The sequence below is a fragment of the Gordonia sp. Z-3 genome, from assembly GCF_036233855.1.
GTDB classification, from domain to species: domain Bacteria; phylum Actinomycetota; class Actinomycetes; order Mycobacteriales; family Mycobacteriaceae; genus Gordonia; species Gordonia tangerina.
This window is the reverse complement of the sequence record NZ_JAZARS010000008.1, coordinates 173,015-230,685: the sequence shown is the minus strand read 5'-3', so window position 1 is coordinate 230,685 and position 57,671 is coordinate 173,015. Positions and strand designations below refer to the sequence as shown.

Annotated in this window: 48 protein-coding genes and 1 tRNA gene (2 of these 49 running past the window's edge); 16 read left to right on the top strand and 33 right to left on the bottom strand. The window is 64.1% G+C overall.

The window, feature by feature from the left end; translation table 11 throughout:
• Both VX037_RS11800 and VX037_RS11795 read right to left on the bottom strand, forming a co-directional pair.
• Nucleotides 1-665, bottom strand: the 5' portion of a protein-coding gene (locus VX037_RS11800; RefSeq protein WP_235723083.1) for a CaiB/BaiF CoA transferase family protein. It extends 535 nt beyond the left edge of the window; only the first 665 of its 1,200 coding nucleotides appear in the window; its start codon is at nt 663-665; its stop codon lies off the left edge, out of view.
• 1 nt (nt 666) lies between these two features.
• Complete coding sequence (locus VX037_RS11795; RefSeq protein WP_235723084.1) at nt 667-1,359, bottom strand: GntR family transcriptional regulator; 693 nt, start codon at nt 1,357-1,359, stop codon at nt 667-669.
• 129 nt (nt 1,360-1,488) lie between these two features.
• Between VX037_RS11795 and VX037_RS11790 the strand changes: the two genes are divergently transcribed.
• Complete coding sequence (locus tag VX037_RS11790) at nt 1,489-2,388, top strand: hydroxymethylglutaryl-CoA lyase (protein ID WP_328714363.1); 900 nt, start codon at nt 1,489-1,491, stop codon at nt 2,386-2,388.
• Between the two features lie 56 nt (nt 2,389-2,444).
• Here VX037_RS11790 and VX037_RS11785 read toward each other — a convergent pair whose 3' ends face one another.
• On the bottom strand, nt 2,445-2,888 hold the full coding sequence (locus VX037_RS11785; protein ID WP_235723086.1) for a universal stress protein: 444 nt from the start codon (nt 2,886-2,888) through the stop codon (nt 2,445-2,447).
• A gap of 129 nt (nt 2,889-3,017) precedes the next feature.
• Entirely contained in the window at nt 3,018-5,174 is a 2,157-nt protein-coding gene (uvrB, locus tag VX037_RS11780; RefSeq protein WP_266061103.1) for an excinuclease ABC subunit UvrB, read from the bottom strand.
• 69 nt (nt 5,175-5,243) lie between these two features.
• Here uvrB and VX037_RS11775 point away from each other — a divergent pair, with 69 nt between their 5' ends.
• Nucleotides 5,244-5,789 (top strand): DUF402 domain-containing protein, encoded by a 546-nt coding sequence (locus tag VX037_RS11775; RefSeq protein WP_328714362.1) that lies wholly within the window; start codon nt 5,244-5,246, stop codon nt 5,787-5,789.
• Nucleotides 5,790-5,793: 4 nt separating this feature from the next.
• Here VX037_RS11775 and VX037_RS11770 read toward each other — a convergent pair whose 3' ends face one another.
• The 6 genes from VX037_RS11770 to aztD form a co-directional block, all read right to left on the bottom strand.
• Nucleotides 5,794-6,267, bottom strand: coding sequence for a hypothetical protein (locus VX037_RS11770; protein ID WP_266061099.1), 474 nt, complete (start codon nt 6,265-6,267; stop codon nt 5,794-5,796).
• A 203-nt stretch (nt 6,268-6,470) separates the two neighbouring features.
• Complete coding sequence (locus VX037_RS11765) at nt 6,471-6,950, bottom strand: hypothetical protein (RefSeq protein WP_328714361.1); 480 nt, start codon at nt 6,948-6,950, stop codon at nt 6,471-6,473.
• A 176-nt stretch (nt 6,951-7,126) separates the two neighbouring features.
• Nucleotides 7,127-7,606 (bottom strand): hypothetical protein, encoded by a 480-nt coding sequence (locus tag VX037_RS11760; protein WP_328714359.1) that lies wholly within the window; start codon nt 7,604-7,606, stop codon nt 7,127-7,129.
• A gap of 151 nt (nt 7,607-7,757) precedes the next feature.
• A complete protein-coding gene (locus tag VX037_RS11755; RefSeq protein ID WP_328714358.1) occupies nt 7,758-8,171 on the bottom strand; it encodes a hypothetical protein in 414 nt (137 codons plus the stop codon).
• 264 nt (nt 8,172-8,435) lie between these two features.
• Complete coding sequence (gene coaE / locus VX037_RS11750) at nt 8,436-9,623, bottom strand: dephospho-CoA kinase (RefSeq protein ID WP_328714357.1); 1,188 nt, start codon at nt 9,621-9,623, stop codon at nt 8,436-8,438.
• Nucleotides 9,624-9,739: 116 nt separating this feature from the next.
• Entirely contained in the window at nt 9,740-10,981 is a 1,242-nt protein-coding gene (gene aztD, locus VX037_RS11745) for a zinc metallochaperone AztD (protein WP_442903659.1), read from the bottom strand.
• A gap of 135 nt (nt 10,982-11,116) precedes the next feature.
• On the opposite strand from aztD, the gene VX037_RS11740 reads away from it, so the two are divergent.
• Nucleotides 11,117-11,557 (top strand): hypothetical protein, encoded by a 441-nt coding sequence (locus VX037_RS11740; protein ID WP_235723092.1) that lies wholly within the window; start codon nt 11,117-11,119, stop codon nt 11,555-11,557.
• Between the two features lie 140 nt (nt 11,558-11,697).
• Here the strand turns inward: VX037_RS11740 and rpsA are convergent, their stop codons facing one another.
• Nucleotides 11,698-13,161, bottom strand: coding sequence for a 30S ribosomal protein S1 (gene rpsA, locus VX037_RS11735; protein WP_235723093.1), 1,464 nt, complete (start codon nt 13,159-13,161; stop codon nt 11,698-11,700).
• 384 nt (nt 13,162-13,545) lie between these two features.
• Here rpsA and VX037_RS11730 point away from each other — a divergent pair, with 384 nt between their 5' ends.
• Together VX037_RS11730 and VX037_RS11725 are read left to right on the top strand one after the other, a co-directional pair.
• Nucleotides 13,546-14,103: a 2'-5' RNA ligase family protein gene (locus VX037_RS11730; protein ID WP_328714356.1), complete on the top strand. Its 558-nt coding sequence runs from the start codon at nt 13,546-13,548 to the stop codon at nt 14,101-14,103.
• 57 nt (nt 14,104-14,160) lie between these two features.
• A complete protein-coding gene (locus VX037_RS11725) occupies nt 14,161-15,315 on the top strand; it encodes a class I SAM-dependent methyltransferase (RefSeq protein ID WP_266061088.1) in 1,155 nt (384 codons plus the stop codon).
• Here VX037_RS11725 and VX037_RS11720 read toward each other — a convergent pair.
• The gene (locus VX037_RS11720) at nt 15,302-18,256 is read right to left on the bottom strand and encodes an ATP-binding protein (protein WP_328714355.1); all 2,955 of its coding nucleotides are present in this window, start codon (nt 18,254-18,256) and stop codon (nt 15,302-15,304) included. The genes VX037_RS11725 and VX037_RS11720 overlap by 14 nt on opposite strands.
• A gap of 71 nt (nt 18,257-18,327) precedes the next feature.
• On the opposite strand from VX037_RS11720, the gene VX037_RS11715 reads away from it, so the two are divergent.
• The gene (locus VX037_RS11715) at nt 18,328-19,170 is read left to right on the top strand and encodes a class I SAM-dependent methyltransferase (protein WP_328714352.1); all 843 of its coding nucleotides are present in this window, start codon (nt 18,328-18,330) and stop codon (nt 19,168-19,170) included.
• An 89-nt stretch (nt 19,171-19,259) separates the two neighbouring features.
• Here VX037_RS11715 and VX037_RS11710 read toward each other — a convergent pair whose 3' ends face one another.
• The 12 genes from VX037_RS11710 to VX037_RS11655 form a co-directional block, all read right to left on the bottom strand.
• On the bottom strand, nt 19,260-20,033 hold the full coding sequence (locus tag VX037_RS11710; protein ID WP_328714350.1) for an amino acid ABC transporter ATP-binding protein: 774 nt from the start codon (nt 20,031-20,033) through the stop codon (nt 19,260-19,262).
• Nucleotides 20,020-20,982 (bottom strand): amino acid ABC transporter permease, encoded by a 963-nt coding sequence (locus tag VX037_RS11705; protein WP_235723098.1) that lies wholly within the window; start codon nt 20,980-20,982, stop codon nt 20,020-20,022. Before VX037_RS11705 ends, VX037_RS11710 begins: the two co-directional genes overlap by 14 nt.
• A gap of 3 nt (nt 20,983-20,985) precedes the next feature.
• Nucleotides 20,986-21,900 (bottom strand): ABC transporter substrate-binding protein, encoded by a 915-nt coding sequence (locus tag VX037_RS11700; protein ID WP_235723258.1) that lies wholly within the window; start codon nt 21,898-21,900, stop codon nt 20,986-20,988.
• Between the two features lie 164 nt (nt 21,901-22,064).
• Nucleotides 22,065-24,812, bottom strand: coding sequence for a DNA polymerase I (polA, locus tag VX037_RS11695; protein WP_328714348.1), 2,748 nt, complete (start codon nt 24,810-24,812; stop codon nt 22,065-22,067).
• Between the two features lie 80 nt (nt 24,813-24,892).
• A complete protein-coding gene (locus VX037_RS11690; protein WP_328714346.1) occupies nt 24,893-25,462 on the bottom strand; it encodes a GNAT family N-acetyltransferase in 570 nt (189 codons plus the stop codon).
• 25 nt (nt 25,463-25,487) lie between these two features.
• The gene (locus VX037_RS11685; protein ID WP_328714345.1) at nt 25,488-26,378 is read right to left on the bottom strand and encodes a DUF5995 family protein; all 891 of its coding nucleotides are present in this window, start codon (nt 26,376-26,378) and stop codon (nt 25,488-25,490) included.
• The gene (locus VX037_RS11680) at nt 26,378-27,127 is read right to left on the bottom strand and encodes an ABC transporter ATP-binding protein (RefSeq protein ID WP_235723102.1); all 750 of its coding nucleotides are present in this window, start codon (nt 27,125-27,127) and stop codon (nt 26,378-26,380) included. The genes VX037_RS11685 and VX037_RS11680 overlap by 1 nt, the downstream gene beginning before the upstream one ends.
• Nucleotides 27,111-28,106 (bottom strand): ABC transporter ATP-binding protein, encoded by a 996-nt coding sequence (locus VX037_RS11675; RefSeq protein WP_266061081.1) that lies wholly within the window; start codon nt 28,104-28,106, stop codon nt 27,111-27,113. The genes VX037_RS11680 and VX037_RS11675 overlap by 17 nt, the downstream gene beginning before the upstream one ends.
• Complete coding sequence (locus VX037_RS11670) at nt 28,103-29,326, bottom strand: branched-chain amino acid ABC transporter permease (protein ID WP_328714343.1); 1,224 nt, start codon at nt 29,324-29,326, stop codon at nt 28,103-28,105. The genes VX037_RS11675 and VX037_RS11670 overlap by 4 nt, the downstream gene beginning before the upstream one ends.
• Nucleotides 29,323-30,363, bottom strand: a complete 1,041-nt coding sequence (locus VX037_RS11665; protein WP_328714341.1) for a branched-chain amino acid ABC transporter permease — start codon at nt 30,361-30,363, stop codon at nt 29,323-29,325. Before VX037_RS11665 ends, VX037_RS11670 begins: the two co-directional genes overlap by 4 nt.
• 86 nt (nt 30,364-30,449) lie before the next feature.
• Nucleotides 30,450-31,679, bottom strand: a complete 1,230-nt coding sequence (locus VX037_RS11660; RefSeq protein WP_328714339.1) for a branched-chain amino acid ABC transporter substrate-binding protein — start codon at nt 31,677-31,679, stop codon at nt 30,450-30,452.
• Nucleotides 31,680-31,863: 184 nt separating this feature from the next.
• A complete protein-coding gene (locus VX037_RS11655; protein ID WP_235723107.1) occupies nt 31,864-32,484 on the bottom strand; it encodes an ANTAR domain-containing response regulator in 621 nt (206 codons plus the stop codon).
• Nucleotides 32,485-32,622: 138 nt separating this feature from the next.
• Here VX037_RS11655 and VX037_RS11650 point away from each other — a divergent pair.
• Nucleotides 32,623-32,699 (top strand) — tRNA-Leu (locus VX037_RS11650).
• 22 nt (nt 32,700-32,721) lie between these two features.
• Here VX037_RS11650 and VX037_RS11645 read toward each other — a convergent pair.
• Together VX037_RS11645 and VX037_RS11640 are read right to left on the bottom strand one after the other, a co-directional pair.
• Nucleotides 32,722-33,954, bottom strand: coding sequence for a tyrosine-type recombinase/integrase (locus VX037_RS11645; RefSeq protein ID WP_328714337.1), 1,233 nt, complete (start codon nt 33,952-33,954; stop codon nt 32,722-32,724).
• Nucleotides 33,951-34,613 (bottom strand): hypothetical protein, encoded by a 663-nt coding sequence (locus tag VX037_RS11640; RefSeq protein ID WP_328714335.1) that lies wholly within the window; start codon nt 34,611-34,613, stop codon nt 33,951-33,953. The genes VX037_RS11645 and VX037_RS11640 overlap by 4 nt, the downstream gene beginning before the upstream one ends.
• A gap of 116 nt (nt 34,614-34,729) precedes the next feature.
• Between VX037_RS11640 and VX037_RS11635 the strand changes: the two genes are divergently transcribed.
• Together VX037_RS11635 and VX037_RS11630 are read left to right on the top strand one after the other, a co-directional pair.
• Nucleotides 34,730-34,945: a helix-turn-helix domain-containing protein gene (locus VX037_RS11635; protein ID WP_328714333.1), complete on the top strand. Its 216-nt coding sequence runs from the start codon at nt 34,730-34,732 to the stop codon at nt 34,943-34,945.
• A 426-nt stretch (nt 34,946-35,371) separates the two neighbouring features.
• Nucleotides 35,372-36,670: an AAA family ATPase gene (locus VX037_RS11630; RefSeq protein ID WP_328714331.1), complete on the top strand. Its 1,299-nt coding sequence runs from the start codon at nt 35,372-35,374 to the stop codon at nt 36,668-36,670.
• A 54-nt stretch (nt 36,671-36,724) separates the two neighbouring features.
• Here VX037_RS11630 and VX037_RS11625 read toward each other — a convergent pair whose 3' ends face one another.
• On the bottom strand, nt 36,725-37,045 hold the full coding sequence (locus VX037_RS11625) for a hypothetical protein (RefSeq protein ID WP_328714330.1): 321 nt from the start codon (nt 37,043-37,045) through the stop codon (nt 36,725-36,727).
• Nucleotides 37,046-37,511: 466 nt separating this feature from the next.
• Here VX037_RS11625 and VX037_RS11620 point away from each other — a divergent pair, with 466 nt between their 5' ends.
• From VX037_RS11620 to VX037_RS11590, 7 genes are all read left to right on the top strand, one after another.
• Complete coding sequence (locus VX037_RS11620) at nt 37,512-40,922, top strand: helicase-related protein (protein WP_328714393.1); 3,411 nt, start codon at nt 37,512-37,514, stop codon at nt 40,920-40,922.
• Nucleotides 40,923-41,043: 121 nt separating this feature from the next.
• The gene (locus VX037_RS11615) at nt 41,044-43,818 is read left to right on the top strand and encodes a DUF1156 domain-containing protein (protein WP_328714328.1); all 2,775 of its coding nucleotides are present in this window, start codon (nt 41,044-41,046) and stop codon (nt 43,816-43,818) included.
• A 1-nt stretch (nt 43,819) separates the two neighbouring features.
• Complete coding sequence (locus VX037_RS11610) at nt 43,820-47,182, top strand: Swt1 family HEPN domain-containing protein (RefSeq protein ID WP_328714326.1); 3,363 nt, start codon at nt 43,820-43,822, stop codon at nt 47,180-47,182.
• Between the two features lie 153 nt (nt 47,183-47,335).
• Nucleotides 47,336-47,614, top strand: a complete 279-nt coding sequence (locus tag VX037_RS11605; protein WP_328714325.1) for a hypothetical protein — start codon at nt 47,336-47,338, stop codon at nt 47,612-47,614.
• A gap of 207 nt (nt 47,615-47,821) precedes the next feature.
• Complete coding sequence (locus tag VX037_RS11600) at nt 47,822-49,222, top strand: 3'-5' exonuclease (protein WP_328714324.1); 1,401 nt, start codon at nt 47,822-47,824, stop codon at nt 49,220-49,222.
• The gene (locus VX037_RS11595) at nt 49,219-49,992 is read left to right on the top strand and encodes a DarT ssDNA thymidine ADP-ribosyltransferase family protein (RefSeq protein WP_328714322.1); all 774 of its coding nucleotides are present in this window, start codon (nt 49,219-49,221) and stop codon (nt 49,990-49,992) included. The genes VX037_RS11600 and VX037_RS11595 overlap by 4 nt, the downstream gene beginning before the upstream one ends.
• Complete coding sequence (locus VX037_RS11590) at nt 49,989-51,773, top strand: ADP-ribosylglycohydrolase family protein (RefSeq protein WP_328714320.1); 1,785 nt, start codon at nt 49,989-49,991, stop codon at nt 51,771-51,773. The genes VX037_RS11595 and VX037_RS11590 overlap by 4 nt, the downstream gene beginning before the upstream one ends.
• Nucleotides 51,774-52,066: 293 nt before the next feature.
• Here VX037_RS11590 and VX037_RS11585 read toward each other — a convergent pair whose 3' ends face one another.
• The 6 genes from VX037_RS11585 to VX037_RS11560 all read right to left on the bottom strand — a co-directional run.
• Nucleotides 52,067-52,285 carry a hypothetical protein gene (locus VX037_RS11585; protein ID WP_235723108.1) on the bottom strand — a complete coding sequence of 73 codons (219 nt, stop codon included), beginning with the start codon at nt 52,283-52,285 and terminating at the stop codon, nt 52,067-52,069.
• A complete protein-coding gene (locus VX037_RS11580; RefSeq protein ID WP_235723109.1) occupies nt 52,286-53,656 on the bottom strand; it encodes an ammonium transporter in 1,371 nt (456 codons plus the stop codon).
• A 249-nt stretch (nt 53,657-53,905) separates the two neighbouring features.
• A complete protein-coding gene (locus tag VX037_RS11575) occupies nt 53,906-54,655 on the bottom strand; it encodes a succinate dehydrogenase/fumarate reductase iron-sulfur subunit (RefSeq protein ID WP_235723110.1) in 750 nt (249 codons plus the stop codon).
• A gap of 20 nt (nt 54,656-54,675) precedes the next feature.
• On the bottom strand, nt 54,676-56,604 hold the full coding sequence (locus VX037_RS11570; protein ID WP_235723111.1) for a fumarate reductase/succinate dehydrogenase flavoprotein subunit: 1,929 nt from the start codon (nt 56,602-56,604) through the stop codon (nt 54,676-54,678).
• A 58-nt stretch (nt 56,605-56,662) separates the two neighbouring features.
• A complete protein-coding gene (locus VX037_RS11565; protein ID WP_328714318.1) occupies nt 56,663-57,487 on the bottom strand; it encodes a hypothetical protein in 825 nt (274 codons plus the stop codon).
• Nucleotides 57,484-57,671: the 3' portion of a hypothetical protein gene (locus tag VX037_RS11560; protein ID WP_372474986.1), read on the bottom strand. 88 nt of this gene lie beyond the right edge of the window; only the last 188 of its 276 coding nucleotides appear in the window; the start codon falls outside the window, past its right edge — the gene reads right to left on this strand; it ends in the stop codon at nt 57,484-57,486. Before VX037_RS11560 ends, VX037_RS11565 begins: the two co-directional genes overlap by 4 nt.

Below are 57,671 nucleotides of genomic sequence, written 5' to 3'. Positions count from 1 at the left end.
TATCCGCCGACCTCCCATTCCGGCAGCAGAGATTCCATCATCGCCAGAACGGCCTCGTAGATCGCGGAGTCCACGAGTTGACCGCGTCCGGTGGTGGTGCGGTTGTGCACCGCGACCAGGATTCCGATCGTCGCGAACACCGCAGCGAGCGAGTCACCGAGGGATATCCCCGCACGCGAGGGGGTGCTGTCGGCATCGCCTGTCACGTAGCGAATCCCGCCCATCGCCTCGCCGATGGAGCCGAAGCCGGCCCGCGACGCATACGGCCCGGTTTGTCCGTAACCGCTGACCCGCGCCATGATGAGTCGCGGATTGAGCTCGCGGAGTTCGGCGAAGCCCAGCCCCCACCGCTCGAGGGTGCCGGGCCGGAAGTTCTCGATCACGATGTCGGATTGTGCGATCAGCGACCGCGCGAGCTCCTGCCCCTCGGTGCTGCGCAGATTGCAGGTGACCGATTTCTTGTTGCGGGCGACGACCGGCCACCACAGTGACTTTCCGTGGGCCTTCTCCCTCCCCCACTGGCGCATCGGATCCCCATTGCCGGGCGGCTCCAGCTTGATCACCTCGGCACCGAAGTCGGCGAGCAGCTGCCCGCAGAACGGCCCGGCCAGCAGCTGGCCCATCTCCACCACCCGCAGGTCGGCCAACGGCCCGGTTGTCGTCATGTCATCTGCCTCTCTCGTCGTCGTCGACGTGATCCGCGGCCGCTGGCCCGGGTCCATCCGGAAGCGACTGCAGGAGAACATGCTTGGCCGCACGCACGTGGGACCGCATCACCGAGTCGGCCCACACCGCGTCACCGGCCCGCAGCGCGGCGATCAGATCACGATGGTGTGCGCCGCTGCGTTCGAGGTCCGCTGGCGAATATCGATGAAATGTGCGCAGCACCAACGGGAGCTGGATCACCGCGCCCAGCATCGTGGTGAGCCGGCTGCTGGCCGCCGCCGCACGAACGATCGCGTGGAACTCGTCGTTGAGTTGCGCCACCAGATCGAGCTGCGGCCGGGGACCCGACGCGGCGTCCTCCATCAGGCCGGAGAGCTCCTCGAGTCGATCGATGTCCTTGCCGGCGATCCGTGATGCGGCTCGTTCGGCGGCCATCGCCTCGAGCGTCATCCGCAGGTCGTAGATCTCCTCCAGATCCTCCGCGGTCCACGCGCAGACCCGCGCGCCGCGATGGGGCAACACCTCGACGAGACCTTCCATCTCGAGTTGTCGCAGCGCCTCGCGGACCGGTGTCCGGCTGGCCTCGGTGAGGTCGGCGATCTCGACCTCCCCCAGCCGAGTTCCGGGACCGTAGGTGCCATCGATGATGCCGTCCCGGATGTGGGCGTAGACGCGATCCACGGCGCGGGCCATGTAGTACCTCCGCTCATCGAATTGTTCACAATGTAAACGCTGCACACCTCTGGCGCTGGGCCTTTTCGTAAACAATGTGTTTCGATGGCCTCTATTGCATACAACTGGCGCCTACCGCAAGATGGAGCGATGAGTGAGTTCACTGTGGTCGAGGTGGGTCCGCGCGACGGACTGCAGAACGAGAAGACACCGCTGTCGGTCGACGACAAGGTCTCACTGATCACCCGGCTCGTCACCGCGGGGGCGCGGCGCGTCGAGGCCGTCAGCTTTGTCAATCCGAAACGTGTTCCGCAGATGGCCGGCGCCGAGGAGGTGATGGAACAGCTCCCGCGGGATGCGGGGGCCTCCTACATCGGCCTGGTCCTCAACCGACGTGGACTCGATCGGGCGTTGGCCGCCGGCGTCGACGAAGTCAACGTGGTGGTGGTGTCGACCGACGAGTTCAGCACCCGCAATCAGGGTTGCACTGTCGCCGAAGGGATCTCCGCGGCCCTCGACATCGTGCAGGAGGCGCGTGCGGCAGGCGTGTTCAGCACGGTGACCATCGCCGCGTCGTTCGGTTGCCCGTTCTCCGGCGAGGTCGCTGCCGATCACGTGGTGGACATCGTGCGTCAGGTGGCCGCGGCCGGACCCGATGAGATCGCACTGGCCGACACGATCGGCGTCGGTGTCCCCGCGCAGGTGCGTGCGCTGGCCGCCGGTGCGGGCCGGGTGGCGTCGGAGATCCCGCTGCGGTGGCATTTCCATAACACCCGCAACACCGGGTATGCGAATGCTCTCACCGCGTTCGACATGGGCGCCGCTGCACTGGATTCGAGCGTCGGCGGTTACGGGGGTTGCCCGTTCGCACCCGCCGCGACCGGCAACATCGCGTCAGAGGATCTGGTGTACGCACTGGAACGGTCCGAAGTGTCCACCGGAATCCACCTCGCCGCGATGGTCGAGACGGCCGAATGGCTCGCCGGCAAGCTGGGTCAGGACGTCCCGGCCTTGCTGGGTCGGGCGGGACCGTTCCCGGGCACGGCCTGAGGCAAAGACGAACCGCTCACCGGTTGCCGGTGAGCGGTTCGCGAAAAGTTGCGTTACTAGGTCGTGTGCACGATCAGTACGTCGCACGCCGACTTGCGCGCCACGTCTGCGGGCACCGATCCGAGCAGTCGTCCAGCGATGGAGTTCAATCCTCGGTTGCCCACCACCAGCAGGTCCGCCTTGGCATCGGTCACGAGTTGCAGCAGCGCGTCGACCGGAGCGCCCTTCACCGAACGCGGGTCTATGTTGCCTGCGCCGGCCTTGGAAGCCCGCTCCTTGGCGGTGCGCAGGATCTCCTCAGTCGGCGAGGAACCCATCACCTGATAGGCCTCGTCCTTCAGCACGTCGGCTGCCCCGCCCGCACCACGATCGTTCGGGAAGTAGGCGCACGCGATGACCAACGTGGCCGACTCGCCGGCGATTGCCCCCGCACGGTCGACCGCCTTGAGCGATGACTCGGAGCCATCGGTGCCGACGACGATCGTCTGATATGCGCTCATCCATCCTCCACGTGTCAGTCCGCCTCGACCGGCGTCGAGGCAGGTGTCATCCCCACACTGTAGAACCCCTGATCCGGCAGATTAGTTTGCGGCGCCCGGTTTGTCCGCCGTTCGTGGGGATCGGCACAATTACTTGATGCCCGCGGCGTCCATGCCGCGCAGTTCTTTCTTCAGGTCGGCGATCTCGTCGCGGAGCCGTCCGGCCAACTCGAATTGCAGATCCCGGGCCGCAGACATCATCTGATCGGTCAGTTGCGACACCAGATCGGCCAGTTCGGCGCGCGGCATCGCCGATGTGTCACGCTTCTCGATGACGCCCGCGCTGCCCGCCTTGGACACCTCGCCTTGGGCCCGGCGACCGCGACTGGCGTTGCGGCCGGAACCGCCGACCGTGACCGCTTCATCCTCGGCTTCGCGGTACACCTGGTCGAGAATGTCAGCGATCTTCTTGCGCAACGGCTTCGGATCGATGCCCATCTCCTTGTTGTAGGCGATCTGCTTCTCGCGGCGACGTTCGGTCTCGTCGATCGCGTTACGCATCGAATCGGTGATCGTGTCGGCATACATGTGCACTTGTCCGGACACGTTGCGCGCGGCGCGGCCGATCGTCTGGATCAGCGAGGTGGTGGACCGCAGGAAGCCCTCCTTGTCGGCGTCGAGGATCGCCACCAGCGACACCTCCGGCAGGTCGAGGCCCTCACGCAGCAAGTTGATGCCGACGAGCACGTCGTACTCACCGGATCGCAGCTGCCGCAACAGTTCGACGCGACGGAGGGTGTCCACCTCGGAGTGCAGGTATCGCACGCGGATACCCAGTTCCAACAGGTAGTCGGTGAGGTCTTCGGCCATCTTCTTGGTGAGCGTGGTGACCAGCACACGCTCGTCGCGTTCGGTGCGTTCTCGGATCTCGTGCACGAGATCGTCGATCTGCCCCTTGGTGGGTTTCACGACGACCTCCGGGTCGACGAGACCGGTGGGCCGGATCACCTGCTCGACGAACTCGCCGTTGGCCTGGCCGAGCTCGTAGGGGCCCGGCGTTGCCGACAGGTACACCGTTTGTCCGATGCGATCGACGAACTCATCCCACGTCAGCGGCCGGTTGTCGATCGCCGACGGGAGCCGGAAACCGTAGTCGACGAGGTTGCGTTTACGCGACATGTCGCCCTCGTACATCCCGCCGATCTGCGGCACGGTCACGTGCGACTCGTCGATGACGAGCAGGAAATCCTCGGGAAAGTAGTCGATCAGGGTCGCCGGGGCACTACCCGGCCCACGTCCGTCGATGTGCCGCGAATAGTTCTCGATGCCCGAGCAGAAACCTACTTGCCGCATCATCTCCAGGTCGTAACTGGTGCGCATGCGTAGCCGCTGCGCTTCCAGAAGTTTGCCCTTGTTCTCGAGTTCGGCGAGACGCGCCTCGAGTTCCTCCTCGATGCTCTTCATCGCCCGCTCCATGCGCTCCGGGCCGGCCACGTAGTGGGTGGCCGGGAAGATGCGCAGGTTGTCCACCTCGCGCACCACGTCGCCGGTGAGCGGGTGCAGATAGTACAGCGACTCCACCTCGTCGCCGAAGAACTCGATGCGTACGGCGAGCTCCTCGTAGGACGGGATGATCTCCACGGTGTCGCCGCGTACGCGGAAGCTGCCGCGGGTGAATGCGGTGTCGTTGCGGGTGTATTGAACATCCACCAGGAGCCGCAGCAGGGCGTCGCGATCGATTTCGTCGCCCACACTGACCTCGACGGACCGGTCGAGATAGGACTGTGGGGTACCGAGACCGTAGATGCACGACACCGAGGCGACCACCACCACGTCGCGCCGGGAGAGCAGACTCGACGTGGCCGAATGCCGTAAGCGCTCGACGTCGTCGTTGATCGACGAGTCCTTCTCGATGTAGGTGTCGGTCTGCGCGATGTACGCCTCGGGTTGATAGTAGTCGTAGTACGACACGAAGTACTCGACGGCGTTGTTGGGCAGCATGTCCCGCAGTTCGTTTGCGAGCTGTGCGGCCAGGGTCTTGTTGGGCGCCATCACCAGCGTCGGGCGTTGCACGCGTTCGATGAGCCATGCGGTGGTCGCCGACTTGCCGGTACCGGTGGCGCCGAGCAGGACGATGTCCTTCTCCCCGCCGGTGATGCGCTTCTCGAGGTCGTTGATCGCCGTGGGCTGATCACCGGCGGGTTCGTACTCGCTGACCACCTCGAAGTGGCCACCGGTCCGTTCGATCTCCCCGACCGGCCGGAACTCGGAGTGCGCCACGACCGGGCGTTCTGCTGCAAAAGCCATAGTGCCAGGGTAAACGCGGGCTATGACAGTTGTGTTCCGTCGCCTGACCTGCGGGTTAAGGTGTTGGCCATGCCCAGCGGACCGCCTACCCCCAAGCGCCACCCACCCAAGCGCGAGGTGTTCGACGTCCCCGCGATGACCAACACCGATAACAAGGGCTTCGTGCGGCCGGTGGAGCGCTACGTGGTGGCCGACCACGGGCTCTACATGTCTCGGACCGCGGATCACCCACGGTTCAACCGTTTGGAGACCTGGCTGCTGCCCGCGCTCGGGCTGCGGGCGAACATCTTCCACTATCGGGGTGGCTACCGTGACGGTCAGCGCTTGTATCTGGACGTGGGACGGTTCTCCGGACCCGACGAGCACGGCCTTTGGCATGCCGAGGACTGGTACCTCGATCTCGTCGACGTACCGGGCCGGCCGTTGGAGTTGCTCGACGTGGACGAGTTGTTCGACGCTCGCGTCGCCGGCCTACTCGGGGCCGACGAGTGTGAGCAGGCGGTCATGATCGCGGCGCGAGCCCTGGTGGGGTCGGCCGAACACGGCCACGACGTGCAGGCCTGGCTGGACGCCGCGGCAGGCGGGCCGGTCTTCTTTCCAGACCGGCCCGCCTGAGCGCTCAGTAGATGGGCAAGACGAAGCAGGCGCCGGCCCGGATGAAGTCCGGGAACTGCACGCCCGGTCCGACGGTGACCGTTCGCTTCTTGGTGACGCCGTCCAAGGTGGCCGTCAGCACGTGCCGACCGGGCTCGGTCGGGCGCCAGACCGGATGCTCCATCACGCTGGTCGGCTTCTTGTTGTAGAACGTCACGGTCTTGCCGTTCACCGTCGACGTGAGCTTCAGGTTGCCCTTCGCCGAGCGTGGACCGGCCACCGGTACGTCGAGGCGATACGTGCACCCCGCGCCGTAGACGTTGTAGTTCAGCGAACCGGTCGCCGACGATCCGTAACCGGCGGGTGTGTCGACCGCGACGCCTTGCAGCGTTGCCGCACCGGCCGGCGCCCCAACGGCCACCCCGCCCATCGCCGCCGCACTGAAAGCGATTGCGCCCCCGACGATCCGCAAACGATTTCGACTTCCCCGACCAGTCATGCTCAACTCCACTTCACTGCGATTGCACTGTCAGATCACGCCTCCAGCGGGCGCGATGATGACGCTAGCAGGCACAAATATGAAATATGACACATTGGGTCACAATCGTAACCAGATGTCGCAATCAGTCCCAACGCCAAGGCGGGACGCCTCGGACCTGCGTGGTCCGAGACGCCCCGCACGGCGTCATGAGTGGTTCGGCGTCAGGAGGACGTGACGATGCACGATCCCGCGAGCGGCAGCTGGATGGTGATCTTCCCGAGTTCCGGAGCCGGAACCTCGAAGCCACTGCCGACCTGCAGTTCGCCGGTGGCCTTGCCCGTCTCGCCGGCCTGGGTCGCGGCGATCACGTAGCTGCCCGGCGCGCCGGGAGTCCAGGAGTAGGTCGCCTTACCGTCTTCGGCCTGCACGTCGTCGAGTTCGGTGGCGTCCTCGCCGTCCTTGGCGACCCAGAACGTCACCGGCACACCCTCGTCCTCTTCATCGACGGTGACCTCGATGTCGTAGGAACACTGATCGCCGTACACACCGGCGGTCGAGCCGTAGCCCGACGGGGTGGTCACCTCGATGCCGGTGATCGCTGCGTTGGCCGGCGCGGCCATCATCAGGGTGGCGGCTCCCGCACCGATGAGCGCTGCGGCGCCAGCGGCGATCCGGGTGAGGCGGGTCGAATTCACAGCCATGCGCTGTTCTCCTTTGACTAGGCATGCTGATCGCGTTGTTCTTGCACGATCAATTCAGGTATTCCACAGGATGAGACGTGCCACCAAATGCGGCACCAACCGGGTGTGGTGTCACCAATGGACACAGCAGGGGCGTTGCGGAGCATGTCCGCAACGCCCCTGTCGTGCTCAGAAGATCAGCTGTTGTCAGGCAGCGTAGGCGTCGAGAGCACGATGCAGCCGACGGGGAACGGCGAAATGATGTTCAGCGAACCCGTGTCCAGACCTGGATCAATGTTGATGCCGGGGGCGACGTTCAGGGTTGTGGATTGAGCGGGACCGCCTGCTTGCTCCGCCTTGATCACATAGGTTCCCGGCTCCTCTGGAGTGAAATCATAGGTCGCCGACAGGTTGCTGGGCGTTTCAGTCTTAACCGGCTCCGGGTCGTCGTTGATGTACCACGAAACCGGTGAAGCGTTAGTAGAGACCGTTGCCTCGATCTCGTACGTGCAGGAAGCACCATAAACGCCCGATGCGGAGCCATAGCCCGCGGGGGTGTTGACACCGATCTTCGTCACGGCGGCATTGGCCGGCGCGGCCATCATGAGGCCTGCGGCCCCGACGCCGGCGATTGCAGCGGCGGCGCTGAAGGCGCGACGGGTCTTGCTAACAGCCATGTGCTTCTCTCCCTTGGTAAATCCCGAATTTCACGATCGCATCCCGACGAGTGCGATCAGTTCAGGTATTCCACAGATATCACGATTCGGCAACTTTCAAGAGGCAGAATCGCCGTTTTGTTCCTGACTGTTCACGCAAGCTGCTACCGCATCAGTAGAGGATGATGCATGAACTGCCCGTGTAAACACCGACTCCGACGTTGAGTGGGCCGATCGACTCGCCCTCATCGCCCGTGCCCTGAGTCGCCTTGATCGTGTATTGCCCCGGAGCAAACGGGAACCATGGATACACCGCCTTGCCGCCGTCGGGCTTGATTGAACCGACCTGGTTGCCGTTAATGCTGAACACGACATTCTCAGTGCTGTTCTCGGGGACAGTGGCAATTACCCCGTATCCGCAGCTCGCTCCATACCGCTGGTCGAGCGACCCGAGTAGCGCAGAGTTGTCGATCTCGAGCTTGCTGACGTCCGCGCTCGCCGGCGCGGCCATCACCGCCCCTGCGGCCGCAACACTGGCAAACGCTACGGTCGCCGCGGCGGCGCGTCCCTTCGTGCGTGCACCCATGGCTGTTCTCCCTCGACTAGAGCAGTGATGTATGTCGCACCCGTGGGTGCGGCTTCACGCTAGCAAAGGTTCACGTCATGCACGATGGCGATATGGGTTTCTGCGCACACCCGTAGCCAGAGTTCATCCGATTGTGTGAATCGGTGCAGGTGCGAGCCCTTCGTGACGCTCGGCTGGCGCCTCGCTCCTCAGGGATCAGGAACAACGCACGGTGCGCCTCGCACCTCAGGGAACAGGAACAACGCACGATGGGCCCGCCGGGCGTCAAGACTTTGTGGCCTTCCAGGCGGCGACCCGCCGGTAGGCATCGTCGAACCACTGCTCTTTGGCCGCGACATAGCGACCGAGATCGCCCTCGGCCGCCTGCAGCGCCACCCGCTTGACCTCGGCGTACTCCGCTCGGGCCGCGGCGTCGTCACGGAGCCAATCGCGGAAATCCAGCGCAAACGCGCGGCCCGGCGAGTCCGCGGCACGCAGGTGTAGATTCACCGGTCGCCCCGGGTCGGCCGATCCGTGCAGCCGTCTTTCCCAATCCCCCTCGTCCACCGACCCGGTCGCCAGATCGGGTTTCGGATTGTCGCCGTCGATACCGGGCACTCGGGGAAATCCGCCGTCGGCGAGCACCTCGGCCAGTTGATCCGCGACACCAAGGTCGGCGACAGTGATCTGCAGATCGATCGTGGGCTTGGCAGCCAGACCCGGAATCGCGGTCGATCCGATGTGATCAATGGCCGACGCCTTGTCGCCGACCACCGCCCACAGTCGGTTCACCAGGCGGATACCCTCGGCGGCCCAGCCGGGATCGGGATCGGCCAACTCCAACGGACCTGCTACCGCCGTCCGCGACCGGACGTTCTGCTCGAAGGGAACCAGACGTTCCTCCCAGAGCGCTGCCGCCGCAGCGGCGAGATCCTCGGGACTACCGGAATTGTCGAGCCACACATCGGCCACCGCTCGGCGCTGCTCATCGCTGGCCTGAGCCGCAATTCGCGCACGCGCGTCATCTTCTGGCATACCGCGCGCCGTGGTCAGACGCTGCACACGTGTCTCGGCGTCGGCGTGCACGATCACCACGAGATGGAAGAACGGAGCCATGTTGCCCTCTACGAGCAACGGGATGTCCTGCACCACGATGGCGTCGTCCGGCGCGGCCTCGAGTAGCTCCTGGGTGCGCGCACCCACCAGCGGATGGGTTATCGAGTTCAGCTTCTGGCGCTGTTCGTCGTCCACGAAGGCCCTGGCGGCCAACGCGGGCCGATCCAGGCTGCCGTCATCGGCCAGGATCTCGTCGCCGAATGCCTCCACCAAGGCGGCCAGTCCCGGTGTCCCCGGTTCCACCACTTCACGCGCGATCTTGTCGGCGTCGATGTGATAGCCACCGCGGTGGATGAACGTCGTGGCCACGGTTGATTTGCCGGCCCCGATTCCGCCGGACAGCCCCAGTCTGATCACCCGACCAGTCTGACAAATCCTCCGCGAACCGATCACCGCTCCCTCGTTTCGTTCGCGCTGCATCGTTCCGAGCAGGTGGAACGAAAGGAGGGAGCGACGATCAGCGCTGCTCGAGCTCAGCCGGTGACACCGGTGAGTTCGATGGTCGGCTGCGGCAGTTCGGCCTGCGCCGTCTGCTCTCCGGTGGCCAGATCGACCGCGGTCACGGTCCTCGCATTCGGGTCGGTGACGTAGGCGACGCCCTCCTGCACATGAACGTTCGGCATCGGCGACTGCCATTCATCGGGCTCGGTCCACGCGTCGATGACGTCGATCTTGCGCACCTGATCCCCGGTCATCGGGTCATAGACGTACAGTGCACCATCGGTGCCGAGGATCACGGCTTCACCATCGGGTCCGCGTTCGATCGACCGGAAGCTGTAGCTGGCCGGGAAGTCGACGATGCGAAGATCGCCGGTCCGAGTGTCGGTGAGAGTGAACCGGTTCGGCCGCTCGAGTTCGGCGTCCTCGTCGGTCTTGTAGTCACCCAGGACGATCGGCGATGTTGCCGAGCCGGCCTGGTTGCCGATGCGTCCGTAGCCGTCGGGGCTGGCCACCTTCTCGATCTCGTTGCCGCGCACGACGAGAATGCCGTCCTGGCAGCCGAAGGTGAGGACACCGTCGGCGGCGGCGGCCTCACCGTGGACCCCGGGGCACTCGTCGGTGCTCGCGATCTCGTTGCGCTCCTTGTCGAGGATCGCGATGCCGCTGCGCTCATCCTCGTTTCCTCGTGTCACCACCAGGCTGCCGTCCGCGCGGAAGACCGCCACGCCATGATGAGGCTCAGGCACCGTGTACTCGGTCGATTTCGCATTGCCGCGCAGCAGCTCCGCCGGTTCGACGATGTCGACCTCCCCCGTGCCGTCGCTGAACAGCGTGATGCGGGAATCGTGCGGCACCACATGGCCCGGTTCCTCGCCACCGAAGGTCATGTCGGTCAGCTCGGGTTCTGATGTGTAGTAGTGCCCGTGGTCGCCGTGCTGGACGGTCCAGGTCCCCATGTCCAGAACGCGGAAACCGCCCGATTCCGAGACGAATACGTTGCGTCCGTTATCGGCGCTGTTGAGTCGGATGAACCCCTCGGTGGGGATGTCGGCCACCTGCTCCAGGTTTTCCGCGTCCAGCACCAGAATGCCGCCGTCGTAGCTGAGCGCCAGACGCGGTGTGGCGCTGTGCTGTTCAACTCGTTCACCAGAAGCGTCGGCAGTGCTGCTCGGCGCAGCATCGTCGGTGCTATCGGTGCCACACGCGACCAGCGCGAACGATGCGGCAGCACACAGCGCCGCCACCCTTGTCAGATTTGTCTTCTTCACATGCACGGGAGACAGTCAACGTGTTAATGAAAATTATTGTCAACTGCTAATGGTTCGATTCCGCTGACCCAGGTCGACCAGCATTGGCAGGCTGGTCGAGTGGGTAGCGATGCTCCGCTCCGGTCACTAACTCAGCGGTCCGTGATACCGGCACCGATCGACGCGGTGTGGGATCGCGTCAGCCGAATGGAGGGCATCAACGATGAGCTGATGCCCTACCTCAAGATGATGCTGCCGCGCCGGCATCGCGGGAAAACACTGGCCGACATCGAGGTCGGCACGAGCGTGGGCAAGGTGCGCTTGCTGTTCGGCGGTTTGTTGCCGCTCGACTACGACGAACTGACCATCGTCGAACTCACACCTGGGCGCGGATTTCGCGAAGAGTCCTCGATGGCCTCCATGCGGGTGTGGCATCACGCCAGAACACTGACACCGCTCACTCTCGAGCGCACCGAGGTTGTCGACACCGTCGCGTTACGCCCACGTCTGCTGCTGAGGCCGGCCGCACCCCTGCTCGCCCGGTTCGTCGAGCATCTGTTCCGGCACCGACACCGGCGGTTGGCCGCGCACTTTGGCGGTTGAGTGCGTCGGGTACAGACGCGACCACCATCAGGGTCATCTCCGCTGCTGCCGACGACACCTGGGCTCAGGACGATCAGCACGAAGAACAGAACTCCCCGACTCGTGATGAGCCGGGGAGTTCTGTGTCAGTGAGATTCGAATCAGGCGTTGCCCGACAGCTTCTCGCGCAGTGCGGCGAGCTGCTCGTCGCTGGCCAGCGAGCCACCCGACGATGCCGGAGCGCTGCTGCCGGTGCTGCGGCTCTCCGATGCCGACGAGTAATCCGACGGGGCGTTGGCGGCCTCGGCGGCGGCAGCGGCGAACTTCTCCATCTGAGCGGTGTGCATCTTGTGGCGACGCTCGGCCTCGGCGTACCGGGCCTCCCATGCCTCACGCTGCTGCTCGAAGCCCTCGAGCCACTCGTTGGTCTCCGCGTCGAAGCCCTCGGGGAAGATGTAGTTGCCCTGCTCGTCGTAGCTGTCGGCCATGCCGTACTTCGACGGGTCGAACTCCTCGGTGTAGTCCTCGTTGGCCTGCTTGAGGCTCAGCGAGATCCGGCGACGCTCCAGGTCGATGTCGATGACCTTGACCATCGCGTCGTCGCCGACGGAGACGACCTGATCGGGCACCTCGACGTGGCGCTCGGCCAGCTCGGAGATGTGGACCAGGCCCTCGATGCCCTCGTCGACGCGGACGAACGCACCGAACGGCACCAGCTTGGTGACCTTGCCCGGCACGATCTGACCGATCGCGTGGGTGCGGGCGAACTGACGCCACGGATCTTCCTGGGTGGCCTTGAGCGACAGCGACACACGCTCGCGGTCCAGGTCGACGTCGAGGACCTCGACGGTGACCTCATCGCCCACGGCGACGACCTCGGACGGGTGATCGATGTGCTTCCAGGACAGCTCGGAGACGTGGACCAGACCGTCGACGCCGCCGAGATCGACGAACGCACCGAAGTTGACGATCGAGGACACGACGCCCTTGCGGACCTGTCCCTTCTGCAGCTGGTGCAGAAACTCGCTGCGGACCTCGGACTGGGTCTGCTCGAGCCATGCACGACGCGACAGGACCACGTTGTTGCGGTTCTTGTCGAGCTCGATGATCTTGGCCTCGATCTCCTTGCCGATGTACGGCTGCAGATCGCGGACGCGACGCATCTCCACCAGCGACGCCGGGAGGAAGCCGCGCAGACCGATGTCCAGGATCAGGCCGCCCTTGACGACCTCGATGACGGTGCCCTTGACGGCCTCGTCCTTCTCCTTGAGCTCCTCGATCGTGCCCCAGGCGCGCTCGTACTGCGCACGCTTCTTGGACAGGATCAGGCGGCCTTCTTTGTCCTCTTTGGTGAGAACCAGGGCCTCGACCTCGTCACCGACGTTGACGACCTCGTTGGGGTCGACGTCGTGCTTGATCGACAGTTCGCGCGACGGGATCACGCCTTCGGTCTTGTAACCGATGTCGAGCAGAACCTCGTCCCGATCGACCTTGACGATGGTGCCTTCGACGATGTCGCCATCGTTGAAGTACTTGATCGTGGAGTCGATGGCGGCGAGGAAGTCCTCAGCCGAGCCGATGTCATTGACGGCTACTTGCGGCGAGGTGATCGTGGGGGACGACATATTTGTGAGTTGCTCCGGACAGGTGTGTTGTAGGTACAGTTCAGTTGCCGCCGTCGGTGAACGGATGCTGAACTCCGGGCACGACGGCCGCACGCGCCGAGGGCGCATGCGCGTAGAAGGTTACGCCAGTCCGCTTGCCCTGGGCAAATACGCTCTCCCCGGCCGGTCCGGTGACGCCCGACGACCCCGTGCCGCGGGGTCCTCTCGCGGGCGAAGGGTCACCGTCCTCGAGGTGGGCGGTCCCTCATTTCGGCTGGTCAGCAGCTATCGGGCGCGGCTGAGAACACTCACCGGCCACGACGAACCGCTCACCGGCACTGCCTGCTCCCTCACCTCGATACCCACTCGATACCCAGGTGCTCGCCATTCTGGTTGACTGGCGCCGTGGCGCATTCCATCGAGCTCCTGCCCGATGAGTCGATCGACGCCCGTGTCCGCGCCGAATGGCAGGCGCTGGCCGACGCCGGGCTGCCCAGCGCCGCCTGTATCCGCGCCTCGACCAATCGCCCACACGTCACATTGATCGCGGCCGGGCACATCGACGGCGGTGTCGATGACGCACTCGGGGCCTGTGCGAAAGACCTGCCTCTGCCGTGCCAGATCGGCGCTCCGGTGCTGTTCGGCCACGGGACCCGCCGCACGTTGGCTCGAGTGGTGGTGCCGAGCGCCGCGCTGTTGGCGCTGCACCGCCGGGTGTGCGACATCGCCACACCTTTCCTCGGTGACAACGGCGCCTTCGCTCATGCCGCCCCGGGCGACTGGACCCCGCACATCACACTCGCCCGGCGCGTCGACACCACGCAGCTCGCCGCGGTCCTCGACGTCCTCGACGCCGTCGGCTCGCTCGAGGATTCCGGCTCGTTCACCACGGTGCGTCGTTGGGATCCCGACAACCGTCGCGACCACATCGTCGCCGGCGGACCGGCCGCGACGACACCGTGAGAGAACCTCACCACCGCGTGAGAGCGAACTGAGAGCGAGGAGACGCATCGTTGCCCCATGAGCACAACAACACCTTCGACAACGACACCCTCCACATCAACGACCACGACTTCCCCCTCCCCCGGACCGACGCACTCCGACGACCGGCCGGTCACGGCCGACGCCTTCGCCGAGCGCATCTTCACCTCAGCACTGGCGACCGCCGAGACGATGAGTATCTATCTCGGCGAACGCCTCGGGTGGTACGACTGCCTCGTCCAACACGGCCCGGTGTCGGCTGACGAGTTGGCCGACCGCACCGGCACTCATCGGCGCTACGCCAGAGAATGGCTGGAGATGCAGTCGGCCTTCGGGATACTCGACGCCGACCTAGATGCCGACCCGATCCGCTTCGGCATCCAACCGGGGGTGGCCGAAGCCCTCACCGACACCGCCAGCCTCGCCTATTTGGGCACGCTGCCGCGGATGTTCGCCGCATCGTTCGGCCAGCTTCCGGCCCTGCTCGACGCCTACCGCACCGGCGGCGGTGTCAGCTGGGCAGAACTGGGCGCCGACGCCCGCGAATGCCAGGCGGCACTCAACCGCCCGTGGTTCGACCGTCAACTCGCGCCTGCGCTCGCCGGCGTCGACGGCCTGCACGCGCGGCTCTCCCGTTCCGGCGCCCGCATCGCCGACGTCGGATTCGGCGCCGGTTACTCGACCATCGCGCTGGCCAAGGCCTATCCGGAGGCGACATTCGTGGGCCTCGATGTCGACGAGGCGTCGGTGCAGATGGCGCGTCACGCAGCAGCGGAGGCCGGCGTCGACGATCGGGTGGAGTTCGTGCTGGCCGACGCCTCCGACGCAGGGCAGCGCGGACCGTTCGACGTGGTGTTCGCCTTCGAGTGCGTCCACGACATGCCCCGCCCGGTGGAGGTGTTGGCCGCGGCGCGGGCGGCGCTGGCGCCCGACGGTGTCATGGTGATCATGGACGAGGCGGTCTCCGATGAGTTCGCCGGCCCCGCCGACGATCTGGACAAGATCATGTACGCCTTCTCGCTGTTCGTCTGTCTGCCCGACGGAATGAGTTCGACACCCTCGGCAGGCACCGGAACGGTGATGCGCGCGTCGACACTGCGCGCCTACGCCCAGCAGGCCGGGTTCGCCGAGGTGGAGGTACTGCCGATCGAGGAGTTCAGCTTCTTCCGGTTCTACCAACTCACGCCGGGCTGAGCGCTGCCAGCGCCGCGGCCACCACATCGACCCGCGGTCGATCGGCGCCGCGCATCATCGCCTCGTCGAGCGTCGGGCCCCCGAGACGCTCCCGCAACCGACGATGCGCGGCGTCGAGCCGTTGCGCGTCGCTGCCGTAGGCCCCCGCCCCGGTGATCTCATCGGCCCGGCGCATCGCACCCAGCAACTCGGCCGCCGCCTCAGGCCGATCGAGTTGTAGCAGTACGTCGACAACGGTGCGCAGCGACACCCACTGGTGTGTCCAGTTGCCGGCGTCGCGCCAGTGGTTGAGCACATCGGTGAACAGACGAGCGGCCACCTCCGGTGTCCCGCAACGGGCTTCGATGGATGCCCGGGACACCAGTGCCACACCCATCAGATAGCGGTCACCCGTGTGCGCAGCAGAAGCGATCGCATCGTCGAGCAGCTCGCCGGCTCGACTCGGATCGTCGTCGAGAATGCACTCACCGGCACCGTAGCGCGCCCATCCTTCGACGACGGTCTCCCCTGCCGCGGTGCATAAATCGGCGATCCGCAGCGAAGCCCGATGCGCGGCGGGCCCGTCGCCGGCGTAGGCGTTCATCAGCAGCACGCAGAGGTCGGCCATGCGGCCCGCGCCGGCCATCCCCGCGACCGTTCCCGCTGCCCGGAAATCGCGGGCCAATCGCGACGTCGCCGTCACATCCCCTTGGAACAGGCCGACCTCCACGAGCATCATCCGTAGGTAGACCTCCACGGCGGGTGCGGGGCTGCACGCCAGCCCACACCGAACATACTCCTTGGCGGTCAACAAATTCCCGTCGAAGCGGGCCCCGGCGGCGGCCACCGCCCACGCCGCGGGCAACTTTGGGGGATCTTCCACCGACACATCGGCGGCTGCGCGAAGCCGGCGTGACCAGGCGGTGGCCTCGGTGCTCATGGTCAGCTCCAGGAATGGGATCACCCCCGCCATCATCCGGTCGCCGAGCGTCGGATCGACCTCGCAGGCATGGTCGACCGCCTGTCGCACATCGTCGAGGCGCGCCGCGACCAGACCGGCTGCCGCGACGTGGCCGGGGCCGAAGAGATCCCGGACCAGTGGCGCGATCCGATCGGCCACCAGGTGCGCATGCGCCGCTCGCGCCGATGTGCGGCGACCGTTCTCGTCGAGTCGTCGAAGCCCGAAGGCGCGCAGGGTCTCGAGCATTCGGTAGCCGGAGTCGTCGGCCGAGAGCATCGAATTGTCGACGAGCTCACTGACGATATCGGCCACCTCGTCACGCGGTACCACCTCACTGTGCCCCGCGAGCGCTTCCGCGTCGTCGAGGTCGAAGCGCGCCGGAAACACCGCCAGGACATCGAACAAAGCGCGACCCGCATCACTCAACAGCGCATACGACCAGTCGACTAGCGCATGCAGACTCCGGTGCCGGGGGTCGGTGTCCCGGGGACTGTGCAGAATCCGGAATCGCCACTGAAGGCGGTCCACCAGCGCCGCCGGAGCAATGGCGCGGGCTCTGGTCGCGGCGAGTTCCACGCCGAGCGGCAGCCCGTCGAGTCGTCGGCAGATCTCGGCCACTGCTGCGGCGTTCTCCTCGGTGAGCACGAATCGATCGTTGCGGGCGTGCGCACGAGTACAGAAGAGCTGCACCGACGGGCTCTCGGCGATGGCGGCCGACGACGCGTTCGCCGCCGGCACCGTCAGCGGCTCCAGCACGCTGACCTGCTCGGCGGTCAACCCCAACGGAACACGCGACGTCGCCACCACCGATAGGTCGGCACATCGACTGATCACCGATTCGACCAGCTCGGCGGCCGCGTCGACCACGTGCTCGCAGTTGTCGAGGACAAGCAAACCGACTCGGCCCGAGAGTGTTTCGACGAGCGCCTCGAGATCGCCGAGATCCCGCCGCGGAGCGGCCCCGGTTGCCGACACGACGCTGTGTACCACGTCGGCCGGCGACGCCACGCCCGACAGCTCTGCGATCCAGGTGGCCCCTTGGTGACGAACATGTTCGCGCACCAGCGCGGTCTTGCCCACTCCGCCTGGCCCCACTACCGTGACCACCGTTCCCGGGCGGATTCGAGCCGCGAGATCGGCCAGCTCAACATCACGGCCGATGACTCTCACGGACGCCTCCGGTGCGGGTCTGCGGCGTGTCGGCGGCGCGGTGCCCGTGGGCGTTGCAGGGGCGGTGGGTGTCGGCGCCCGTTCGCCGGCGAGGATACGTTGGTGCAGGTCACCGAGCCGAATGGTGGGTTCGGTGCCGAGGTCGGTCGCCAGCCGTGCCCGCAGTCGTCGGAACACCGCGAGCGCCTCGGCGGGGCGGTCGGCTTGCCAGAGGGCGAGCATCCGCGCCTGGTGCACACTTTCCCGGTACGGGTGTGCCGCGGCGGCGGGCTCGAGTCGACTCGCGGCATCTGCCGGTCGTCCCGAACGCAGCAGCGCATCGGCGGTCGCCTCGACGATCCGTACCCGGGTTTCCTGCAGCGCCTCGACATCGCCACGCACCCATGGCTCATCGGCGAACTCGCCGAATGGTCTTCCACGCCAAAGACTCTCCGCAGAATCGAACAGCGCCACCGCAGCGCCCGGGTCGGCCTCGGTCACCGCACACCCGGCATGGAAGCGGTCGGCGAACGCGAGGAGGTCCAGTTCGTCGCGGTCGACCCGAAGCGAGTAGCCGGGAGCGGCGGTGACGATCGCCAGTTTGTCTGTCACGCCGTGCTCGCGCAGTTGCGCACGCAAGCGGAACACCAGGTTGTGCAGCGCAGCCTCCGGATTGGTCGGCGGACTCTGCCCCCAGAGGATCTCCGCGAGCCAGTCGGCGTCGGCAGCGACATTGGCACGGGCGCCGAGCGCGGCCAACAGGCACCGCAGCCGTGGACTACCGAATTGAGCAGCGCGCGCTTCCGTCGGTCCCGACACATCGATCGGGCCCAGGAGCAGGAGGCTGACCACGCGCGATTTTATCACCGTGTGCGCTGCTGGCGGCTCCGATCCAGCCGATACCAGTCGCTAGACTCACCGGCATGAGTGAGGAGCGCACCGACGATGCCGGCTCGACGCATCGACCTCCGCGCATTCTCGGGCGCGTCGACTCACCGACGAGTGACCGCGCCAACCGATGGTGGTGGGACCACGACGCCGACAACTATCACGCCGAACACGGCGCCTTCCTGGGAACCCATGCCGCCGGCGGGGACTTCGTGTGGTGCCCGGAAGGCCTGCGAGAAGCTGACATCGGCCTGCTCGGTGACATCGCAGACCGCGACATCCTGGAGGTCGGCTGCGGCTCGGCACCGTGTGCCCGGTGGCTGGCCGGACAGGGCGCTCGTGCGGTCGGCGTCGATCTGTCGCGTCGCATGCTCGGCATCGGACTCGCCGCGATGGAGCAAGACCGCAGCCGGGTCCCGCTGGTGCAGGCGACCGCCGAGGCACTTCCCTTCGCGGACAGTTCGTTCGACGTGGCGTGCTCGGCCTTCGGCGCGGTACCGTTTGTAGCCGACTCGGCGCATGTGATGGCCGAGGTGGCCCGGGTCCTGCGCCCCGAAGGACGCTGGGTCTTCGCGGTCAATCATCCGATGCGCTGGATGTTCCTCGACGACCCTGGACCCGACGGCCTCATCGTGCAGATCCCCTACTTCGACCGCACCCCTTACACCGAGGTCGACGACGCCGGCGCCATCACCTACGTGGAACACCATCGGACCATCGGCGATCGCGTCCGGGAGATCCGCGCGGCCGGGTTGGTGCTCGACGACATCGTGGAACCGGAGTGGCCGGAGGGTTTCAAGGAGGTGTGGGGGCAGTGGAGTCCTTTTCGCGGACAATACTTCCCGGGCACCGCGATCTTCTGCTGCCGAAAGGTGTGAGGTCGGGGCCCTTCGTGACACTCGGCTGGCGCCTCGTTCCTCAGGCAACAGTTGGTGACACTCACAGGACGCGCTCGGAAGCAGTTGCCTCACAACAACTTTGACAGGAAACCCTGAGTACGTTCGTGTTGCGGGTTGGCCAGCACCTCACGCGGATTACCCTGCTCCACCACCACACCGCCGTCCATGAACACCAGTTGGTCGGCGACCTCACGGGCGAAGCCCATCTCGTGGGTGACGACCACCATCGTCATCCCGCTGGCCGCGAGTTCACGCATCACGCCGAGCACCTCCCCGACGAGCTCCGGATCCAGCGCGGACGTCGGCTCGTCGAACAGCATCAGCTTGGGTTCCATCGCCAGCGCACGGGCGATGGCGACACGTTGCTGCTGTCCGCCCGACAGTTGGGCGGGGTAGGTGTCGGCCTTGTCGGCCAAGCCCACCCGGGCCAACAACGTGCGGGCACTCTCGGTGGCCTCCCGTTTGCTCTTCCGTTTCACCTGTGTCGGCGCCTCGATCACATTCTCCAACGCGGTGCGGTGCGGGAACAGGTTGAAGTGCTGGAACACCATGCCGATGTCGCGGCGCTGTTTGGCTGCGTCCTTCGGGCTCATCTCGTGGAGCTTGTCGCCACGTTCGCGGTAGCCGATGAGATCACCATCCACGTAAAGCCGTCCCGCATTGACCACTTCGAGATGGTTGACGCAGCGCAGGAACGTCGACTTCCCGGAACCAGACGGCCCGATGAGGCACAGCACCTCGCCACGGCCCACCTCGAGAGTGATGCCCTTGAGCACCCGCAGGGAGCCGAAGTTCTTGCAGACCCGGTCGGCGTAGACCATGGGGCGTTCAGCGACGCTCATCGCTCTCCCCTTCCGCGATCGTTGTGTTCGGTTTGGCAGCCATGGCCTTGAGCTGTCGGGCGGTCATCTGCCGGCTGGCACCCTTCGAGTAGTACCGCTCGAGGTAGTACTGGCCGACCATCAGGATGCTGGTGATCGCCAGGTACCAGGTGGACGCCACCAGCAGCAGCGGAATCGGCTCGAAATTCACCCCGGAGATGTCCCGCGCACGCCCGTACAGATCCCCGGTGAAGGGCACCGCAGCCACGAGGCTCGTCGTCTTGAGCATGCTGATCACCTCGTTGCCGGTCGGCGGGATGATCACGCGCATGGCCTGCGGTAGCACCGTGCGCCGCATGGCAAGCGACCATGACATACCCAATGCGACGGAGGCCTCCATCTGACCCTCACCGACCGACGAGACACCCGCCCGCACGATCTCGGCCATGTAGGCCGCCTCGTTGAGCGCGAGGCCGATCATCGCGAAGATGAACGCCGAATACAGTGCCTGGATATCGAAATGCGCGAACTGCACGACGAACGGGATGCCGAGGTCGATCTGCTTGTAGATCGCCGGCAACAGCCCCCAGAACACCAACTGCACATACACCGGTGTGCCGCGGAAAACCCAGAGATAGACCCACGCGGTCGACCGCAACACCGGATTCGACGACAGTCGCATCACGGCGAGCAGCACGCCCAGCACGATCGCGATGATCATCGACAGCACGGTGAGCACCAGCGTGTACCACATGCCCGTGAGGATGCGGGTGTCGAAGAGATAGTTGGCGTAGGTGTTCCACGCGTACGCGCTGTTGGTGGCCGCGCCGTAGACGAACAGCACCACCAGCACGAGCACGATGGCGGCGGCGAACCACTGGCCCGGGTGACGCAGTGGCACCGCCTTGATGGGTTCGGGCTCAGCGGAGACCCGGTCGGCCCCGCTCGGGCCAGTCGCTGGTGCTGTCACCGGTCAGCTGACCGCACCGTTGATGACCGACGTGGGGATCGTGCCCGCTCCGAGACCCCAGTGCTCGGCGATCGTCTGGTACTGGCCGTTGTCGATCAGGTACTGGACCGCCTGCTGCAGCGCCTGCGCCAGCTGCGATCCCTTCTGCACGGGATAGCCGTACGGCGCAGAGTCGAACACACCACCGGCCGGCTCGAGCTCGCCGTTGGACCGCTCGATCGCGTACGAGGTGACCGGCGAGTCCGCCGACATCGCGTCGACGCGGCCCAGCATCAGTGCGTTGGTCGCCTCGTCCTGGCTGTCGTAACGCACCTTCTCGATGGCGGGCTGACCGGCGTCGGTGCAGGCCTGGCTCTTCGCCGGGATCTCGTCGGTGTCCTCATAAGTGGTGGACTGCACCGCAACCCGCTTGCCGCAGGCATTGTTGGGATCGATACCCGCGCCGACCTGTTGGGCCCACTGCACACCCGCGCTGTAATAGGTGACGAAGTCGACCTGCGCTTCGCGCTCCTTGGTGTCGGTGAACGACGACATGCCCACGTTGTAGGTTCCGGCTTGGACCGACGGAATGATGGTGTCGAACTGAGCTTCTCGGTATTGCGGTGTCAGGCCGAGCACGCTGCCGACCGCGTTCATCAAATCGACGTCGAAGCCGATGATGTCGCCATTGGCGTCCTTGAACTCGTTCGGCGCGTACGGCACATTGACGCCGACGATCAGCTGTCCGGACTCACGGATCGGGGCAGGCACCAGGTCGGCGATCTCGGCCACCGGTTCCACCTCGACGCTGGTCGGCGAGATGTCGGCACCCAGGCCCTCACTCTCCTCGTTGTTCGAACAACCCGCCAGTGCGAGGACCAGGATCGACAACAGTGCGATGAGCACACCGACCGGTCGCGACGATCGCAGAAAACGCATCAGATACCCCATCTGTTCTCTTCCCCACCATGCAAGCGCATGATCGGGCGCGCACTCGAGACGCCGGCGGCAGCCATCGACGCACTGTTCGAACACTAGTGGCTGGCAAGCCGTTCCACCTGACGGTTACGAGAGATTTACGCCGCGGCGACCAGACGCATCGGTCAGTGCGCTGCGTCGTCCCATGACCGGCCGAAGCCCACCGACACCTCCAGCGGCACCGACAGGGTGATCGCGCTACCCATCTCGTCGCGGACGACGGCCTCCACCGCTTCGCGTTCCCCGGCCGCGACCTCGATGACGAGTTCGTCATGTACCTGTAGCAGCATGCGCGACTGCAGCCCCTCCCGCCGGAGCCTGCCGTACACATTGATCATCGCAACCTTGATGATGTCGGCCGCGGTGCCCTGGATCGGCGCGTTGAGAGCCATTCGTTCCGCGGACTGGCGACGCTGCCAGTTGTCGCTGTTGAGGTCGGGTAGGTAGCGGCGCCGACCGAACAGGGTCGCGGTGTATTCGTTTCGGCGTGCCTCATCCACGACGTTGTGCAGGTAGTCACGCACTCCGCCGAACCGCGCGAAGTAGGCCTCCATCTGTTCCTTGGCCTCGTCGCGACTGATCTTGAGTTGGGCGGCCAGCCCGAAGGCGCTCAACCCGTAGGCGAGCCCGTATGACATGGCCTTCACGCGATGACGCATCTCGGTGGTGACCGCGTCGATGGGCACGCCGAACGCCCGCGAGCCGACGAAATTGTGCAGATCCTCGCCGGTGTTGAACGCCTCGATCAACCCGGCGTCCTCGGACAGGTGCGCCATGATGCGCATCTCGATCTGGCTGTAGTCGGCGGTCATCAGACATTCGTGGTCCGATGCCACCACGAAACCCTCGCGGATCTGTCGGCCGGCCTGCGTGCGCACCGGGATGTTCTGCAGGTTGGGTTCGGTCGACGAGAGCCGACCGGTGGCCGCGATCGTCTGATTGAACGTGGTGTGCACCCGCCCGTCGTCGGCCACCGATTTGAGCAATCCATCAACGGTGACCTTGAGCCGGGTGGCGTCACGGTGCTCGAGCAGATGCGCCAGGAACGGATGCTCGGTTTTCTCGTAAAGGCTCTGCAGCGCATCGGCATCGGTGGTGTAGCCGGTTTTGGTCTTCTTGGTCTTCGGCATGTCCAGTTTGTCGAAGAGCACGGTCTGCAACTGCTTGGGTGAACCCAGGTTGATCTGTTCGCCGATCACCTCGTAGGCGGAGTCTGCCGCGGTGCGGATGCGTTGGGCGAAGTCGGCTTCCAGTTCGCGGAAGTGCTCGACGTCGACAGCGATGCCGGCGGCCTCGAGTTCGGCCAGGACGAAGGCCAGCGGCAGCTCCATCTCGGTCAACAGGGCCAGCGAGTCGATGCGCTCGAGCTCGGTGTCGAGGGTGTCGGCCAGCTCAGCCACCGCCCGGGCCTCCAGCATCTGCTGCTCGGCGTGCTTGGCGTCACCGCCGTCGTCGTCCAGCAACGACATCTGACCGTCGTCGGGCGCGGCGTCGTCGCGTAGTTCACGCCGCAGATATCGCAGCGTGAGGTCGTCGAGGTTGAACGTCCGTTGCCCGGGTCGCACCAGGTAGGCCGCCAGCGAGGTGTCACTGGTGACCCCTCCGAGGGTCCAGCCGCGCGCTCGGACCGCGTGCACGCCCCATTTCGATTCATGCATGGCCTTCGGTCGCTCGGTGTCGGCCAGCCACCCCGCCAAGGCCTGCTCGTCGTCGGCGTCGACGGACGTGACGTCGATGTAGGCCGAGACGCCGTCGGCAGCGGCGATCGCGATCCCGGTCGCATCGGCGCCGACGACCTGATGGGGTGAGGTGACCGCGATGCCGCTGCGGCCCGTCGTCGTGTGGTCGGCCAGCCAGGCGCGGACCTCGCCCGGTTGCAGTACCGCGCCATCGAGGTCGAAGCCGGCTTCGGCTTCCGGTTCCACCGACGTCAACGTCGAGAACAACCGATCACGCAGGACACGGAACTCGAGATCGTCGAAGAGCACGTGGATGCGGTCGCGGTCCCAGCCCACCATCGCGAGGTCGTCCGGCCCGGACGGAAGCTGCATGTCCCGGACGAGCTCGGTGAGCTGCCGGTTGGTCTGGACCGACGCCAGATGCGTGCGTAAGGCATCGCCCACCTTGCCCCGGACCTCGTCGACATGATCGACCAGGCCGGCGAGCGACCCGTACTCCCGAATCCACTTGGATGCGGTCTTCTCCCCCACTCCGGGAATCCCGGGCAGGTTGTCGCTCGGGTCGCCGCGCAGAGCGGCGTAGTCGGGATACTGCGCGGGCGTCAATCCGTACTTCTTCTCGACCTCGGCCGGGGTGAAACGGGTGAGGTCGGAGACACCTTTGCGGGGATAGAGGACGGTGATCGAGTCGTTGACCAGCTGCAATGAATCGCGGTCGCCGGTGACGACCACCACCCGGTAACCCGCGGAGTCTGCCTGTGTCGCCAGGGTTGCAATGATGTCGTCGGCCTCATAGCCCTCGATGGCCATCACCGGGATGCCCAGCGCGTCGAGCACCTCTTTGGTCAGATCGACCTGACCGTTGAACTCGTCCGGTGACTTCGAGCGCTGCGCCTTGTACTCCGGGAACATCTCCGACCGGAAGGTCTTGCGGGAGACGTCGAAGGCCGCGGCGATGTGGGTGGGCTCCTCATCACGCAACAGATTGATAAGCATGGAGGTGAAGCCGTACACCGCATTCGTTGTCTGGCCGGTCGCGGTCTTGAAGTTCTCGGCCGGCAGCGCGAAGAACGCCCGGTAGGCCAGCGAATGCCCGTCGAGCAGCATCAGCAGCGGGCGTCCGTCCGAACCCGACTTGCCGGCGGCGCTGGCGGACTTCTTCGCGGGCACGGTGGAACTCTTGGCAGGACTCACGGTGCTGAGTCTAATGACCCGGCCTGACAGGTCGGCGGGGCCCGCAGGCGTGCGGGGCCACCTGAACACTCCCGTACAGCTCAGCCCCGGCGAAACATCGGCCAGACCGTCGGCCCATCCATCGGCAGCGTGATCTCACCGGTCACCGCGAAGCCGTACCGCTCGTATAGCGGCACGTTGGCCTCATTGGAACTCTCCAGGTACGCCGGTCCGTCGACGCGGTCGATGCCGGTGCTCAACAATGCGCTACCCACGCCCGCTCCCTTGATGGTGGCACCCACCTGCCCCAGGTACCAATGCGGCTCGCGGGGCCTCACCTTCGCGAATTCACGTTCCAGGGCTGCGCCGCGAGCCACCCGACCACGCAGGACACGAACGAATCCCACCATCGAGCCCACCTGTTGAACCGTCGACAGCTTGTGCCCCGGTCGATCCCAGACCGCGGTGCCCACGGGAACGCCGTCGCGAACGGCCAGGTCGATCGACGCGGCCTCGCCATGTGCCCACCGCAATAACGTGTGGAAGATCTGTTTGTCCCGCCCCGGGTCGGGATTCATCCAGCGCACCACCGGGTCGTCGGCGAAGGCCTGCGCGAGCAACGCACTCACGAGGCCGAGGTCCCGGGAGCTCGTCACGGCAATCGACGTCATGCCCCCACGGTAGAGCCCGGTCCGGTCAGAAGAGCCCGATCGCATCAGAGGTGTCCAGGACGCCTTCAGCGGTCAGCCATTCCGCCCACATCGCGGCATGGGTGGCTGCGGTGGTGGCGGGTTCGGCGAGGCCACGGCCGCTGACCCAGGCGGCCGCCCGGACACTCTGGTAGAACAGGCCGGTCGCACGTTCCTCGCCGATCGTGTCGCCGACGATGGACGCGGTGAACAACTCGCTGAGATCCGTGCCGTAGTCGGCCTTGATCGACGCGACGATCTGCGGGGTCGCTTTCCCGAGGATCTCGCCATAGAGGTTGAAATCGGCCCACCGTTGCCGGCTGGTGTCGACGGCGTCGAGCGCGGTCGGCAGGTCCAGTATCAGATGCGAGTTCATGCCGGAGGTTGCAACGCGTCCGCCGCTGTGGCGGCAGTCGGTCGCGTACTGGTAATACCGCTGCCATTCACGAGGGACATCGGCGCCCGTCGCGTGCGCGTGAACCGAGGCGAGGTAGCGATTGACGAAGTTCAGCGCGAGCCGGCGAGCCCACTCCGAATCCGTATAGACCCCTTGGCGGATAGACGGCACGGTGGTGTCCAGGATCGGCGCGTACACGTCGGCGAAAGCGCCGCGCGGATCACCCTGGTCACCCCAGATGTCCGCGATCTGATGCACGTTGGACTGGGCATCGACCAACGTCCGGTTGGCGGATGGAGCCGACAGCGCGGCGATGTGCTGCGCTTCGACGCCGGGTAGCTGCGGGCGGCACGTGGTGGTGCCGTCGGCGGCGTGGGCGGGCACGAGAACCCCGGTGACCGTGAGCAACACGAGCCCGAGGACGACGGTGGATCTGCGTAACAAGGTCTTGGTGTGCGGACTGTAACGAGCAGCACCTCGCGTCTCAACCCGAGCAGACATCAGGCGACCCCGAGGTACGCCTCGCGCACGGCGTCGTCGACGAGAAGGTCTGCGCCCGCGCCTTCTTTGGTGATCGATCCGGTCTCCAGGATGTAACCGCGAGTCGACCGACTCAGGGCCTGTTGGGCGTTCTGCTCCACCAGCAAGATGGTGGTGCCCTCGGAATTGATCGTGGTGATGATCCGGAAGATCTGTTGGATCACCATGGGGGCCAGACCCATCGACGGTTCGTCGAGGAGCAGTAGCCGAGGCCGGGCCATCAACGCCCGCCCGATGGCCAGCATCTGTTGCTCGCCACCCGACATCGTTCCGCCGAACTGCTTGCGCCGCTCACCGAGCCGCGGGAACAGCTCGAAAACATGGTCGATCGATTCGCGGTAGGCGGATTTGGACGAGAATCTCCTTCCGTAGCAGCCCATGTCGAGGTTCTCCAGAACCGTCATCCCGGGGAAGATGCGCCGCCCCTCCGGAACCTGGATGATGCCGCGTTTCACCCGCTCGTGCGGCGGGAGACCGGCGATGGACTCGCCGTCGAACAGAATGTCGCCCGACGACAGGCGGTTGAGTCCCGATATCCCCCGCATCGTGGTCGACTTGCCGGCGCCGTTGGCCCCCAACAGCGTCACCAACTCGCCGGGCGCCACGTGCAGGGAGATACCGTGCAGCGCACGGATCCGACCGTAGTGGATCTGCACATCCCGCAGTTCCAGGACCGCTGTGGCCGAGGTGGTCTCAGGCGAGTTCGTCATCGGGCACTCCCAGGTAGGCGGCGATCACGGCAGGGTCGTTACGCACCCGTTCCGGGCTGCCCTCGGCGATCTTGCGACCGAACTCGAGCACCACGATCCGGTCCGTGACCCCCATCACCAACCGCATGTCGTGTTCGATGAGCAGCACCGTGTAGCCGTCGTCGCGGATCTTCTGGATCAACTCCATGAGTGCGGTCTTCTCGATCGGGTTGAATCCGGCGGCTGGTTCGTCGAGGCACAGCAGTTTCGGTTCGGTGGCCAACGCGCGCGCGATCTCCAGCCGACGCTGGTCTCCGTAGGGCAGGTTGGCCGCCTTCTCTGCGGCGCGCGGTCCGATTCCGACGAACTCGAGCAGGGCCATGCCCCGGTCCACCGCGTCGCGTTCTTCGCGGTAGTGGCGAGGGGTGCGCACGATCCCGCCGAACACCGACGTCTTGTGTCGCGCGTCGGTGCCGACGCACACGTTCTCGAGCGCCGTCATCTCACCCCAGAGGCGTACGTTCTGGAAAGTCCGAGCGATTCCGAGCCGGGTGATCTTGTGGCGCTTGATTTTCCCCAGCGGAGAGCCGTCGAACAAGACGCGTCCCCGGGTGGGCCGATAGACGCCCGTGATCGCGTTGAAACACGTCGTCTTGCCGGCCCCGTTGGGCCCGATCAGCCCGAGGATCTCCCCGCGCCTGATGTCGAAAGTGACGTCGTCGAGTGCGGCGAGACCACCGAAGTCCACCGTCAGTCCCGACACCTCGAGCAGGACATCTCCGGCGGCAGTGTGGATGTCGCGCTGGGGAGCGACCGCGTCGGCGACCGCATCGGGATCGGCGAGTTCGGGATCGATCGCGGCCGGGTCGACGATCGCCCGGGCCTGCGGGTCGGCCACGGCGTCGGCCAACTGTTCCTCGTTTTCCGACCTCGCGACGGTATCCGGGCGTCGGGCCGGGGCTTTCGGTGTCGAATCGTCGTCGCGCCGATGTCGGCTCATGCCTCGGTCTCCTGCCGTTGGGACTGCGCGGCGATCGGGGCGCGGGTGACCGCACCATAGATCCGACGGCCGAAGGTGACCAGTCGCGCTCGCGCCGGGAAGAGCCCCTGAGGTCGGAAGATCATCAGGACCACCAGAGCGAGCCCGAAGAACAAGTACTTGAACTCACTCAACGATTGTCCCCCGATCTCGACGCCCTGCACACGAGCAGGGAGGTAGACGATGATGAACGCGCCGGCGATCACGCCAAGCTTGTTGCCTTGTCCGCCGAGCACCACGGCGCACAGGAACAGCATCGAGTTGATGACGGTGAACGCTTTCGGGTCCACATACTGCACCTGCCCGGCGTACACCGCTCCGGACAGACCGCCGATGCCGGCCCCGATGACGAAGGCCCACAGTTTGTATTTGAACGTCGGCACACCCATGATCTCGGCGGCGTCCTCATCCTCGCGGATGGCCACCCAGGACCGACCGACGCGGCTGCGCTCGAGGTTGCCGACCACGATGAGGACGCCGATCACCAAGACGATGCCCAGCCAATACCACCACACCCCGTAGTTGAGGGTGCCGGCGTTGTTGGCGGTTGAGAACACGCCGTTCGGGTACTCGGCGGTGCGCCCGATCTCGGGGTACAGCACACCTTGCAGTCCGGATGCTCCATTGGTGATATCGCTGAGGTTGTCGGCCAGCAATCGGACGATCTCACCGAAGCCCAGGGTCACGATCGCGAGGTAGTCGCCGCGAACACGCAGCGTGGGAGTGCCGAGGATGACACCGGTGACGCCGGTGAGAACGATGGCCAGCGGTACGCACGCAAGCCAACCCCAAGGACCCGAGAAGATACCGTGGTCGGCCGTGTCCCACAACGGGCTGGCCGGGCTCGTCAGCAAGGCGACGACGTACGCACCGACAGCGTAGAAGCCGACATAGCCCAGATCGAGGAGGCCGGTTTGCCCGACCACCACGTTGAGCCCGATCGCGATGAGTGCCGTCATCGCGAAAGTCGCCATGACGACGCCGAAATCTGTTGCCGTGGTGGTGATCAACGGTGGATTGAGGACCGGAAGCAAGGCGATCAGGATGATAGCGGGAACACCGACCAACCACTGCATCACGCGAGGCAGGCCGTTCCACCATTGGCGGATGACGTCGCCGATGCCGCGCGGCGGCGTGGCATGTGAGGGCTCCGGAGCGGACGGTGGTTGCGCTGAGGTCATACCCGTGCCTTCCCGAGTTTCTCGCCGAGGATGCCGGTGGGGCGGAACATGAGCACCAGGATCAGCAGGACGAAGGCCACGACGTCGCGCCACTGGTTGCCGAGCACCACCGACCCATAGTTCTCCATCACGCCGAGCAGCAGGCCGCCCAACAGCGCACCCCGGACATTGCCGATGCCACCGAGGACCGCCGCGCAGAACGCCTTGATACCGAGGATGAATCCGCCGTAGTAGACGATGTTGGTGGGGACACGCAAGGAGTAGAGCAAGGCTGCGGCGCCGGCGAGCAGACCACCGATCAAGAACGTGACCATGATGATCCGCTCTCGCGAGACCCCCATGAGCAGCGCCGCGTCCGGGTCTTGGGCCACCGACTGGATACCGCGGCCCAGGCGCGTCCGGTTGATCAGGAAATCGGTCCCCAACGCGAGGACAAGCGCGGAGATGATGATGATCAGCGTCAGGTTGTAGACCGGCGCGCCGAAGATGTTGAACTCCTGCACGGGCTGGACCAGCCGGATGGTCGGTTGGGCGCTCGATCCGCCCAACGTCGGATCCACCGGCACCTTGGGCAGCAGGTAGTGCACGAATTCCTGCAGGACGAACGACATGCCGATCGCCGTGATCAGGAAGGCCAACGGCTTCGCCTTGCGTTTGCGCAGCGGGCGGTAGGCGACGAACTCCAAACCGATCGCGGCACTGCCTGACACCGCCATGCCGCACAAACCCGCCAGCAGCAGGTAGAGCACGGTCATGACCGTGCCTTCGGAATAGGTGTTGCCTGACGGTGTGAAGCCGAGCAACAGCAGGCCGATGTACTGCCCGAACATGCCAAGCATGAACACCTCGGAGTGGGCGAAGTTGATCAGCCGCAGAACTCCGTAGACGAGGGTGTACCCCACGGCGACGAGCGCATAGATCGCGCCATAGGTGAGTCCCTCGATGGTGAGTCCCCAGAACCCTTCCCGGAGTGCGCCGAGATCGAACCCGATGGTCGAGGCCACCGCGGTCGTCTCGGCCATCGAGTACACGATCATACGTGCCTTTCAGCCACGAGACACCACAGAGACCACGGTGCGCCCGGGCCCGACCACCGCCCGGACGCACCGTGTTGTGCTGTGCCTTATTTGACCTCGTACACCCAGATCAGCGAGGACGTCAGCTCGCCGGTGGGACTCCACTCGTACTGACGCGCCAGGCCGGGGCCCTGGTAGTCGCTGACGTAGGAGAGGAGCTCGGGACGGGTGCGATTGCCCTCGGCGATGCCCTTCATCAGGATCGAGGCGAGGTCGTAGGCCTCCACCGAGTACACGCCAGGCGCCTGGTTGAACGCCGCCTCGTATTCGGACTTGAACTGATCCGGCGCCGGACCACACGGGCACGACAGAATCGCGCCCTTGGCGCTGTCGCCGGCCTGGGCGGTGAACTGCGGATCGTTGGCGCCGTCGCCGGAGACGAACGTCTCCTGGAATCCGGCCGTCTTCAGCTGCTGAGCGAGCGGCGCGGCCTCGGCGTAATACCCGGAGTAGAACACCGCATCCGGGTCGGCGGCGGTGACCTTCGAGATGATCGCCGAGAACTCGCGGTCGCCCTTCTTGACGTCACCGGAACAGTTCGCGTCAGCGGCCGGACCGAGCGACTCGGTCATCGCCTGGGCAAGGCCCACACCGTAATCGGTGTCATCCTTGATCACACAGACCTTCTTCTTGCCCATCGTGCCGGTGAGGTACTTGGCGACGGCGGGACCCTGCACGTCGTCGTTGGCGAGGCCGCGGAAGAAGGTCTTCCAGCCGTTGTCGGTCAAGGTGGGGTTGGTGGCCGAGGCGGTGACCGACACCAGGCCGGCCTGGTTGAAGATGCCACCGGTGGCCTTGGTCTCGCCCGAGAACGCCGGCCCGATCAGGCCGACGATCGAATCGTCGTTGACGATCTGCGGGGCCACCTGGGTGGCCTTCTGCGGGTCCCCCTCGGTGTCGAAGGTCCGTAGGACGATCTGGCAGTTCGGGTTCGCTTCGTTGTGTTGGTCCACGGCGAGTTGCGCGCCGTTTTTGATGTTGATGCCGAGCGCGGCGTCCGCACCGGTCAGTGCGCCGGCCATCGCGATGGTGGTCTCGGGGCAGTCGGCGTTGCCGTCACCCGCCGGTGTGAGCGCGTCGGCTTCCGAGGCCACCGGCACCTCGTTGCCCTGAGTATCGATCTGAGCGAGCGGAGCGATCGTCAAACCGGAACTCGCAGCAGCTGATCCGCTGGCCCCGCCCGATCCTGAGTCGCTCGATTTGTCGCTACACGCGGATACGGCGAGCACGCCCGCCAACGCCACCGCGAGGGCACCTGTCGTCACACGACGATGCATTTCGTACCTTCTTCACTTTTCCCACCCTTCCGGCACAGGACGTTTCGCCCGTGCCGGCCGATCTGCTGAGGAGACCTTGAGAAAACATAGACCCAAACCCGGCAACGCGCGCTGGATTGAGAAGGAAGCCGCATGACACCGACGGCGGATTTTCACAGATTTAACGACGACCCCGCCCCAACCGTCAGTTGGTGGCTCCCAACGTCTCCACGACCACCTGCGCGACGGCCTTCATGGTGGTGCGACGGTCCATCGCGGCACGCTGAATCCATTTGAACGCTTCGGGTTCGGTCATCGAATGCTTCTCCATCAGCAAACCTTTGGCGCGTTCGACCAGTTTGCGCGTTTCGAGACGATCGGTGATGGTGGCGACTTCCTTCTCGAGCGCGACCACCTCCTGATACCGGCTCACGGCGAGCTCGATGGCAGGCACCAGGTCGGCTTTGGTGAACGGCTTGACCAGGTAGGCCATCGCACCGGCGTCACGCGCCTTCTCGATGAACTCGCGCTGACTAAAGGCGGTCAGCATCACCACCGCGGCGAGCTTGCGGCTCGCGATCTCCGATGCCGCATCAATGCCATCACGTACGGGCATCTTCACGTCCATGATCACCAGGTCCGGGGTGAGGCTCTCGGTCAGTTCGACGGCGACCTGGCCGTTGGGGGCCTCCCCCACAACGTCGTACCCCTCTTCGCGGAGCATCTCGATCAGATCCATGCGGATCAGCGAGTCATCCTCGGCCACGAGCACCCGGTGCGTCGTCTGTTCGCCGGTCCGAGCCGCAGCCCTGTCTGCCACCGTCACATCCCCTCCTCGGAACGCCTACCCCTGACCAGCATTATTCGTCAGAGCTGATGCGTGCAGAGTACCGGTTGGCCCGCGCATGGGCTGATCATCTAGAGTGGACTGTCGCGGCTGCCACACAGTGGCAGCGCAGCACACGCCCTCGTAGCCCAATTGGCAGAGGCAACGGATTCAAAACCCGTCCAGTGTGAGTTCGAGTCTCACCGAGGGCACCAGGCATTACTGCAGTTAAACCAACTAGCGGACCGCCCGCAAAGGGCGCGGTGACAACAGATTGACAACATCCGCCGGAGAAACCCGCTCATCGTGGGCATCCGCCACCGCCTCGGCATCATCAGCGAACAGGTCCGCGTAGGTGTCCAGTGTCATCGCCGCCGAGGCGTGGCCCAGCATCGACTGCACGACCTTCACGTTCGCGCCCGCCGAGATCGCTAACGACGCCGCGGTGTGCCGCAAATCGTGCGGAGTCACCCGCGGGAACTCGGGCGTCGACAGCTCGCCACCCTCGGCTGATTCCTCGGCACGCGCCTCGTTGGCCTGCTCTTGGCAGCGCTGCACCGCAGACGAGAACCACGTCGACGCACCCGGCGACAATGCGTACCCACCGCGAGCGGCCGGGAACACGATCGCCTCGCGTGCCTTCCCGGTCAGCACCCCCGCCAGCGGCTCGACAAGGAACCGAGGGAACGGCACGACGCGCTGCTCATGCGTCTTGGGTGTGCCGACGACGACCCGACCGCCGACGTTGACCGCGTTACGGCGCACCGTGATTCGACGCCGCAGCATGTCCACATCGGCCACGTGCAGGCCGGCGAGCTCGCCCCACCGCAGACCGCAATAGGCGAGGACGAGAACCACGACGCCCTTGTCGGAGCCAGCGCGGCCCGCTCCCGCTTCACGCGCGAGCTGCCACACCTGGTCGTCGGTGAGGTAGCCGCGTTCGCGTTTGCCCTTGCGTGGCAGCTTCACCCCGGTGCATGGGTTCGCGATGAGTCGCCGATCCTTCGCGGCCTCGTCGAGCACCGACCGCAAGATGCCGAACGCGCGAATCACGGTGACCGGTCCCGCGCCGCGCTTCACGACCTCACCGTCGGTGCCGCGTTCGTCTCGGCCCATGTCGGCGATCCACTGTTGCACCGCGCTATGTCGGATGTCGGCGACCTTCACCTGACCCCAGCGAGGTTCGACGTGGACGCGCCACGCAACGTCGGCGACGCGTTGGCTCGACGGCTTGAGGTGGGTTTGCCGTGCCAGCCACTCGGGCGCGAGCTGCCCGACGGTGACCTGCCCGGCGCGCGGGTCGATGTACTCGCCGCGCAGCTTCGCGACCGCTGTGGTGTCGGCGAACGCTCGGGCGTCACGCTTGGTGGAGAACCCGCGCTTGGTGGTCTGCTTGCCCTCGGGCGTGCGATAGGTTACGCGCCAGCGTTTTTCGCCGTTGCGAGTCGTGTACGGGTCAACGCTGCTCACTGATCGCCCTCCTCGTCGATATAAGTAGAGAGACGAAGATGAGGCGGCACGTCGTCAATGTTGGGCGAGTCTCGCACGTAGGCATCTGGATTCCGCAGCTCACCAGGTGCGAGAAGGCCGAGGCTCCGAGCTTGCTTAAGCCACCCTTTTGCCGTGTTTGGCGAATTGGTTCCGAACTTCTTCGCGACATACTCCTCGACGGACGGCGCGTTGCCTCGGCCAAGCCGTTGCCGCTCTCGCGCAGCGAACCGTGCAGCATCCGCGACATCCTGAAAAAACTCGGCTTTGAGGCCACGTGGTCCCGATTTCACTTCCGGCCAGATACCGAGACGCGGCCGGGGAACCACGCCGAAAGCCCCGAGTGGCCCAGAGGCAAGGAGTGCAGCTCCAACGTCAATCAATGCCCCAAAAGGCAGGTCGCGCACAACCTTTTTGGTAATCGGAGCGGTGAGCAACAGACGCCTCGGCTCGATACGCAGGTCGATGATGACGGTCTCCATCTCGCCCGACTTCTTAACGCGCGCCTCGGTACATACGGTGAGCCGAAACGGCCAGCCACCAGCCTCGACAGTGAACAGGCCTTTGCCAGGCTCTCCGTCGACATCGACTTGCATTTGCATCGCGTCGCCGAGGGCTTTGACCGCCTCACTCATGTTCACGGTAACTAACCCTACATCAATCAAATCAAGGGTGTGAAGGGTGCGACTCGAAGGTCCGAGTTTGCACCCTTGCGAATTGTTGACGAGGGTTAGATTAACCACCGATGATTGGAGCCATGAACACGACGAACAGCATTGACCCGCAAGAATTCCCTGCAATCGCAACTCCGAAAGACATCGAACGAATTCTCGGCATTCCGCAAGCGACTCTCGCTCAGGATCGCTATCTCAAGCGCGGGCTGCCCTACACCAAGATCGGCAACCGAGTTCGCTACCTACGTGCCGACATCCTTGCTTACCTCCACGCCCACCGGGCCGAGATGCGTGACTGAGCTAAGGCGCACCAGGACTTGAGCGCGTAACCAACGGCCACACAACAATGTCCGAAATCACACACGAGCAGCCGGTGATCAGCCGACGGTATGCGTGGACTAGCGAACGCCGCGCATCTCCATCTTCCAGGTCACGACGCACGAGTGCGCAAGCGCGCCGAGCTGAATCAACATCACTCGTCGAATTCACTCTGGAGTTGCATGCCGCAATCGCGTCTTCGAAGAATGAACACCCTCCGGGCCCTGTCCACTTGATGCCAGGCACGGCACCGAAACCGACGCCGCCTGATCTGACAGTCGCGCGCCCCAGAACCAGGACCGCACCATCAACGGTTCCGCTAGTCGAGTGGCCACTGTTGCACGATCCAGTTCGCCCACTTCATTCTCGGCCTCACAACCCACTGGCCGCCCAGATAGGGGGCGCAAGTGAGTAAGCCTCTTGACTGGGCGCAGCTGCTCGGCGGCGACCGCCGGCCGGTCCGATGGATCATCCCGGGCTTGTTCGCCGAGGGCCGCGCTTACGCGGTGATCTCCCCCGCGAAGTCGGGCAAGTCGCTGTTCATGCTTGAACAACTCGCGAGGGCGCAGGTGCCTGCCCTCTACATCGACTACGAGAACACGCACACCGACCTCCGTGACCGCATTAACGCGATGGACCTGAAAGCTGCCGACCTCGTCAACCTGCACTACGTGTCCTTCCCCGATTTCCGGCCACTGAACACGCGCGCAGGCGCCGTGCAGCTCCTGGATCTAGTGCTCAGGCTGGAACCCAGAGTCGTAGTCATCGACACAATTTCACGAGCCGTCGACGGCGACGAGAACGACCCCAAAATGTGGAACGATCTCTACCGGCTGGTTGCCTTGCCACTCAAACGCTTGGGCGTCACCCTCATACGGCTCGACCACAGCGGGCACGCCAACCGCCAGAGGGCGCGCGGCTCGTCTAACAAGGACACCGACGTTGACGGTACCTGGATACTGAGCGCCACGAGTTCAACACTGAAACTTGAGGTAGGCGTTCAACGCAGCGGCGACCACCCACCGATCCTGAAGTACGACAAACGAACCGACCCATTAGCCTTCGTTCCAGTTGCGACGCCGGATGAGCGCGCTGGCGCCAAGGTGAGTGAACTGATCGACCAGCTCGATTGCCTCGACATCTCGCCTACGGTAGGCAGGCCAACTGTCGAGAGACACCTGCGTGATGCTGGCATTCGGTTCTCGACCGACGCCCTAGGCCAAGCGATCAAGCGGAGGCGCGATCGGAGTCGCACGGAGCACCAAACCGCTGACCGGGGGCAGATAGAACCCGCCGCGGCCCACAAACCTCAAGACGAAAGTGGGCAGACCTTGGTCAGCAGACAGAAGTACCAGGTAGGCGCTGACCCGAGCCCTCCCGGTCAGCGTCCGGTCAGCGAGGTCAGCAGTTGCGAAGAGCTGACCGGACCTGCCCCGCTTCTTAAGAAGCGGGGACCCGGTCAGTCACAACATCCACCATCCAGCTCCCCCTCATCAGGGGGCAAGAGGTTCCCGGCGCGAGGAACGAGCGGTGGGGTTCTCGCGGCAGCGGAGCGAGGAACGAGCGGAGAATTGGACGCGACTACTCCGCCCGACGGATACCCGCCAACGGTTGAAGATGACGCGCAGTCGCCCTCGACGCTGCAGCCCTGGCGGGACGACAACATCCGCTTCGGGAGCACACGACGGTGTTACATCGACGACTAGCGAAGTCGCAGTTCTCGGAGCAATTAGCGAAAGGACGTCCCGATGGCGAACAGATCAAAGACGGCCAACCCGCGCCGTGTCGACGAGCGCGCACGCGGCGCCCAGGCGGTTGCGCTTCGTAGAGATGGGCTGCCTTTGCGCGAGGTTGCCGAACGACTCGGATACCACGACGCATCGACGGCCTACCGGGCGATCATCCGTACCCTCGACCGAACCGAGGTAGAAGTAGCGTCCGAGTACCGGCAACTCATGACTGAGCGCTACGAGGACCTCTACCGTCGCAGCATTGACGCTCTCGATGATGCGCAGGGCAACAGCCGAGCGCAGCTCGTTTCGTCGGCGCGGGGAGTTCTTGACAGCCTCAGCCGGTTGCATCGGCTGGATCGTGAATCTGGCGATCAGTCGGATCAGACCCCGACGGTGGACGACCTTGACCGTGAGATCGCCGGACTCGCGTCCGCAGTTACCAGCTATGCCAGGACGAAAGCGGCAGAATGCGGCCTTCCCGCACCAGCGACGCCCATTCTCGACAGTCTGGTCAAGTACGCCGCGGAGCCATCGAGCTGACGAACTGCGCCGCGACCAGCTGAACTGCGGGCCGTCTCAGGTCGCGTCCGGGGATTGTGATTCGAAACCATCTAGACGCGCCGACGGGGCACTATCCCTCGATCGATGGAACATCGATCTGCGTGCATCACGTCCACCCGCGGCCGATGCGTGTCGCGATAGACTTCGACCCCTTGGCGGTTGGCATCAGCATCGGCCGTCAGGCTCATCGGGCCGGGGCAGCTGTCAGTGCCCTCGAGTAGCTTTACTGGCTGGCTATGCAGGAGGTTCATTCGTGCAGCTTGAAGAGCTGAAACCCGGTCTGCGGGTCGACGGTCTCATCCCCGCTGAGGTGATCACAGTCATCGCTGCACTGTGGCACGGCACGGACGCAGTCGAGCTCACATACAAGAACGCGGCGGGTGGGCTCGGGCAGCAGGTGGTCTTCCGCAAGGATCAAGACACCCTGACGGTCGCGCAGAGCGGCAGCCGCGCGTTCGACGCAGCGGCCAGCGACTTCAAACTTGTCGCCGAGGCTCAGCGCATTTCGCTGGCCGGCCTGTTTGACCCGATGCTGGCGGTCGCCACCAGTGACGTGCAACCGCTGCCGCACCAGATCCGCGCGGTGTACGGCGAACTCCTGCCTCGGACCCCGCTGCGCTTCCTCCTCGCCGACGACCCCGGTGCGGGCAAAACGATCATGGCAGGCCTCTACATCAAGGAACTGCTGCTACGCGACGACGTCAAGCAGTGCCTGATCATCGCTCCCGGTGGTCTGGTCGAGCAGTGGCAGGACGAGCTGTTCTTCAAGTTCGGGCTCCGGTTCGACCTGCTGACCAACCAGCTGATCGACGCGCAGGCGAACTTCAACGTCTTCGAGACCAACCCCCTGCTGATCGCACGGATGGACCAACTCTCCCGCAACGAGCAACTTCAGGCCCAACTCAAAGAAACCGAGTGGGACTTGATTATCGTCGACGAGGCGCACCGGATGGGCGCGCACTTCTTCGGCGGCGAGCTGCGCAAGACCAAGCGATTCCTGCTCGGTGAGATCCTCGGTCAGATCACCCGCCACCTGCTCCTGATGACCGCGACTCCGCACTCGGGTAAGGAGGAGGACTTCCAGCTCTTCCTGACCCTGCTCGACCGCGACCGGTTCGAAGGCAAGCAGAAGAAGAGCGCCGACGTCAGCGGCATCATGCGCCGTATGGTCAAGGAAGACCTCCTGACGTTCGAGGGCAAGAAGCTCTTCCCGGAACGCATCGCGGAGACTGTCCCGTACGAGCTGACGGCGCTCGAATACCAGCTCTACGAGGACGTGACCCATTACGTCCGCGAGGGGATGAACCGCGCCGAGCGCGTCGGCGGCAAGCGCAAGAACACCGTCGGCTTCGCCCTCACAGTCCTCCAGCGACGCCTCGCGTCTAGCCCGGAGGCGATCTACAAGAGTCTCGTCCGCCGCTCCGAGCGCCTGGAGCGCAAGAAACTCGAGATCCAGAGCGGCACCTACCGCGACAGCGAACCGACCGTCGACGTCAGCGACATCGACGAGGACGCGTTCAACGCCGAAGAGCTCGAGCAGATGGAGGAGGAACTCCTCGACGCGGCGACCGCCGCGCAAACAGTCGAGGAACTCAACGCCGAACTGATCGAGCTCGCCGACCTGATCAACACCGCACGGCGGGTCCGCGAAGCCGGCACCGACCGCAAGTGGACCGAGCTGTCGACCATCCTCCAAGACCACGCCCTCGTCACCGACCGAAATGGCTGGCCGCGGAAGTTCATCATCTTCACCGAGCACCGTGACACCCTCGACTACCTCCAAGTTCGGATCGGCTCGCTCCTCGGCAAGCCGGACGCCGTCCGCGCCATCCACGGAGGCGTACGCCGCGCCGAGCGCCGCCAGATCACAGAGGAGTTCACCAAGAACCGCGACTGCCAGATCCTGCTGGCCACCGACGCCGCCGGCGAAGGACTCAACCTCCAGGCCGCGCACCTGATGGTCAACTACGACCTGCCGTGGAACCCGAACCGGATCGAGCAGCGCTTCGGCCGCGTCCACCGCATCGGTCAGGAGGAGGTTTGCCGCCTCTGGAATCTCGTCGCCTCGAACACACGCGAGGGCGAGGTGTTCACCCGCCTGTTGGAGAAGCTCGACCAGATGCGGCAGACGTACGGTGGCAAGGTTTTCGACGTCCTCGGTGAAGCCTTCACCGATACACCGCTACGCAATCTGCTGCTGGAGGCAATCCAGTACGGCGAGCGTGACGAGGTGAAGGCCAAGATGCACGAAGTCATTGACGCCTCCGTCGGGGATGGGCTCAAAGACCTGCTCGACGAGCGGGCCCTCGCTTCCGAGCACCTCGCCGAGGCCGACCTCCACGCTTTGCGGGCCGCGATGGACGATGCACGTGCGCGCCGGCTGCAGCCGCACTACATCGGACTCGCCTTCAAGGCCGCGTTCACCAGGCTTGGAGGTCGCATCGCCAAGCGCGAACAAGGACGCTACGAGATCGCGAACGTCCCACAACACATCCGCTCGGCTGGAACCGGACCTATCGCGACCCGGTACGACCGGGTCACCTTCGACCTCAGTCACGTCCAGCCCGGTGACCTGACGCGGGCCGACCTCCTGGCGCCAGGCCACCCATTGCACGACGCGGTGATGGGCGAGGCGATCCGCAACTTCGGCGGCGCCCTCAACCAGGGCACCATCCTCGTTTCGTCGACACTCGAGGAACCGCACCTCCTTGTCGGTGTCGTCGAGGAAGTCGCGGACGCGACCGGGGATTCGGTCGCACGCAGGTTCGGTTACGCCTACGTCGACCAGCTCGGCACTGTCAGTCCAGCGGGACCTGCGCCGTACCTCGACTGCGTGGCCGCGCCCGCGGGTCCGGCCGTGGACGCTGCCTGCGGACTGCCCTGGCTTGGTGACGCGGAGGACAGGGCAATGAGCTGGATCATCGCCAACCAGCTTCCGGAGTACCTCGCCGAGGTCCAGCCGCGACGACTTGCGGAGCTCGACAAGGCCCGCGACCTGGTGATTAAGCGGCTCACTACCGAGAGCGACCGCCTTCTGCTCGATGCGGCAGTGGCTGCCGAGAAGGAACAGAAGGGCGAGAAGCCCAAGGAATCCTCGGACAGCCTTAACCGCAAGGCCGTTGAACTCGACGCCCGCCTCCGCAAGCGTCTCGCGCTGCTTGACCAGCAACAGCTCATGTCGACGAAGCCGCCGCGTATCGTGACAGCCGCGCTGGTGCTTCCCATCACGATGGTGGAAGGCGAGATTCCGGCGACTGCGCCCATCCATGCCAAGGAGACCAAGGAGGTCGAGCGCCGCGGCGTTGATCTCGTTCTGGCCCGCGAACGGGAATTGGGTCGCAGGCCGGTCGAGCAGTGCTTCAACAACAAGGGCTTCGACATTCTTTCGACCGACGCCAATGGCGACACCTACCGGATCGAGGTCAAGGCACGTATCGAGCGTGCCGAGGACTTCTTCGTCACCCACAACGAAGTCATGACCGGCAAGAACGCTGTCCCTCGCTACAGGCTCGCGCTGGTGAAGGTTGATGAGCGCGGCGCCCAGTTCGACGAAGTTCGGTACCTCGACGATCCGTTCGCCACCACCGACCTCGGCGACTTCCAGGCCACAGGTATTCGTGGCGACTGGGCCAAGACCTGGACGAAGGGGCGACCACCATTCTGATACTCACGGATCGCTTACTCCAGAAAAATAGAACCCGGTAAGTTCGGGCACAATCGTCATGTGCCGCGCCAGCGGTAGAGTTCGCCCGTTCTCGTCTCGGGCACGGAAGGTCGAGGAATTAGTGCACAAGCCCAAACTGATCGAGGTGGCGCTGCCGCTTGAAGCCATCAACCGAGCATCGTTCGCGGAAAAGAACCGCAAGGTTGGGAAGCCGCAGAACCTGCATCAGTGGTGGTCGCGAAAGCCAGTAACAGCTGCGCGCGCAATGCTCATCGCCCAGCTGATCGATGACCCTTCATCTGACCCGGATGCGTTCCCGACTGAAGAAGCCGTTCGAGCTGAGCGGGAACGCTTGCACGCCTTAATTGAGCGGGCAGTTGATTGGGATGAGGTCGTTCGGCCGAGTACGGACTTCGTCAGTGAACTACGCGCTATGCTCCCAGACGTCACAGTAATCGATCCGTTTGTAGGCGGAGGAACCCTTGCACTCGCTGCTGCCCAGCTCGGCGTCAACTCCGAGTCAAGCGACCTAAACCCAGTTGCGGTTGCACTTTCTCGCGCGCTCGTCGACGTGCCGAGCAGGTTCCTGAACCGTGAACCCGTCAATCCGGGCGAGGAAGGCGCTCATCTGACACGGCGCCTTGGCACTGCGGGCATTGTCGCCGATATCGAGGCCTACGGACAGTGGATGCTACTCGAGGCACGGAACCGCTTAGGCAAGCACTATCCGAGTATCGAAGGCCGGACAGTTCTCGCATGGGTGTGGGCTCGCCAGATTACTTGCCCAAACCCAGCGTGCCGGATTCAGGTTCCCCTCGTGAGCAAGTGGACCCTCGCCAAGAAGCGCGGTAAGGAAGCCATAATCGTTCCGAGAGTGGTTCCAGACACAGACGCTTCGGGGGGAAACCGGTTCGAGTTCTCGATTAGTAAAGACCTCGGCGATCTCCTAGGTCGCGGGACGATGTCAGGGCGCACTGGATCGGAATGCCTCCGCTGCGGTACTTCCATTCCAGTAGCACATGTCCGCACCGAGGCAATGTCAGGACGCATGGGGATGGTACTGACAGCAATCGCTGCGGACGGCGGGAAGTCGAGGGAGTACTTCGCGCCAACATCGGAACATGCCAATGCTGCATGTGTCGACCGACCTATTAATTCAGTCACGGGTGCCATTTCGACAAACCCACGTTGGTTCTCGCCACCGCTGTACGGCCTTGGGGACTTTGCTGATCTCTTCACTGACAGACAACTCCTCGCCGTCACCACATTTAGCGACCTTGTAGGGGAAGCCAGAAGGGTTGTGTACGCGGATGCCGTTGCGTCAGGCATGCCCGACGGCAGTTCGCTGGTCAACGGTGGTGATGGGGCCATTGCCTACAGTCAGGCGGTCGCGTTGTACCTCGCTCTTGCGGTCAGCAGGCTCGCCAACTGGTCTAACAATCAGTGTTCGTGGGAGTCCACAGGTGAAGTATCGCAGCAGATGTACTCAGGGCAAGCCATGGGAATGGCGTGGGACGTTTCCGAGGCCAACGTGCTCGGAGATGGAAACAGTGGGTCGTTCTTAGCCTGCTTGCGAAACATCCTCTCACCCCTGAAACTGGCATCGCCGATCGGCCATCACCGTGTCCTAATGGCAGATGCGCGAAACGCGCGTCTGGCGGGACTCGTCGTTGCCACCGACCCGCCGTATTTCGACAACATTGACTACTCGGATCTTTCCGACTTCTTTTACGTCTGGCAGCGGCGAATGTTGGCTGATGTCTTTCCAGATCTGTACGGAACGATCTTGGTCCCGAAAGGCGAAGAACTCGTTGCCAACTCTCACCGGTCAGGTGGTAACAGTGCCGCGGCCGCCGATTTTCTCGCTGGATTCCGAGACGTGTTTGCTCGTTTTCGAGAGTCTGTGGCTTCCGAGTATCCGGTGGTTGTCTACTACGCGTCCAAGCAGGCGGAAAGCCTCGGGCAAGGGAACAGCCGCTGGTCGACGATTCTCCAGGCAATGGTCGACGAGGGTTGGTGCGTTGTGCGGACCTGGCCAATTCGCACGGAGAACGCGAGCCGCCGTGTCGCGATCGGGGCGAATTCGATGTCGACCTCGAGCGTACTCGTGCTTCGCCCGAGGCCGGAATCGGCACCTCGAGTCACACTGCAGACTTTTCTCACCGAGCTGCGACCTTACCTCGCGAAGGCGCTTGGCGACCTTGAAGCGGCCGGCGTCGCGCCGGTCGATATGCAGCAGGCTGCCATCGGACCCGGAATTGAAGTGTTTAGCCGATTTGGCGCCGTATTGGCTGCGGACGGCAAGCCAGTGTCGGTGACCGCCGCACTGCTACGAATCAACGACGTTCTCGACGAGCTCCTCAACGAACAGGAGGGAGACTTCGACGCCCCAACTCGATTCGCCGTTCAATGGTATCGCCATCGAGGCTACGACCCCGGACCGTTCGGCGATGCGGATGACCTCGCTCGCGGACGGAACACCTCGGTCGACGCGATGGAGCGTGAGGGCATTCTCACAAAACGGGCCGGCCGCGTCCGGTTAACTAAGCCCGACGACCTTCCCGCAAGTTATGACGCGGGCGAAGACAAGCGAACCAGTGATTGGGAGGCGTTGCATCATTTGATCAAAGTGCTGGAGCGCGACGGTATCGCACCGGCGGGCGACTTCCTTCGGACAGCACTCAGCCGGCCCGATGGTGCCGTCGACGCCGAACTCGTACGAGAGTTGGCACACCTGCTGTTCCGCATTGCAGAGGGAAATAGCTGGGCTAAGGATGCCCTCTGCTTCAACACATTGGTGACCAGTTGGCCGGAGATAATCGAGGTCGCTCGGAGCGCCAGCAAGCCCTCTGGTGGTGCACAGAGCGCGTTCGACTTCGAGGAGGGAGACGACTGATATGGCACTGAGCAACCGCGACCGTATCGACCGCATGTTCCTAGTGATGGCGCCAGCGCTCGATGACTTCATCTCCACCGTCGTCGGGCAGGGCGACCCTTCGCTGGGGGCCGTCTGGACGAAGCTTGTCCACGCGAAGGACAGCAGGAACGGCGCCCCGTCAACAAAGAACTATGACGCCTTGGACCCGCAGGTGCAGTTCAGAATTCTGACCGAAGGCAACATCACGGCCGGGTTCAAGTCCGGTTGGTACCCGTTCAGTCAGGCGATCGGCCGCACCGGTGAGACATTTGCCAGCGAACTGCGCGAAGTGCGTAACGATTGGGCACACAATGGCTCGTTCACCGATGACGACGCCTACCGAGCACTCGACACTGGCGAACGGCTCCTCAAACTGATCGGTGCGGCGGCTGAAGCTGACCAGGTCCGAGGGATTCGCCTGAACCTTCGTCGCGTAGCTGCAGACAAGGACGACAAGAAGGCACTAAAGGCCGCTGTCGACAATCCCGAGTCAGCTGGCCTCCGGCCCTGGCGTGAGGTACTACAGCCTCACAATGACGTCGCGACTGGCAACTTCCACGCCTCAGAGTTCGCGGCCGACCTCTACAAAGTCGCGACAGGTGGCGAAGTCGACTCCGACTACGCCGACCCGGTCGAGTTCTTTCGACGTACTTACCTCACCGAAGGCCTCCGCGACCTCGTCGGCCGCGCAATGCGTCGCCTCGCGGGCGACGACAACGCATCTCCAGTTATCAACTTGCAGACCAACTTCGGCGGCGGCAAGACCCACTCGATGCTGTCGCTGTGGCATGTGGCTGCGGGGCTGCCCGTGGGCGACTTCCCGCAGGAGACTCAGGAACTTCTCACCGCCAGCGGATATTCGGCCACCAAGGTCAACCGCGTCGCCATCGTCGGCAACCACTTCAGCCCATCCGGCGTCACGAAGGACGACGGCACCCAGGTGAACACCATCTGGGGCGAGCTCGCGTGGCAACTAGGTGGTCCGGAAGCCTACGCGGTCGTGGCCAAAGCCGACCGCGACAGGACCCATCCAGGCGAGTCTCTTCACGAACTTCTGACGACGTACGCGCCCGCCGTCATCCTCATCGACGAGTGGGTCGCATATGCGCGCTCACTGGTCGGTCGGGACGACCTCGCCGGCGGTACGTTTGATGACCAGTTCACGTTCGCGCAGTCGCTCACCGAAGCTGCAAAGGGCACTCGGGGCATTCTTCTCGCGATCTCGATTCCGGCGTCGGAAACTGGGGATGCCGATGACAGGATCGTCGCGGGCAACGCTGAAGAAGTCGGTGGCCAGAATGGTCTGGAGGCACTCAAACGCCTCCAGAACGTCGTTCGCCGCGTCGCGGACCAGTGGCGCCCCGCATCGTCGGACGAGGCTTACCACATCGTTAAGCAGCGGCTCTTTACGCAGCCTGACGCTGCGGCCCTCGCGGCGATAGGAGCGACTGCCCGCACCTACGTCGAGATGTACCGCAAGTTCACCGACGACTTCCCGCGCGAAGCGCGCGACGCCGCGTACGAAGACCGAATCAAGCGGACCTACCCAATCCACCCCGAACTGTTCGACACCCTCTACGAGGAATGGTCGTCGCTGGAGCGCTTCCAGCGCACTCGTGGCGTCCTGCGGCTGATGAGCACGGTTATACATGCACTTTGGATCGGCGAAGATCAGTCGCCGCTGATCATGCCCGCATCCATCCCGCTCGCCACTTCAAACGTGAACTCCGAACTCACGCAATACCTTCAGGACTCCTGGAAAGCGATCATCGACGCCGACGTCGACGGCCCGAACTCCGAGCCCGCTCGAATTGACAAGGAGAAACCACTCTTTGGTCAGCGGGCGTTGACGAAGCGCCTGGCGCGCACGGTGTTCTTCGGCGCGGCTCCGACGATCGCACCCGGGTCAGTCCACAAGGGCATCGGTGCCCAGCGGGTCTTCCTCGGCACCGCCATCCCGGGCGACGTCCCCGGCAACTTCCACTCAGCGTTGACGCAGCTCGGTGATCGTGCGACTTACTTCTACTCCGGCTCGGGCAAGTACTGGTACGACGTCCAGCCCAACATCACCCGCACCGCGAAAGACCAGGCCGAGCGTCTCCACAAGGAAGATGTGTGGGCCGAAATCGTCCGACGGCTTCAGGATCAGGGCCGCAAGCGAGGCGACTTCGCCGGCGTCCACGTGTGCCCGGAGTCGAACGCGGACATCCCCGACACCGACGAGGCCCGACTCGTCATCCTGCACCCGAAAGTCGCGCACAAGCGGGGCACAGATTCTGCGGCAAAGGAATTCGCGCACCAGGCAACGGAGCATCGCGGCAGCTCTAACCGAACACATCGCAACGCGCTCGTCTATCTCGCAGCAGACGAGGCACGACTCGAAGAGCTCGACAGCGCGACCCGCGACTACCTCGGTTGGACGCATGTCCTCACCGACGAGGCCGACCTGGATCTGACCCAGAACCAGAAGAAGCAGGCCTCGCAGCGGGCTTCCCAGGCTGATCAGACGGTCACCGCACGCCTGCTGCAGAGCTTCACCTGGGCGTTGGTGCCCGCGCAGCCCGACCCTGGTGCGCCGTTCCTGATTAAGGAGACTAAGGTCGAGGGGCAGTCTGGCGCTCTCGCTGACCGTGTCTCGCGTCGCCTGGGCAACGACGGTGATCTCTCGACGAGGCAGGCCGCGGCGACGATCCGCCTCGCGATCGGCAAGGTCCCGCAGATCTGGAAGGACGGCCACGTCGCTCTAGGTTCGCTGTGGGCGCTGTACTCGCAGTACCCCTACATGCCCCGCCTGCGAGACCGGACTGTTCTCGACGCCGGCATCCTCGATCTGCCGATGATCTGGCAGACGGACGCGTTCGCCCTCGCAGCCGGCTACGACGAGGCCACCAGCCGGTACATCGGCCTCTGGACGCCAGAGGACAAGGAGAGCGCTCCAGTCGCCACCGACTCACTCCTTATCGTCCGTCCCGACGTCGCGGAGATGCAGCGCTCAGCCGAACCCGGCCCTACTCAGGAACCGGGGCCTGGCCCCGGGCCGGGACCGGGCCCGTCGCCAATTCCGTATCCGAGTCCAGGCCCCTCGACTCCGAAGGTCGACATCGCCTGGCCAACGCGCTTTTACGGAGTAAAGACCCTCAACTCAGACAAGATCGCGTTGGAGTTCAAGAACGTTGCCGAAGAGGTGCTCGCGCACCTTCGTTCCGGCGAGAACACCAACGTTACGGTCCGAATCGAGATAGAAGCGACCGACTCCGAGGGCTTCAACGAAAGCCGCGTCCGAACCGTCTCGGAGAACGCCACGACACTCAGATTCGACCAGTCCGGCTTCGAGGAGAGTTGAGCATGGCTTGCTGCCTGGCACGCCCTGGCACGCCACCGCAGTATAGGTCGTGCGGTGATCCAGGGAATGGCAACAAATCCCTTCACTCGCTGAGCGAATATGTAGCATTCGGCCCACAAGCACGCATACCAGCAACGAGAGAGTCAGCTCCAGATGGCCAGTGAAAAACAGGCAGGGTTTATCGCCAACCGTACCCGCGAGCTTTTCGCGTTGACGCAAGCAGTTGAGGGACGAGACGGCGAGCGCCCCGACTACGATCAATTGGTCGCCGAGGCCCGCGAGCTCCCGTCAACGGAAGCTTCGGCGCAAATTGACGAGCTATACCGGCAGATTGTTGCAGTCCGCAGAGCGCACGAGATCACGAAATGGATTGGCGCAGACGGCAAGAAACTGTCGAAACCGCGCCTGTGGCCGGACGACCCCCACCACTGATTCCGAATTGGTTCAGACGTCGGTTCGGCGCTCGGAGTGTTGCGTCGCACGGGCACTCACAGCAGGCGTAGGGTCGAAACTAGCCCCAGAACGCCGGTATCCTCCGGCGCCCTCCGTCTGGCGGTGCTCAACCAGGAGGATGTCAGTGTTGCCACCGAATGAAGCCCGAAGCACGATCCGATTGTGTCGCGGTCGGCCGTTCAAGCGATGAGCCCTCTCCCGACGCCCAAGGGCAACCAGCACAAAGCTATCTTTCTGTCGGCCGACCGCCATCACGTGGTCCTCGGGACCGCTGGAACCGGGAAGTCGACAATGGCGATGCTCCGCGCTGATCATCTCGCCCGAACGAGCACGCTGAACCATGGCCCTGTCCTGGTGGTGACCTACAACAACACTCTGGTGAAGTATCTTCGTTATCTCTCGCCTGCCAGCAGCAACGCCATCACAATTGAGACCTACGGCAAGTTTGCCCGTGGTTACCTGAACTCGGTCGGCAGGATGGGCTACAACCAAATCGCAGGCCCTGACGACGTCCGTGCACTTGTGGAACGAGCCAAGACCAACGTTCGGGCCGCCGGGTACACGCATGCAGTTCTTGACCGCGATCTTGGCTGGATCGTGGATGAACTCCATTGGATCAGCGGAATGGGCATATGTTCGCTGGCCGATTATCAAGCGGTCGACCGCCTGGGGCGCCAGACCCCACTGACACGCGGCGACGCACGACAGACGGTATGGGCAGTACGAGATGCGTACCGCGACATCCGCGCAGCCTGCGGCTACCGATACGACTGGTACGACATCGCGACCGCTGTCACAGACAGCCTGGCGAATGACCACGACCCGCGTCGTTATAGACACATCATCATCGATGAGGGGCAAGACCTCTCGCCAGAGGCTATTCGTTCCCTGGTCGCTGCGGTGGCGCCCGGCGGATCATTGACGTTCTTTGGCGACTATCATCAGGCGATCTACGGCCAGGGGCTTTCCTGGCAAAAGTCCGGTATCGACTTGCGGGGGCGCCAAGTTGAGCGATTTGCGGACAACCTGCGCAACACCGCGCAGATCGCGAACGTCGCGATCGCTCTGACAGAGTCCGAATTCATGTCCACCGGTGACCTCGACTTGGTACTGCCCCGCGCGCCAAAGGCAGCCGGACCAATGCCAACACTCGTACGGTGTGACAACGCCGCTTCCGAGGCCGAGTACATACGCGACCTTGCGCTGGACGCAAGTAAAGATCAGAGCATCGCGATCTTGGCGCGTACATGGGCCGAAGCCAAGCGCGTAGCCGCCGGGCTTGCGTACACGCCGCTCCGGGAGTCCATGGGTCGATGGGATGAGAGACCTGGGATCTACGTCGGCGCTTACCACTCTTCGAAGGGCCTTGAGTTCGACGGGGTGTTCTTGCCGCAGCTCAACGACGCTAAGCTGCCGCACCCTGACGTCCTGCGCGCCTACGACGACAACGAAGCTTACGCGCGCGAAGCACGACTCCTCTACGTCGCTGTCACTCGTGCCCGCTCCAGCCTAGTAATGTCGCATTCGGGCCAACCCTCGCGTCTCCTCCCAGCCAACAATGGCCTATGGAGGGAGGAGAACGCATGAACGAAAAGGTCCCAGCCAATCCAACCACCCGGACCGACCTCGTTTTCGGCACTTCCCCAATTTCGTACGCCGACATGGCGGAGGCCTTCGCTGCTCTGCCCGCGACACGCCTAGTCCATTTCACTCCAGCCCTGAACCTGTACAACATCTTGCGCGACGAAGAGATCCGGCCCAGTGACGACCTCAAAGCCGATGAGCAACTCCGTTTCACGCCGACAGATAACCAGCGCGTAGACGGCCACCCTGGATATGTGTGCTGCTCGTTCGAGTATCCGAACGCCTATTACCAAGCAAGAGCGAGGGCCAAGAAGGACTTCGTTAACTATGAGCAATGGGTGTGCCTTACCCTTAGCATCAAATTGGTCCTGCGTGACGGCGTCTTGTTCTATCCATGCAATGCCGCTAGAGAACGCGGCCAACTTGGCGGAGTCGGCCCACAACGCTTAGTCGAGCTGTGGGCTAATCCCTCGATCCCAGCGAGCTACCCACGGAGGACTAGCCACCATCCGGCAGTACCCACTGATCTCCAGGCTGAGGTTCAGATCCCTGGTGCGATTCCGGTGTCGTTAGTGACAGGTATTGTTGCGAAGGATGCCTCACAGTGCGAAGAGCTACACGGCCTTCTCGTGGCGCACGGCCTGAACCCAGAGCGTTTCAAATGGAGCTACGCACCGCAGTTCTACGACGCTCAGAAACTGGCAGCAGCGCTCCAATCAGGATATGCACCGACCGAGCACCTCTGGAGACCGTCGGCAGGTGGAAGCAGTTGAGCGAAACCCGAATTAGCACCCAAAAGAGTGTTGGCGCCCTAACTGGTGCAGCTGTTGGAGACGCTCTTGGCTGGCCACAGGAGAACCGCAGCCAGATTCTCGGAGGCAAGTCCGCGCGCAGAGTGAATCCCAAACCAGAGTTCCGTCACTGGGAGCGAAGCGGCGGAAATCAGTTCGCCCGCTATATCGATCCCGTTGCGCCCGGTGAATACAGTGACGACACTCAGCTACTCCTTGCCGTGGCGCGTGCATGTCTTCACGATGACTGGTACGACTGGCTGACCAGCGTGGAACTTCCAGTTTGGCCACTATTCGAACGCGGCGGCGGTCGAGCAATCCTCTCGGCGTCTCGTGCATGGGCAGACAACCGCCCACCATGGATTGCACGGAACAAGCGTGACGAGAAGAAGATCGCCAGTTACTTCAATGCTGGAGCAAATGGCGTAGCAATGCGTATCGCTCCACACGCCATTCGCAGTTCCCACGATGATCCTGGTGAGCTAATGACTCGGGTGGTTCGTGACGGTCTGACCACACACGGACACCCTCGAGCGCTCATAGGTGCCTGCCTGCATGCGCTCGCAGTTCGACATGCAGTCTTGGAAACAGACACTCTTGAATACGGCGAGTTACTAGACGCGGTATCGAACAGTGAGATCTGGCGGCTACCGGACTTTCTCGTTCACGCGGCAGATACCGACTGGATTGCGAGCCACCGTCATTACGCATCCGAGCACCCAGCCGATAGTTGGGCGCGAGTCGTCATGGAAGTCGACGAGCTCATCGGTATCGCGCGCGGCGAACTTGCCCGCGGAGCGACAGGAAATGATCAGCGCGCGCTCAACGCTCTTGGCTGCTTCGACAATTCCCAAAGCGGGTCTGGGACTGTCACAGCCGTCGCAGCAATCTATGTGGCCAGCCGTGCTGCCACACGCCCGATGAGCGGACTCCTACGGACAGGGTTCCTTGATAACGCGGATACGGACACGCTCTGTTCGATGACCGGGTCGGTGCTGGGCGCCGTCCATGGCACCGCGTGGCTCGGCGAGTTGCTTAGCACCGTCCAGGACCGAGAGTACATTCGTGACCTCGCAATCATGCTTGCGAGCGGAGACCACGACTCCGTGACCTCACTGCAGGTTCAAACTCCGATTGCTACCTCAAGCAACCAACTCCGCAAGTGGAGCAATGATGTGCTATCCATGGGCAGCAGCGACACTGCTCCCGACGGCCGGCCTTGGCAGATCCGCGAATTCCATGACCTCGACAGCAGAACCCGAAACTCTGTCACCCGTGTCGTCGGTGTCACTTTCGACGGTCAGACGCTGATCCACGACAAAGTCACACGACCCCACGACGCCCGCGTCCGCAACAACCGGGACACGTCTGATGTCGAACTGACTGACAATGCCGATCGCTCTGGATCGGCAGTCTCTGAGGGGTTTCCAAAGACTCCACCCAGACCAAATGTCATGAGCATCAAAATCCACGTCACCGATCTCGCCGCATCAACCAAGTTCTTCGCTGAAGTACTCGGCTTACAGGTGAGGGTTCACGCCGACCGCACCGAAGTAGGCGACTTTCTAGTCATGGGTAGGCGTAAGCACGAGACCCCATGCGATGAACACCCCGCCGTGATCACGGTGCGTGCAGGCGACCTTGCGACCGTCGCCGACCGCGCATCCACCTTCCCGAACGTCCAAGTTGCGTGGTCGAAGGACCGGACCGCACTGTGGATCAAGGAACCCAGCCTAAACAATCTACGAGTCATTTCGGACTAGTTTGCCTCTCCGCTCGGCCCGCGCTGGCCATGACCACCTGGCCTGACAACAAATTGACAACAGAACCCCCCGATTCCGATTGATCCCGAGTGACACGCATAGACGCGTTTCCGCAGTTCACAAGACCTTTCTGACACAGCGCCGCAGCACTCAGAAGCACGGCCTTAGAGTTCGAGTCTCACCGAGGGCACCACGAAACCCCTGGTAACAGGGTTTTGTGCCGTAGATCGAAGTCACATGCTGACTCCGATCTACGGCACAATGTCACCAGGGACCGACCTCGCCGGCTTCGGTCAGTAGACGGGCGGCTCCCCCTCCGCCGCAGGTCCCTTCTCGATCGGTTCGTGTTCGATGATCGCCTGGTACGCGTGGTTCTCGTGGCGGACCATTGCGACGAAGAAACCGATGAACAGCGCCACCGCGAGGATGAAGACGATCCACACACCCACCGAGAAGCCGCCGAAGGTGAACACCACTCCGGGGTCGTCGTAGGAATCGATCGGACTGAACATCTACTTCACCTCTTCTTTGGGAATCGTGACGACTTCGCCCGCATCGTCGGCCGGCACGGCGACGATGTCACCGGTGTCGCCGCGCATGACGGTCACCGGAATGCCTTCGGGGTAGGGCGTGGCCGGGACCTCGGCGAGGTCGAGGCCCTGCGCTTCGACCTCCGGCGGGATACGCAGCATGCCGATCTTCTTCATACCCAGGGACACCAGGTAGGCCGGGATGAAACCGAGCGCCATGAAGACCACGGCACCGACGAGCTGGCCCCACAGCGAGATCGACGGGTTGCCATCGGTGTTGGGATACCCGGACAGGAAGACTCCCACCATGACGACCGAGTACAGACCGACACCGCCGTGGACCGCCACCGCGCCCACCACATCGTCGATCTTGAACTTCTCCAACAACTTTCCGATGTACGGGATGAGGCCGCCGGCACCGAGCGCGATGATGAACGCCAGGGCGGGATGGTAGAGGTCCAACCCGGCAGCGACGCCGATGACACCGGCCAGGCCACCCGAGATGGTCCAGAACGGCTCACCACGCGACATCAGGTAAGCACCGATGATGCCTCCCGCCAGACCCATCAGCGTGTTGAATGCGAAGGCGGACAGGGTCGTCGGACTCCCGTAGATGGTGGCGTAGCCCTCGTTGCTGTAGATGACGCAGCCCATCAGGAAGCCGAAGAAGCCGGTGAAGATCAGCATCAGTCCGACCATGGTCAGCGGCAGGTTATGCGGCCGGATCGTGACCGGGGTGCCGTCAGCCTTGAACCGACCCAGCCGTGGGCCGAGGTTGATCAGGATGCCGAGGGCGGCGAATCCGGCGATCATGTGGACGCAACCGGCGGCGCCCACGTCGTGGAAGCCGAGTTCGGTCAACATCCAGCCGGCGCCGTGCCAGCCCCACGCCGCGCCGATGATCCACACGACCGAGCCGACGAGCACGGTCAGCACGAGGAAGGCGCTGGTGCGAATCCGCTCCAGTACGGCACCGGACATGATGGAGCCGGTGGTGGCCGCGAACAGCGCAAAAGCGCCCCAGAAGATGCCGCTGGCGGAGTCCGCGGTGTTGGGCCCCATGTTGTCACTCCAGGGCAGGGCCGCCTGTGCGGCGTCTGTCATCTCGATAAACCCGCTGGGCATCGCGTTGTACAGGAACCAGCCGACGAAGAAGAACGAGGCGATGATCGTCGCGAAGGCAAGCAGGTTCTTCATCGCCGTGGCGAGCACATTCTTCGAGCGTGATGCACCCACCTCATAAGCGAGGAACCCCGCGTGGATGAGCATCATCAGCGCGATGGACATCCAGTAGAAGAATTCGTTGTTGACCGACCCCATCGTGGTGATGGCGCCCTCTACATCTGGTGGCAAGGCAGGACCTCCGCAGGCAAGGAGTGGGAAAAGGAGCGTTTCGCATCAGTGTTCGGTGCGCACTACCGGTGTACGCACGATTGACCATAAATTAGCGAACGTTCCTGTGCAGTCCTCGATGGTAAAACCGACGTAACCGGCGCGGCGCGGCAGAAGTTGCTGTTGCACAACCAGACCTGCGGATCGCCCGTGGCTATGTGCAACCCCGTGTTCACCAGAACAAAGTGCCGGGTTTCGCAGCGGCTACGCCTACTTGCGCCGGAAGAGTTTGTTGCCCAACCACACGAGTGGATCGTAATGACGATCGGCGACTCGTTCTTTCATCGGAATCAGGGCGTTGTCGGTGATCTTGATGTGCTCGGGACAGACCTCTGTACAGCATTTGGTGATATTGCACAGCCCCAATCCGTGCTCGTACTGGGCCGAATCCCGCCGTTCGGCCATATCGAGGGGATGCATGTCGAGTTCGGCCACCCGCATCAGGAAGCGTGGCCCAGCAAAGGCCTGCTTGTTCTCCTCGTGGTCACGGACGACATGACAGGTGTCCTGACACAGGAAGCACTCGATGCATTTACGGAACTCCTGCGAGCGTTGCACATCGACCTGTTTCATGCGGTACTCCCCCGGCGCCAGACCTTCCGGGGGTGTGAACGCCTGGACCTCACGAGCTTTCGCATAGTTGAACGACACGTCGGTGACCAGGTCACGGATGACCGGGAAAGTTCGCATCGGTGTCACGGTGATGACCTCGTCCTCGGTGAAGGTCGACATCCGGGTCATGCACAGCAGTTTGGGGCGGCCGTTCACCTCTGCAGAACACGATCCACACTTACCGGCCTTGCAGTTCCAGCGCACCGCCAGATCGGGCGCCTGGGTGGCCTGCAACCGGTGGATGATGTCGAGAACCACCTCGCCTTCGTTGACGGGCACGGTGAAATCCTGGAGGTCACCGTCGTCGGCGTCCCCACGCCATACCCGGAACTTCGCGTCATAGCCCATATCGGTTCTCCTCGTTGCGGTCAGTTCTCCCTGGCGCCTCCGGCGTCTGGATGACCGGCGATCTCGTCGGCCGTGTAGTACTTCACGATCTCGTCGAACTCGAACACCTCCAACAGATCCGGACGCATCGGGACCTGTTGCTCGGTGACCACGGTGACCTCTGGGACCGGCGAATCGTCGCCGGTCACGGTCTTACAGACCAACAACGTGTTGCGCCACGCCGGGTCCATGTCCGGATAGTCGTCGCGGGTGTGCCCGCCGCGGCTCTCGGTGCGCATGAGCGCCGCCTTGGCAACGCACTCGCACACCAGCAGCATGTTGCGGAGGTCGACGGCCAGGTGCCAGCCCGGATTGAACTGACGATGCCCCTCCACCTGCATGCCGCCCAGGCGGGCGCGCATCTCCTCGAGCGCGGTGATCGCCTGCTGTACCTCCGCCTCCTTTCGGATGATGCCGACCAGATCGTTCATGAACTGCTGGAGCTCGGTATGCAACGTGTACGGGTTCTCCGGCGTCCCGTCGACGGGCGGATCGAAGGGCGCCAATGCGTACGCCGCCGCTCGCTCGATGTCATCGGCAGCGACCGTCGGGCGGTTGTGCAGCGACTCCACATACGACGCCGCACCCAGCCCCGCCCGGCGACCGAAGACCAGGAGATCCGACAGCGAGTTGCCGCCCAATCGGTTCGACCCGTGCATGCCGCCGGAGCACTCTCCGGCGGCAAACAACCCGGGGACGCGGGACGCCCCGGTGTCCGGATCGACCTCGATACCGCCCATCACGTAGTGACAGGTGGGCCCCACTTCCATCGGTTCGGCGGTGATGTCGACGTCGGCGAGCTCCTTGAACTGGTGATGCATCGACGGCAGCCGGCGAATGATCTCCTCGGCGGGCATACGAGATGCGATGTCGAGGTACACACCGCCGTGTTCGGTGCCGCGCCCGGCCTTGACCTCTTCGTTGATCGCGCGGGCGACCTCGTCGCGCGGTAGCAGATCCGGTGTGCGCCGGGCGCTGTCGTTGTCGGCCAGCCATTTGTCGGCCTCGTCTTCGGTTTCGGCGTACTGGCCTTTGAAGACGGGCGGGATGTAGTCGAACATGAAACGTTTGCCGTCGGTGTTCTTCAGGACGCCACCATCGCCGCGCACCCCCTCGGTGACCAGGATCCCTTTGACGCTCGGTGGCCACACCATCCCGGTCGGATGGAATTGGACGAACTCCATGTTGATCAGGCTGGCACCGGCTCGCAGGGCGAGTGCATGACCATCGCCGGTGTATTCCCAGGAGTTCGACGTCACCTTGAAGGATTTGCCGATACCGCCGGTCGCGAGCACCACCGCGGGCGCCTCGAACAGCACAAACCGACCCGACTCGCGCCAGTACCCGAAAGCCCCGGAGATGGCGTCACCGTCCTTGAGCAGTTCGGTGATGGTGCACTCGGCGAACACCTTGATGCGTGACTCGTAATCTCCGGTTGCCGCATGGTCTTCCTGCTGCAATGAGACGATCTTCTGCTGCATGGTCCGGATCAGTTCCAAGCCGGTCCGGTCGCCGACGTGGGCCAGCCTCGGATAGGTGTGGCCGCCGAAGTTGCGCTGGGCTATCCGCCCGTCCTCGGTTCTATCGAACAGCGCACCATAGGTTTCCAGCTCCCAGACCCGATCGGGCGCTTCTTTGGCGTGCAGTTCGGCCATGCGCCAGTTGTTGAGGAACTTGCCTCCCCGCATCGTGTCCTTGAAATGCGTCTGCCAATTGTCCTTGGAGTTGGCGTTGCCCATCGACGCGGCACACCCGCCCTCGGCCATCACCGTATGGGCCTTGCCGAACAGCGACTTGCACACCACTGCGACCGAATAGCCCTTCTGACGGGCTTCGATAACCGCACGCAGACCGGCACCGCCGGCACCGATCACGACGACGTCATACTTGTGGCGTTCCGGTTCGGTCATCTGGCAGAAACTCCCAACGTCAGATCGATTGCGCAGCAAACGCTGCGCGTCAAGCGAATCACCCCACGAACCTCAGGTCCGAGATGGTGTTGCTGGCGACCAACATGATGTAGAAATCGGTGAGCACCAGGGTGCCGAGGGTGATCCAGGCGAACATCATGTGCCGGGTGTTGAGCCGAGTCACCTGAGTCCACATCCAGTACCGAACCGGATGTGCGGAAAAGTGTTTGAGCCGACCACCGGTGGCGTGACGACACGAATGACACGACACCGTGTAGGCCCACAGCAGGATCACGTTGACCACCAAGATCACGTTGCCCAGGCCGAAGCCGAACCCCCCGTCCTTGCCGTGGAACGCGGTGATGGCGTCGTAGGTGTTGATCACCGTGACGATCAACGCGACATAGAAGAAGTAGCGGTGCGCGTTCTGCAGGATCAGCGGCAGCCGCGTCTCACCGGTGTACCCGCGGTGAGGTTCGGCGACCGCGCACGCCGGCGGGGACTGCCAGAACGACCGGTAGTAGGCCTTGCGGTAGTAGTAGCAGGTCAGGCGAAAGCCGAGCAGAAACGGCAGCACCACGAAGCCGAGGGGAATCCACATCGGCAGTTCCGGAAACGGTGTGCCGAAATGACTTGATCCCGGCACGCACGAGTCGCTCAGGCACGGCGAATAGAAGGGTGTCAGGTAGTGATAGTCGGCCACCCAATAGGCGCTGCGAACAAACGACCGGACCGTCGCGTAGACGACGAATGCCGACAGGCCCAGGACAGTGAGCAGCGGCGACAGCCACCATCTGTCCGATCGAAGAGTACGCGCTGCGATGCGCGCCCGACCCAGGGAGAAAACCCCGGCAGTGTCCCGCTCAGCTGCGGGCGCGCTCACTTCGTCCGCTCACGCGAGTGGAAGCCCAGCCCTTCATCCTGCGCGCCGAGCCACGCGGCTTCGTCCGACTTGCTGTCCGGGACGTAGATGACGTCGTCCTTGCCCTTCGCGCGAATCCGCGGTGGTAGTGCGTGCTCGAACTCATGCAGGTCGATCTCGAGTCGGTCGAGGTCGTTGGCCATCC

Coding starts and splice junctions, on each gene's coding strand:
- VX037_RS11700 (WP_235723258.1), bottom strand. CDS start 21,900: ATGCGTTTTCTGCGATCGTCGCGACCGGTCGGTGTGCTCATCGCACTG.
- VX037_RS11605 (WP_328714325.1), top strand. CDS start 47,336: ATGGCCAGTGAAAAACAGGCAGGGTTTATCGCCAACCGTACCCGCGAG.
- VX037_RS11725 (WP_266061088.1), top strand. CDS start 14,161: ATGAGCACAACAACACCTTCGACAACGACACCCTCCACATCAACGACC.
- VX037_RS11675 (WP_266061081.1), bottom strand. CDS start 28,106: ATGAGCCGACATCGGCGCGACGACGATTCGACACCGAAAGCCCCGGCC.
- VX037_RS11775 (WP_328714362.1), top strand. CDS start 5,244: ATGCCCAGCGGACCGCCTACCCCCAAGCGCCACCCACCCAAGCGCGAG.
- VX037_RS11760 (WP_328714359.1), bottom strand. CDS start 7,606: ATGGCTGTTAGCAAGACCCGTCGCGCCTTCAGCGCCGCCGCTGCAATC.
- VX037_RS11625 (WP_328714330.1), bottom strand. CDS start 37,045: ATGCAACCGGCTGAGGCTGTCAAGAACTCCCCGCGCCGACGAAACGAG.
- VX037_RS11710 (WP_328714350.1), bottom strand. CDS start 20,033: ATGAGCGTCGCTGAACGCCCCATGGTCTACGCCGACCGGGTCTGCAAG.
- uvrB (WP_266061103.1), bottom strand. CDS start 5,174: ATGGCTTTTGCAGCAGAACGCCCGGTCGTGGCGCACTCCGAGTTCCGG.
- VX037_RS11715 (WP_328714352.1), top strand. CDS start 18,328: ATGAGTGAGGAGCGCACCGACGATGCCGGCTCGACGCATCGACCTCCG.
- VX037_RS11665 (WP_328714341.1), bottom strand. CDS start 30,363: ATGATCGTGTACTCGATGGCCGAGACGACCGCGGTGGCCTCGACCATC.
- VX037_RS11595 (WP_328714322.1), top strand. CDS start 49,219: ATGAACGAAAAGGTCCCAGCCAATCCAACCACCCGGACCGACCTCGTT.
- VX037_RS11635 (WP_328714333.1), top strand. CDS start 34,730: ATGAACACGACGAACAGCATTGACCCGCAAGAATTCCCTGCAATCGCA.
- VX037_RS11770 (WP_266061099.1), bottom strand. CDS start 6,267: ATGACTGGTCGGGGAAGTCGAAATCGTTTGCGGATCGTCGGGGGCGCA.
- VX037_RS11690 (WP_328714346.1), bottom strand. CDS start 25,462: ATGACGTCGATTGCCGTGACGAGCTCCCGGGACCTCGGCCTCGTGAGT.
- VX037_RS11755 (WP_328714358.1), bottom strand. CDS start 8,171: ATGGGTGCACGCACGAAGGGACGCGCCGCCGCGGCGACCGTAGCGTTT.
- VX037_RS11785 (WP_235723086.1), bottom strand. CDS start 2,888: ATGAGCGCATATCAGACGATCGTCGTCGGCACCGATGGCTCCGAGTCA.
- VX037_RS11660 (WP_328714339.1), bottom strand. CDS start 31,679: ATGCATCGTCGTGTGACGACAGGTGCCCTCGCGGTGGCGTTGGCGGGC.
- VX037_RS11685 (WP_328714345.1), bottom strand. CDS start 26,378: ATGTCTGCTCGGGTTGAGACGCGAGGTGCTGCTCGTTACAGTCCGCAC.
- VX037_RS11790 (WP_328714363.1), top strand. CDS start 1,489: ATGAGTGAGTTCACTGTGGTCGAGGTGGGTCCGCGCGACGGACTGCAG.
- VX037_RS11585 (WP_235723108.1), bottom strand. CDS start 52,285: ATGTTCAGTCCGATCGATTCCTACGACGACCCCGGAGTGGTGTTCACC.
- VX037_RS11670 (WP_328714343.1), bottom strand. CDS start 29,326: ATGACCTCAGCGCAACCACCGTCCGCTCCGGAGCCCTCACATGCCACG.
- VX037_RS11600 (WP_328714324.1), top strand. CDS start 47,822: ATGAGCCCTCTCCCGACGCCCAAGGGCAACCAGCACAAAGCTATCTTT.
- rpsA (WP_235723093.1), bottom strand. CDS start 13,161: ATGTCGTCCCCCACGATCACCTCGCCGCAAGTAGCCGTCAATGACATC.
- VX037_RS11610 (WP_328714326.1), top strand. CDS start 43,820: ATGGCACTGAGCAACCGCGACCGTATCGACCGCATGTTCCTAGTGATG.
- VX037_RS11795 (WP_235723084.1), bottom strand. CDS start 1,359: ATGGCCCGCGCCGTGGATCGCGTCTACGCCCACATCCGGGACGGCATC.
- VX037_RS11575 (WP_235723110.1), bottom strand. CDS start 54,655: ATGGGCTATGACGCGAAGTTCCGGGTATGGCGTGGGGACGCCGACGAC.
- VX037_RS11570 (WP_235723111.1), bottom strand. CDS start 56,604: ATGACCGAACCGGAACGCCACAAGTATGACGTCGTCGTGATCGGTGCC.
- VX037_RS11680 (WP_235723102.1), bottom strand. CDS start 27,127: ATGACGAACTCGCCTGAGACCACCTCGGCCACAGCGGTCCTGGAACTG.
- VX037_RS11765 (WP_328714361.1), bottom strand. CDS start 6,950: ATGGCTGTGAATTCGACCCGCCTCACCCGGATCGCCGCTGGCGCCGCA.